Genomic DNA, 52510 nt, shown 5'->3' on the forward strand with positions numbered 1-52510 from the left:
AGCAGAGTGAGCAGTCTGAGCAGTCTGAGCAGAGTGAGCAGTCTGAGCAGTCTGAGCAGAGTGAGCAGTCTGAGCAGTCTGAGCAGAGTGAGCAGTCTGAGCAGAGTGAGCAGTCTGAGCAGAGTGAGCAGTCTGAGCAGAGTGAGCAGAGTGAGCAGAGTGAGCAGTCTGAGCAGTCTGAGCAGAGCTAGTAGTCTGAGCAGATCCAGTAAAAACACGTTTGAACCAGATGCCTCATTCATAAAAAAGGGCTGAATGAGAGACTTCTGAAAGAGTGAGGTGCTGCGGGCGAAAATTTATTTCGCCCGCTCAATTTTTTTAAAATAAAAACTACAATACTTTATTTCAAATCGGATGGACGTCTACAAGCGCGCTCGTCATTTATAAGTTTGACTTTTTGCTTGGTTGGGGCAGGTGCGTGAGAGGGTAAACGCATGAAAAATAACGAAAAAAAAGCCGAGGAGTATAACCAGAAAGGAATAGAGTATAAAAAAATTGGCAAACTTCCAGACGCAATAAAATCCTACAGGCGTGCGATTGCGCTGAATCCAAAGTCGTCAGCCGCCCGGTTTAATCTCGCAATTTCGCTAAATGCTTTAGGAAAGCTCGATGCAGCCATTTCATCTTATAAGGCGGCCATAAAGCTAAATCCAAGTAACGCTGCCGCACACAGCAACATCGGGAATGTTTTCCATGCTCAGGGTAAAATAGACGATGCGATCAGTTCCTACCGGCGTGCATATAAAATAGACTCGAGTAATGCGAGTTATTTGAATAACCTAGGAAATTCCCTTGTTTTGCAGGGCAACCTTGATGAAGCGATTCTTATATACTATAAAATTATACACGTTGACGGCATAGACTACCCAAGAACGGAAAAGTTTAATGCTGTTCGCTCAATATTAAAGATGCCATATGGCGCATTGAGAAAAGAAATTATTTTCGAAATTGATAGCTTCTTGAAAAGTTTTTCATGGCACGATATACCAGAATCGCAAAGACTATTTTCATTAGCAAATTTGCGTGTTCATAAAGGGGAATTCGAGTCTGCTTCGAAGTTATTTATTGCGGCAAACGAAGCTCGATTAAAAGATATACCAAGGGTGTACTTTGCGCAGCAAGAAAAGAAATGGAAGTCAAGCTATTTTCGTGCTCTAAATCAGACGGTGAGATCTGGAGATTTTGATGTCAAAGCTCCCAAGTTCCTAATTATATTGGGTCCTTCTAGGTCTGGTAAGACAACTATTGAGCGTTTGATATCAACGTCTAAATTCGTTTTGCCCAGATATGAGGCTGTGAACTTTCAAGTTTTAAGATCGGTTCAGAAACAATTAGATAAGGGTAGGGAAATCCCAGACGCACAAAAGAACTCTTTGGCCAAGGATTTATTCTATCTAAGGGGTGTGAGGCATTTGGATGAAAAATATTTGGTCACCAGCACTAATCCACACTTGATTCATTACATAAGTGCGCTTGGTGCAATATTAGGCCATCTTAAAATAATTCTTGTCGAACGGGACGTTACTGAGCTTAGTGTAGACATGTACACATCTGAGTATTCCAAGGGAAATCGTTATTCCTACAGCTTCAAGGAAATAAAAAAATATATTAAAAACTACGAAGCGGTTGCGCATGTTATTTCCAGAAACATGCCTAAGGAATTTTTAAGGCTTTCTGCCAAGGGTGATGATTTAGCCTTTAATGAGAAGCTTGAACTTGTAGCATCTTTCCTAGACCTACCGATGCTTTGTCCTAATGAGCATGGGAAAAGCTATCGATCCTCACGCACTTACTATTATTCCATAATGAGTGAGGCTTTTTCCTCTGCGAAGTAAGGTATTTATAGTGATTATGGAATTTTGAAAATTTGAACTGGTTACAGTTCTTTAAAATTTAATCCTAATGCCTCTTCTTCCAAATCTCTTTTTGGGTTTTTACTAGTCCTAATTGACCCGCCCCGCATTTAGCTGTCCTAAACCGTATCAGGGCCGGGGATAGGAGTTCCAAGAAATGTTCCCACGCTATAAATTTCAGCAATTGAGAGGTATCACCCCCGCTCCCCGATCAGCCCCCCCGCAAAAATAGCGTCCCAGCGGTCGAGCCGCTCGGGGTTCTGCATGCGCAGGAAGGTGTAGCGGGTTTTCTCCCAGGGCACGATCCGGTCGGTCAGATTGTCGAGCACCAGGTCGCCGCGCGCGGTGCGCAGGATCAGGATCGCGTGGTTGTTCAGGTCGCGATCCAGCACCGTCGCCATCAGCAGCCTGTCGGACGGGATGCCGGCCTCGGCCAGCGTTTTCTTCTTCAGCAGCACGAAATCCTCGCAGTCGCCGCCGCGCGTGGTCGGCAGGGTCCAGAATTCCGCCCGGCGGTACTGGCGTTCGTCCGAAACCGGCCGGACGCTGCGATTGATCTTGCGGTTGAGCGTCTTGGCCAGCCGCAGAATGGACGCCTCGTCGAGCGCCTTGCCGGCGCTGCGCTCGCAGGCCCAGCCGTATTTCTGGCAGATGCCGCGGGCGCCCGCGGGGGCGGCGGCGGGGTACTTGGGCGTGATGAAGGCGCCGCTCGCCGTTGCGGTGCCAGGGGCGGCGCAGAGCGCCACCGCCATCAGTGCGGCGCCAAGCAGACCGGCCGCGCCGCGGGCGCCACGGCGGATGCGCGGATGCGTTTGACCGTTTTCGAATGGCGTTTTCATCGTTCAGACCCCCAGGTCAGGCAGCATGTGATGCTGGTAACGTGACCCAGAACCTTGCGGTCATGACGTCGGGTCTGTGGTGATTTTGTGGCCGCGCGTGGCGAACTGTGTCCGGTCTTGCGGCCAATCTCCCTTGTTCGGGGTGTTTGTTGACCGCCTGTTTGCCCCGCCGCCCAAACGCGATAGCTTGCGTCCAGGGCAAGAACGCGAGGCGGCATGGACTCCATCATTTCGGTCCGGGACCTGGCCAAGGTCTACGATAACGGCTTCGCGGCGCTCTCGGGCGCGCGCCTCGAGATCGAAGAGGGCGAGATCCTCGCGCTGCTCGGCCCGAACGGGGCCGGGAAGACGACGCTGATCTCGATCATCTGCGGTCTGGTCACGCCCACGGACGGGCAGGTGACGGTCGGCGGCCATGACGTGGTGCAGGACTGGCGCCGCGCGCGGTCGCTGATCGGGCTGGTGCCGCAGGAGGTGGCGCTCGAGCCCTTCGAGAAGGTCATCAACACGGTCCGCTTCTCGCGCGGGCTCTTCGGGCGGCCGGCCGATCCGGCCCGGATCGAGCAGGTGCTGCGCCAGCTCTCGCTCTGGGAAAAGCGCAACGAGAAGATCATGTCGCTCTCGGGCGGCATGAAGCGGCGGGTGCTGATCGCCAAGGCGCTGGCCCACGACCCGCAGATCCTGTTCCTCGACGAGCCGACCGCCGGCGTGGACGTGGAGTTGCGCAAGGAAATGTGGGAGGTCGTGCGCGGCCTGCAGGATGCGGGCGTGACGATCCTGCTGACCACCCACTACATCGAGGAAGCCGAGGCGATGGCCGACCGCGTCGCGGTCATCAATGGCGGCCGTATCCTGCTGGTCGAGGAAAAGGCGGCGCTGATGCGCCGGATGGGCAAGCGCCAGATGCGGATCGAGCTGGGCACGCCGGTCGACCGCCTGCCGGAGAGCCTCGCGGCCTACGGGCTCGAACGCGCCGATGATGGCGCGGCGCTGGTCTATACCTACGACACCGCCGCGGATCGCACGGGGATCACGCGGTTGCTGAACGACATTCAGGCGGCGGGGCTGGTGCTGCACGACGTGCAGACCCGGCAAAGCTCGCTCGAGGAAATCTTCGTCGACCTGGTGAAGGAGGCGTCATGAACTGGCCGGCAATCCTGGCCATCTACCGCTACGAGATGGCCCGCACCTACCGCACCCTCGCGCAGAGCGTGATCTCGCCGGTGATCTCGACCTCGCTCTATTTCGTGGTGTTCGGCGCGGCGATCGGGTCGCGGATCGACTCGGTCGAGGGCGTGGCCTACGGCGCCTTCATCGTGCCGGGGCTCATCATGCTGACGGTGATCACCCAGGGCATTTCAAACGCCTCCTTCGCGATTTATTTCCCGAAATTCATCGGCACCATCTACGAGCTGCTCTCCGCGCCGGTCTCCTTCCTCGAGATCGTGATCGGCTATGTCGGGGCGGCGGCGACCAAGTCGCTGCTGATCGGGCTGATCATCCTCGGGACGGCCACCTTCTTCGTGGAGGTGCAGATCCTGCACCCGGTCGCGATGCTTGTCTTCCTGGTGCTGACCTGCGTGTCGTTCAGCCTGTTCGGCTTCATCATCGGGATATGGGCGCAGAATTTCGAGCAGCTCCAGCTCGTGCCGCTGCTGATCATCACGCCGCTGGTCTTCCTGGGCGGCAGTTTCTACTCGATCTCGATGCTGCCGCCGTTCTGGCAGACGGTGACGCTCTTCAACCCCGTGGTCTACCTGATCTCTGGTTTCCGGTGGAGCTTCTACGGCACGGCGGATGTCGGCATCGGGCTCAGCCTTGCCATGATCGCGCTGTTCCTCGGCCTCTGCCTCGGCGCGACCTGGTGGATTTTCCGCACGGGCTGGCGGATCAAGAGCTAGTGTCGAGCCAGATCGTGACCGGCCCGTCATTGGTCAGGCTCACCGCCATGTCCGCGCCGAAGCGCCCGGTTTCGACCGCGATGCCGTGCCCGCGGAGGCGGTCGGCGAAATCCAGGTAGAGCCGCGCGCCGTCCTCGGGGGCGGCGGCGGCCGAGAAGCCGGGGCGATTGCCGCGCCGGGTGTCGGCCGCAAGCGTGAACTGGCTGACCACGAGTGCGCTGCCGCCGATATCGGTGATGGAGCGGTTCATGCGGCCCTCGTCGTCCTTGAACACGCGCAGCCTGGCGATCTTGGCGGCGAGCTTCTCGGCCTCGGCCGCGGTGTCGCCCTGCATGGCGCAGACGAGGATCAGCAGCCCCGTACCGCAACGTCCGATCACCGCGCCGTCCACGGCGACCTGCGCCGTGCTCACCCGCTGGATCAATGCCCGCATCGCCGTCTCCTTCGCCTGCCCAGGTGCATTTCCCTTATCGAAGGCGGGGCCGGGCGGCAATGCGCGTGGCGCTTGACGCAGGTCAAGGTGAACCGGCCGCCGGTCCCTAGAGTCGACGGGGATCGAAACCGAGACAATGGAGGTTTGTGATGGTTGAACAGCGTCATACCAGCGGCTTCTGGCCGTCGCTTTACGAACCCTTCCGCCAGGCCGGCGCGCGGATCGCCGACTGGATCGCGCCCGCCAGCGAGGCCTCGGCCGAGGCGGATGCCTACCGTATCGCCGTCGAATTGCCGGGCGTCGAGGCCGAGGATATCGCGCTTTCGGTCGACGAGGGGGTGCTGTCGCTTTCCGGCGAGAAACGCAGTTCGCGCGAGGAGAAGGGCGACACCTGGTATTTCTCGGAACGCCAGTACGGATCGTTCAGCCGCAGCTTCCGGCTGCCGGCCGATGCCGATGGCGACAAGGTCGAGGCCGACCTGAAGGACGGCGTGCTGACGATCCGCGTGCCCAAGCGCAAGGCGCCGTCCGAGGCGGCGAAGAAAGTCTCGATCAAGCGCGGCTGAGCCGGCACAGGGCGGGGGCGCGCCGGGGCAGGGGCTGGCCCCGTCAGTCCCGCGGCGGCGGCGGCGGCGGGCCGAAGAGCGCCGCCAGTTCGGCGATCTCTCCGGCCGGCTTCCAGCCCTGCTGCCCGGCGGTCCAGGCCAGCGTCCCCGACCCGATGCGGCCGTCGCGGGCCATCCGCGCCAGCGTCTCGCGGCTGTAGGGGCCGTAGCTTTGGCCGCCCTCGGCGATATGCCATTCCTGCGCGGCGGGCGGCGGCGGGGGCGTCTTGTCCGTGCCGGCGCGGCCGAGGCCCGAGGCCGCGCGCGCGTCGAGCGTGGCCTCCACGGCCGTGGGCAAAGATACCTTTTCGACGTAGAGCTCGGGTATCTCCAGGCCGTACTCGGCCAGCACGGGTGCGATATCGGACGCGACGCGACGCCCCAGATCGCCGGTGCTGGCCGCGATGTCGAACGCGCCGAGGCCCGCGCCGGACAGCGCCGGGCCGAACTGTTGCAGGATGATGTTGCGGATCTGGTCGCTGATCTCGTCGGTCGTGAACTCACCGTCGGTTCCGACGATCTCCGTCAGGAAACGCGCCGGGTCGATCACCCGGATCGCGTAGGTGCCGTAGGCGCGCAGACGCAGGGGGCCGAACTCGGGATCGCGCAGGATCACCGGGCTGCGCGTGCCCCATTTGAGATCGCGGAAGCGCGTGGTGGCGACGAAATAGATCTCGGAGGTGAAGGGCGAGCGGAAGCCGTGATCCCAGTGCTTGAGCCGGGTCAATACCGGCATGGTGTTGGTTTCCAGCCGGTAGAGGCCCGGCGCGAACACGTCGGCGACCTGGCCTTCATGGACGAAGACGGCCGCCTGGCCCGCACGCACCGTCAGCTTGGCGCCGTAGCGGATCGCGTGGCCGGCCCGGTCGAAGCGCCAAACCAGCCTGTCGCGTCTGTCGTCGGTCCAGTGGATGACGTCGATGAACTCGCCGCGGAGAAAATCGAAGATCGGCATCCCGCCGCCCCCTAGCTCTCGCCGCCCGTCAGGTCGGCGACGATCTCGCGCACGACCGCGCGCGCGGCGTCCGGCGTCATGCCGAGCGCGAGCCGTTCGTCATAGAGGATTTCCAGCAAAAGCTCGTCGTGGCGGGTCAAGAGCGCGAACTCCTCGTCATCGTTGAAGATCGAGGGCCGCGCCATCGGGCTGTCATTGGCAAGCCCCATCGCCTGCGCGATCTCCTCGTGGATGCAGGAGAGCCGCAGCAGGTCCGGGTGCTCGGCCTTGATCAGCACGACGGCGGCGGTATAGGCGCTGTTCGCCGCCTGGTTCGACAGGGCGTAGGCCGCGCAGAAGGTGTTGCGCGGGCTGTAGACGATCTCGTTGACGACCGCCGGGCTGACCCGCGGGATCAGCGTCTCGAGCTGCGGGCCGATGGTCTTCTGTTCGTCGCGGTTGAGGAACAGAACGACGAAATTCGCCGTGCCCTCGGTCAGGGTGATCGGGTGCCCGGTCACGCGCGACAGGCGCTGGACGTAGCGCTGGACATCGCGGCGATCCGCGCCGCGCTGGGCCGCGTCGACGGACGGGCCGAAAACGAGGCGCATGCGGATCGGGTCTTCCCAGCGGCGCAGCCGGCTCGGGGTCTGCTGCTGGACGAAGCGCCCGCCGCTGACGACGTATTCGTCGTAGAGCGCGATGCGCTCGAAGTTCTCGACCAGGTTGCGGGCGGTAAACGGCACGTCCGCCCCGCCCATGTCGCGCCGGAGTAGCCCCTGCGCCAGAAGGCGTTGCTGCACCCCCGCGTAATACCGGGCCAGCCGCAGGCTTTCCTCGGACGGTTGCGCCGCGTCCGGGCGGGGTTCGGGGGCGGGCGAGTCCATCGGCGCGATGGGGGCGCAACTGGCCAGGGCGGCCAGCAGGGCGCCGGTCGCGAGAAGCCCGCGAAGCCCCGGGAACACGGACCGATCAGCCATCGGCAGGCCCGTCTCCGTCATCGGTGACGGCCGGCCGCGCGGCGCGGGCGGCGGCGAGGGTGTCGCGCAGCTCGCTTTCCATCTTGGTGAGGTCTTCCTCTGCCGCGGCACGCTTGGCCTTGCCCTCGTCGGCGATGCGCAGGCTTTCCTCGATGGTCTCGATCAGGTCCGTGTTGGCCTTGCGGATCGCGTCGATGTCGAACACGCCGCGTTCCATCTCGCGGCGGATCCGCGCGTTGGCGTCCTTCAGGTTGGCCGCGTTCGCGGTCAGAAGCTCGTTCGTCAGGTCCGATGCCTCGCTGACGGCCTGCGCGGCCTCGGACGAGCGCTGGATCGTCACGGCCTGGGCAAGCTGCGTTTCCCAGAGCGGCACGGTATTGACCATCGTGGAATTGATCTTGGTCACCAGCGACTTGTCGTTTTCCTGCACCAGCCGGATCGAGGGCAGGGACTGCATCGTCACCTGCCGGGTGAGTTTCAGGTCGTGGACGCGGCGTTCGAGATCGTCGCGGGCCGCGCGCAGGTCGCGCAGTTCCTGCGCCTTCATGACCTGCTCGGACTCGGTCGCCGCTTCGACCGCGCGTTCGCGTTCCGGAATTTCGGTCTCGTCGAGGTCCTTCAGCTTTGCCTCGCCCGCGGCGATATAGAGCGCCAGCTCATCGTAGAAATCGAGCGTCTTCTCGTAGAGCTTGTCGAGCGACTTGATGTCCTTGAGAAGCCGGTGCTCGTGCTTCAGCAGGTTGTCGGTGATCCGGTCGATCTGGCCCTGCACCTCTTCGTAGCGGGCCGCGAACTTGGCGGCGGGGGCGACCCGGCCAGTCAGCCATTCCCACCAGGACCGGTTGCGGCGCATGTCCAGTTCGGACACCGAGAAGCCCCGGATCGTCGTGACCATGTCGCGCAGGCTGTCGCCGGCCGGACCCACGTCCTTGTTCCGGACATCGGCCAGCATCTTCTGGCTGATCGCCTGCAACTCGGTCTGGGCGCGACTGCCGAAGGCGATGATCGAATTGGTGTCGCCCATGTCGATCTCGTCCATGCGCGCGGCGACCGCCTCGGTGGCGGGGCGCGCATCGGGCGCGGGTTCGGGCAGGACAAAGGCGTTCAGCTTCTCGACTTCCTCGAGATCGGCCTTCGCCCGGTCACGTGTGCTGTCGGACATAACTCTTTCCCTCTCAATCTGGGTGCACGCCTTCGCGTTCCAGCCGCTCGCGCAGGACCTCGATCTCGACGTCGAGATCGGTGCGGTTGTCCAGCAGCAGCGACCGGTGGCGCGCTTCGAAATTCTTTTCCAGGTCGCTCAGGAGCGCCTCGTAATCTGCCCGCGCCTGCGGGTCCCGTGTCTTGGCATATATATCGGCGAATTTGGTCGTCGCGTCACGTGCGCCGATCAGGTAGACGCCGAGATAGCGGCGGGCCGCCGGCAGGTCGCGGGGATCTTCCTCGACGGTGCGGAACATGTCGCGCGCCACGGCCTGGAAACGCGAGAGCCGCGATTCAAGCCGCCGGTCGCCCAGCTGCCGGATCGCCTTCGTCATCGCGCCGAGATGGGTCTCGGCCTCTTCGACGGCGCGGGCGACGCGCTGGGTGGCGATGGTATCGGCGCCCGCGCCCTTGTCGCGCAGGGGATCGATCCCGAAGGCGAAGAGGTGGAGCACCGCGCCCATCGCGGCGAAGATCACGGCCTCCAGCGGGCCGTAGCCCGCGATCCCGGCCAGGCCGAGCCCCATGCCCATCAGCGCGGCGCCGAAGATCTTGCGGGGCAGGGCCGGGCGGCGGGCGACGCGGCGGGCGTCAAAGGCCTCTTCGGCGCGAAGCCCTTCGCGCGTCATCCAGGCCGCCCCGATGATGAGCCCAAAGGCCAGGAAATACTGGACCATGACGATCGGCTCGGCCCGGAAGCCCTTCCAGATCAGCGGCAGGGGGGCCAGGAACAGCAGGTTGACCCGCATGCCTGCGCGGCTCGGCCGCAGTCCCGCAAGCGGTGACCGGTTCCCGGTCGCCGATCCGCGCGGATCGCCGCCTGGGCTGTATTTGCCGCCGTAGCGCTCGGCCATCTCAGACCCCTGCGGCGTTGAACGCCACGTAGAGGATCAGCGCCAGCAGGAGCGCATAGGCCAGTTTCGGCAAGAAGCTGTTCTCGGCCATGTCGTCTTCCTCTCCGCCTGCGCCACGCCGTGCTATGGCGCGGAGCCCAAGCGCGACCACGGTCACCGCGCCCAGCACGAGGGCGACGAAGACAACTGCAAGGACCAGTCGCGCCATCCCAAGCCCCGTTTCGCGTTACCTGTCCGAGCATAGTGCAGTTGCGGCATAGGGGCCAGCGGCCATGTAGCGCGGCGGACCAGCCTGCGCGATCACTTCTTGCGGCGCCGGGCCGGTGACCTGCCGGGTTTCGCGGCCTGCGCGGGGGGGGCGAGCCCGAGTTGGTCGCGCACCACGCGCGGGCGGACCTCCTCGACCTCGCCCGGTTTCAGCCCTTCGAGCCGGAACGGACCGTAGGACAGGCGCAGCAGGCGGTTCACGGTCAGGCCGATCGCCTCCATGGCGCGGCGAATCTCGCGGTTCTTGCCTTCGCGCAGGCCCACGGTCAGCCAGGCGTTGGCGCCCTGCTGGCGATCGAGCGTGACCGTCATCGGCTGGAAGCGCTCGCCATCGGCGGTGATCCCCTTGCGCAGCGGCTCCAGCATCTGCTCGCTCGGGCTGCCCTTGACGCGCACGCGGTACTTGCGCAGCCAGCCGGTCGCGGGCAGTTCCAGCCGGCGCTTGACCTCGCCGTCATTGGTGAGCAGCAACAGTCCCTCAGAATTGAGGTCCAGCCGCCCGATGCTCATCACGCGGGGCAGTTCCGCGGGCAGCTTGTCGAAAATCGTCGCCCGGCCTTTCTCGTCGCGGGTCGTGGTGACCAGACCTGTCGGCTTGTAATAACGCCAGAGCCGGGGCGGCTCCGGTTCGCCGATCTCCTTGCCGTCCACCGTGATGCGGTCGGCAGGCGTCACGTTCAGCGCGGGGCTGTCGATGCGCTTGCCGTTCACGGTGACGCGGCCGGCCGCGATGATCTCCTCGGCGCCGCGACGCGAGGCCACGCCGGCCCGTGCCAGGACCTTGGCGATGCGCTCGCCTGTCTTTCCGGTTTCGCTCATGCGCCCGCTCTATCGCGGTGCGGCGGGGAACCCAAGCGAAACATCGCTTGCAGCGGCGCGGAGGAGGGGGCATCACGGTTTCATGAGCCCGTTCCGGTCGCATATGGAGGCCGCGCTCGCCGAGGCCCGCGCGGCCGGGGACCGCGGCGAGGTGCCGGTCGGCGCGGTGATCGTCTCGCCCGAGGGGGGGATCGTCGCCCGCGCCGGCAATCGCACGCGCGAGCTGGCCGATCCGACGGCCCATGCCGAGATTCTCGCCATCCGCGCGGCCTGCGCCGCGCTGGGCTCGGAACGGCTGACCGGGCATGATTTGCACGTGACGCTCGAACCCTGCCCGATGTGCGCGGCCGCGATCGGATTTGCCCGGATCGGGCGGCTTTACTACGGCGCATCCGACCCTAAGTCGGGCGGTGTGGCGCAGGGACCGCGGATCTTTGCCCACCCGCAATGTCACCACGCGCCCGAAGTCTATGACGGGATCGCGGCGGCGGAGGCGGAACGGCTGCTGACCTCTTTCTTCGCGGATCTCAGAGACCGGTGACCTGGACGCGCTACATCGACGGTTATTGCGAGCGGCTGGAGCCCGGGCTCTGGGCCGAGCCGGTCAACGCGGTCACCAACCTCGCCTTCCTGGTCGCCGCCGTCGTGGCCTGGACCCGACCCGGCATGGCGTCGCTGCCGCTGGCGCGGGCGCTGGCGGCGGTGCTGTTCCTGATCGGGATCGGGTCGGGGCTGTTCCACACCGTCGCGCAGGCCTGGTCGGCGATGGCGGACGTGCTGCCGATCCTGGGCTTCATCCTGATCTACATCTATGCCGCCAATCGCCATTACCTGGGCCTGCCGGGGTGGCAATCCGGGGTGGGCGTGGTGCTGTTCTTCCCCTACGCCGCCGCCGTCGGCTATGCCATCGGCGCGCTGCTGCCGCCTGCGGTGGCGGGGTCGTCGGCCTATATCTCGGTCTGGCTGCTGATCGCGCTTTACGGTGTCTTCCTGTTGCGCCCGCTGCCCGACGTCGGGCGCGGCCTGCTGATCGGGGCGGTGATCCTTGGCCTGTCGATCACGGCGCGGATCCTCGACGTTCCGCTCTGCGGGGCCTGGCCGCTGGGCACGCATTTCCTCTGGCATATCCTGAACGCGGTGATGCTGGCCTGGATGATCGAGGTCTACCGCCGCCACAGGCTTGCAGAGGGCAGGACCGGGCGCTAAACGGGGCGCGAACCGCAGATCAGGACGAACGCCCCATGTCGATCGACACAGAGACCGCCCGCCGGGTCGCCAAGCTCGCCCGGATCGAGGTCGCAGACGGCGATCTGCCGACCCTCGCCGACGAACTCTCGCGCATTCTAACCTTCATGGAACAGCTCAACGAGGTGGATATCGAGGGCATCGAGCCGATGACATCGGTCACGCCGATGCGCCTGAAGCGCCGCGAGGACGTGGTGACCGACGGCGGCTACCCCGAGAGAGTGCTCTCCAACGCGCCCGATGCGCGCGAGGGCTTTTTCGCGGTGCCCAAGGTGGTGGAGTGAGGCGATGAGCGACCTGACGAAACTGACCATCGCCGAGGCCCGCGACAAGCTGCGCAAACGCGAGGTGACCGCGGTCGAACTGGCCGAGGCCGCCGTCGCGGCCATCGACGGCGCCGACGCGCTGAATGCCTACGCCGCCAAGACGCCCGAGATCGCGATGGAGCGCGCGCAGGCGGCCGATGCCCGCCTGCAAGCGGGCGACGCGCCGGCCATGTGCGGGATCCCGGTCGGCATCAAGGACCTTTTCTGCACCAAGGGCGTGCAGAGCCAGGCGGCCTCGAAGATCCTCGACGGCTTCACGCCCGAATACGAGTCCACCGTGTCCCGGAACCTGCAGGACGCGGGTGCGGTGATGCTGGGCAAGCTCAACATGGACGAGTTCGCCATGGGCTCGTCGAACGAGCACAGCGTCTACGGTCCCGTGGTCAACCCCTGGCGCCGGCAGGGTTCGGACGTCCGGCTCACACCGGGCGGCTCGTCGGGCGGCTCGGCCGCGGCGGTGGCGGCCGATCTCTGCCTCGCGGCGACCGGCACCGATACCGGCGGCTCGATCCGTCAGCCCGCGGCCTTTACCGGCACGGTCGGGCTCAAGCCCACATATGGCCGGTGTTCGCGGTGGGGCATCGTGGCCTTCGCCTCGTCGCTGGACCAGGCCGGCCCGATGACCAAAACGGTGCGCGACGCGGCGATCATGCTGGGCGCGATGGCCGGGCACGATCCGAAGGATTCGACCAGCGCCGATTTTCCGGTCCCGGATTTCGAGGCCGCGCTGACGGGCGATATCCGCGGCAAGACGGTCGGCCTGCCGAAGGAATACCGCCTCGAGGGCATGCCCGAAGAAATCGAGCGGCTCTGGGCCGAGGGCGCCGAGATGCTGCGCGACGCGGGCGCGAAGGTGGTGGACATCTCGCTGCCGCACACGAAATACGCGCTGCCGGCCTACTACGTGATCGCGCCGGCCGAGGCGTCGTCGAACCTCGCGCGCTACGACGGCGTGCGCTACGGCTTCCGCGCCGCGCTCGAGAAGGGCGACGGCATCACCGAGATGTATGAACGCACGCGCGCGCAGGGCTTCGGCCACGAGGTGCAGCGCCGGGTGATGATCGGCACCTACGTGCTGTCTGCGGGGTTCTACGACGCCTATTACAACCGTGCCCGCAAGGTGCGCACGCTGATCAAGCGGGATTTCGACACCGTCTTCGACCAAGGCATCGACGCGATCCTGACGCCGTCGACCCCCTCGGCGGCGTTCGGCCTGGGCGAGGTGTCGGATGACGACCCGGTGCAGATGTATCTCAACGACGTCTTCACCGTGACGGTGAACCTTGCCGGCCTGCCGGGCATCTCTGTGCCGACCGGGCTCGACACGCAGGGGCTGCCGCTGGGTCTGCAACTGATCGGCCGGCCCTGGGGAGAGGACGATCTGCTGAATACTGCCTATGCGCTCGAACGGGCGGCGCAGTTTGTTTCCAAGCCCGGGAAATGGTGGTAAGACCACCCGGTCTGAACGGTTCCCAGCTCGAGGCGGAAAAATGCGGCGGTTCCTTGCGTTAGGCGGTCTTGTGATCCTTGCGGCCTGTGCGCCGCGGGTGCCGGAGTCGGGCTTCTATGGCGCCACCCTGGACGAACGCGCCGCCCGCGACAGCGCGCTCCAGGGAACGGCCTCGACGGTTCCGCCCGCCGGGACCGAAACCGTCGACGGGGGCGGCCCCGAGATCGACGTCAACAACCCCGGCATTTCGGATACCCAGGACTTCGAGGCCGTCAGCGCGCGGCAAACCATCGAATCCGACGCGGAACGGCTGCAGGCCATGCGGCAGCAATATGAATTCGTCGAACCCCAGCCGCTGCCGGAACGCCGGAACCGGGTCAACATCGCCCAGTTCGCGCTGTCGACCACCCATTCCGTGGGCGACGAGGTGTATCGCCGGGGTCCCCTTGCAAACGTGACGGGGGGGCGGCGCTGCGGCCGCTTCAAGACGGCGAACGACGCACAGATGGCGTTCCTCGAGTCCGGCGGCCCGGAACGCGACCGGCTCGGGCTCGACCCGGACGGCGACGGCTTCGCCTGTGACTGGTCGCCGGAAATCTTCCGCCGGATGGCCAACTGAGGCCGCGCGCGGTGCGGATGGCCGCGCATCCCTCGCCCAATCACGGGCCGCGCCGGGGCGGTGCGGTGCCGGACATGGTCGTGATCCACTATACCGCGATGGAAACCGCCGAGGCGGCGCTCGCGCGGCTCTCGGACCCGGCGGCGGAGGTCTCGGCCCACTACTTGGTCGACGCGTCGGGCACGGTTTTCGAATTGGTCCCCGAGGACGCGCGCGCCTGGCATGCCGGGCGCGGCGCCTGGGGCGATGTCCGGGACGTGAATTCCCGCTCCATCGGGATCGAGCTTGCCAATCCGGGTCTGCTGGCGGCGTTGCCGCCCTTTCCCGCGCCGCAGATGACCGCGCTGGAGACCTTGCTGGCGGGGGTGCGCGCGCGCTGGGCGATCCCGCCCGAGCGGGTGATCGGGCATTCCGACATGGCCCCGGACCGCAAGGCAGATCCCGGCCCGAAATTCGACTGGCGCCGCCTGGCGCTCTCGGGGCACGGGATCTGGCCGGGCCGGCGCGACGCGGGTGGGCAGGGCTTTCGAACGCTGGCCGGGCGGGTGGGCTATGTCTTCCCCGAGAGCGCGGACCCCGAGGCCGACGTGCTCGCCGCGTTCCGCCTGCGTTTCCGGCCCCATGCGCGTGGACCGCTGGGCGATGACGACCTCGCCTGCCTCGCCGATCTCGCGGCGCGCTGGCCGGTTCGGCTTGACCGCGCCCCGGCCAATCCCTAAGTGCAAGCGGCGCGGATGGCCGGATGGCCGCGCCCCGGGCGACCGGGGCGAGGAAAGTCCGGACTCCATGGAGCGACGGTGCCGGGTAACGCCCGGCCGGGGAAACCCGAGGGAAAGCGCCACAGAAAACAGGTGGCCCCGGCCTAGGCCGGGGTGACAGTGAAACGGTGGGGTAAGAGCCCACCGCGGGACTGGCAACAGGACCGGCACGGCAAGCCCCACCGGGAGCAATGCCGAATAGGGGTTCCGCGCCCCGGAGCGATCCGGGGCAGGCACGCTTCAGCCCAGGGACCCGGGTTGGCAGCTCGATCCCGGCGGCGACGCCGGGACCAGAGGAATGGTCATCCAGGGCCGTGCCACTGCGCGGCCTGGACAGAATCCGGCTTACAGGCCATCCGCGCATGTTCTATCCGTCATTCCCGTGTCATCCTCGCCTGCCAGAGGCGGGGATCGAACCGCCCCCATGACGGAGACCCGCTTGACCGAGACCGCATCCACCCCCGCCGCCCCCGGCTTCGGCGCGGCGCTGCGCGTCTGGGCGCGGATCGGGGTGCTGTCCTTTGGCGGGCCGGCCGGCCAGATCGCCCTGATGCACCGCGAGGTGGTGGAGGAACGCGGCTGGCTCGGCGAGGACGAGTTCCTGAACGCGCTCTCCTTCTCGATGCTGCTGCCGGGCCCCGAGGCGATGCAACTCGCGACCTATGCGGGCTGGCGGCTGCACGGCGTGGCCGGCGGCCTCGCGGCGGGGCTGCTCTTCGTGCTGCCGGGCGCGGCGGTGGTGCTCGCGCTGGCGGCGCTCTATGCCGCGATCGGCGCGGTTCCGCTGGTTCAGGCGCTTTTCCTCGGGGTGAAGGCGGCGGTGGTCGTCATCGTGATCGAGGCGCTGCTGAAGGTCGCGCGCCGCGCGCTGAAGGAGCCCGACCGCTGGATGATCGCGGCGCTGGCTTTCGTCGCGATCTTCTTTCTCTCCGCGCCGTTTCCGCTGATCGTGGCGCTGGCGGCGCTTTACGGCCTGCTGCGGGGCGGCGATGCCGGGCCCGCAGCCCCGCCGGTGACGCGGCCGCTCTCGCGCACGCTCGGCACGATCCTGCTGTGGCTCGCGGTCTGGTGGGCGCCGCTCGCGGTGCTCTGGCTGGCGGCCCCCGGCAGCCTGCTGGTCGAAATCGGGCTCTTCTTCTCGAAACTCGCGGTCGTGACTTTCGGCGGGGCCTACGCGGTGCTGGCCTACATGGCCCAGGACGTGGTCAACGCGCAGGGCTGGCTGACCGCGGGCGAGATGATGGACGGGCTGGGGCTGGCCGAGACGACGCCCGGCCCGCTGATCCTGGTGACCGAGTTCGTGGGCTTCCTCGCGGCAGAGAAGGCCGGCGGCCTCGCGCTGGGCCTGGCCGGGGCGGCGGTGACCCTCTGGATGACCTTCGCGCCCTGTTTCCTGTGGATCTTCGCCGGGGCGCCCTATGTCGCCGTGATCGCCACGCGGCCGCGGCTCAAGGCGGCGCTTTCGGCGATCACCGCGGCCGTCGTCGGGGTGATCCTCAACCTGTCGATCTGGTTCGCGCTGCACGTCTTTTTCGGCGAGGTGACCGCCCGCGCCGCCGGGCCGTTCACCCTCTGGACGCCGGACTGGGCGACGCTGGATCCCGGTGCGGTTCTGCTGGCGCTGGTCGCCGGGGTGCTGTTGCTGTGGCTACGCCTCGGGCTGATCGCGGTGCTCGGCATCTCGGCCCTGCTGGGGGTGGCATGGGCCCTGATCGCGGGCTGAGATCATCCCGGTTTTGCGGTTGACTCGGGGTCTGAGACGTATAAAAGGCGAGGCTCAGATTTCACGGGGCGGCACCGCGTCAGAACGCTTGGTCCGCCGAAGGAGACAGACATGGCGAAGCCGACCACGATCAAGATCCGCCTGAACTCCACGGCAGGCACCGGCCACTTTTACGTGACCAAGAAAAACGCACGCACCATGACCGAGAAGATGTCGATCAAGAAATACGATCCGGTCGCGCGCAAGCACGTCGAGTACAAGGAAGGCAAGATCAAGTAAGCCTTCCCTGACCGAGAGACGGACGGGCCGCGCTGGATCGCCAGCGCGGCCCTTTTCTTTTCCGGAGCCTGCCCGATGCCTGCCACCTTGACGCTGCGACCTGCCTCGCCCGCCGATATCGCCCGGATCGACGTTCTGCTGGCGCGGTCCTATCCCAAGCTGCTGAAAGCCGACTATCCGCCCTCGGTCCTGGTGACGGCGTTGCCGCTGATTTCCCGGGCCAGCCCGTCGCTGGTGGCCTCGGGGCGGTACTACCTGGCCGAGGACGCCGAGGGCCGGCTGCTGGGCGCGGGTGGCTGGAGCCTCAAGGCGCCCGGCGGGGGCGGCGTGACGCCGGGCACCGCCCATATGCGGCACGTGGCGACCGATCCCGCGGCCCTGCGCCGGGGCGTCGGGCGGGCGCTGATGGACGAGATCGCGGCCGCGGCCGGTCGGGCCGGGGCAGAGCGGCTCGACTGCCTGTCGACCCGGACGGCGGTGGCGTTCTACCGGGCGATGGGCTTCGATACGCTGGGCGCCGTGGAGGTCACGCTCCGCCCCGGGATCGTCTTCCCGGCGGTGCGGATGCTGCGCGCGCTGTCATAAAAAAGGGGCCGGCGCTGTGCCGGCCCCGAGATGCACCTTTGTCTGCTGCGCCGCGCGCCGCGTCACTCCTGCGTCGCGCCGAGGAAGTGCAGCAGGAACATGAACATGTTCAGGAAGTCGAGATAGAGGCGCAGCGCACCCATGATCGCCGACTTGCCGAGCCATTCCTGGTCGCCATGAGCGGCGTGCTGGATGTACTCGTTCTTGATGCTCTGCGTGTCGTAGGCCGTCAGGCCGGCGAAGATCAGAACACCGAGCGCCGATACCGCGAACATCACCGCCTCGGACTGGAGGAAGAGGTTCACGATGGACGCCACGATAAGGCCGATCACGCCCATGATCAGGAACGAGCCCCAGCCGCTGATGTCCTTCTTGGTCGTGTAGCCGTAGAGGCTGAGACCGGCGAAGGCGATCGCGGTGACCAGGAAGGTCTGGGCGATGGAGATGCCCGTGTAGATCGCGAAGATCGAACTGATCGACAGCCCCATCAGGGCTGCGAAGCCCCAGAACACGGCCTGCGCGGTGGCGGCCGACAGGCGATTGATCATCGCGCTGAAGGCAAAAACGACGATAAGCGGGGCGAAGATCACCAGCCACTTGATCGGGGAACCGAAGATCGCCGCGAGCATCGCCTCGTTGGTGCCGACCGCATAGGCAACGCCCCCGGTGATGAGCATGGCCACGGACATCAGCCCGTAGACCTTGTTCATATAGGCCCGCAGGCCCTCGTCGATCTGAGCAGTCCGGGCGCCGACGCCCTCGCGCCGGATCGTCTCGAACTCAGCCATTGCTTTCCTCTCCTTACTTGACCCATCGGCTTCCGCGGGGGATCGCGGAGACCTTGGAACAAATATCGGCAAGCATGGCCAAGTTTTCAAGCTTAACCGGTGCGGCAAATGCCCATTTTTAGCGGTGCGCGGGCACGTCCCAGATCGGGCGGCGGATTTCCCGGTGCACGTCGCGCTCGGTCAGGCCGATATCCTTGAGCGCCGCAGCATCGAGCGCGGCGAGCGCCCGGCGCTGGCGCCAGGTGGCGTGGATGCTGCGCAGCGTGTCGACAAGCGACCGGCGCCGCAGGGGGCGGGACTGTGTGAAGGTGTGGCTGTGAAGGGTCATGGCCGGTTCCGCGATATGTCTCAAACGTGATGGGTCAGAAGGTTTGCATCAGGATGCTTGATGTATCTGGCAGTTTGTGGTCCATATGTGAAATGAATGTTTTTGGTCCCATTCATCAGGATTCGTGATATGGCGCGCAATCTCGACATGACCTCGCTCCGCTCTTTCGTCACCGTCGCCGAGGCAGGCGGCGTGACCCGGGCCGCGAGCTTTCTCAACCTGACGCAATCGGCGGTCTCGATGCAGCTCAAGCGGCTGGAAGAGGCCCTCGATCAGAAGCTGCTCGACCGCAGCGCGCGGCGGATCGCGCTGACCGCGGCGGGCGAACAGCTGCTCAGCTACGGCAAGCGCATCCTTGACCTGAACGACGAGGCCTATGCGCGCCTGACCCATCACGAGTTCGAGGGCGAGATGGTGCTCGGCGTGCCGGACGACATCGTCTATCCCTACATCCCGCGGGTCCTGCAGCGCTTCGCGGCCGAGTACCCGCGCGTCAAGGTGCACCTGATCTCGTCCTACACGCGGCGTCTGAAAGACATGTTCGGGCGCGGCGAATGCGACGTGATCCTGACCACCGAGGAAGGCTGCGACAGCGGCGGCGAAACGCTGGACCGCCGGCCGCTCGTCTGGATGGGTGCGCCGGAGGGCGTCGCCTGGAAGGCGCGGCCGCTTCGGCTGGCCTTCGAGCATGGCTGCATCTTCCGCCGCACCGCCGAGGCGTCGCTCGATGCCGCGGGCATCCCCTGGGAAATGGCCGTCGAATCGGACCGGAGCCGGTCCGTCGAGGCAAGCGTGACCGCCGACCTGGCGGTCCATGCGGGCGTGGCGGGAACGACGCCGCCCTATATCGAGGTGATCGAGCATGGCGGCGCGCTGCCCGACCTCGGCCAGACACGGATCAACCTCTATGGCGGCGGCCTGCGCGGCGAGGGGCTGCGCCAGGCGCTGGCGGGCATGGTGCGCCAGGCCTACACCCAGGGCTGAGCCGCCGGGCGGCTCAGGGCGCCACGACGACCTTGCCGGTGGATTTCCGCGCGCGCAGCAACTCCAGCGCCTCGCCCGCACGGGCGAGCGGCAGGACATGGCTCACATGGGGGCGCAGCTTTCCCTCGGCATACCAGCCCATGAGCTCCGCCAGGCTTTCGGTCAGGACGTCGGGGCGGAATCTCAGGTAGCCGCCCCAGTAGAGCCCGATCACCGTCAGGTTCTTGACCAGCAGGATATTGGCCGGGATCTGCGGCACGTCACCGCTGGCGAAGCCCATGGGAATGAGCCGTGCCTCGGGGTTGCAGGCCCGGAGCGCGGCCTTGAACTGGTCCCCGCCGACCGGGTCGTAGACCACGTCGGCGCCCCCCAGCGCCTTGACCGCCGCGCGGATGTCGTCGCGGTCGCTGTCGATCAGGTGATCGGCGCCGGCCTTGGCGGCGACCTTCAGCTTCTCGGCGCCCCGCGCCACGGCGATGACGCGCGCGCCCATCAGCTTGCCAAGCTCCACCGCCGTCAGCCCCACGCCGCCGGCGGCCCCCAGCACCAGCAGCGTTTCGCCCGCCGCCAGGCGGGCCCGGTGCGCAAGCGCCACGTGGCCGGTCCCATAGGCCACCTGGAAGGCGGCGGCGTCTTCGAAGGGCATGGGGTCGGGCAGGGGAACGCAGCGCGCGGCCGGGAAGCAGCCCATCTCTGCCAGCCCGCCCTGGCCCGAGAAGACCGCGACCCGCGTGCCGATGGCGGGCCGATCGACCCCGTCGCCCTGCGCCTCGACCGTGCCGGCGATCTCCATGCCCGGCACGAAGGGCAGCGGCGGCGTGTCCTGGTAGCGCCCCTCGATCATCAGAAGATCGGCGAAGTTCAGCCCGCAGGCGGCGATCCGGACCAGCACCTCGCCGGGGCCCGGGCGCGGTGCGGGGCGGTCCGCCAGCGCGGGCGGCACGGCATGGTCGCTTGCCAGGAAAACCTGCATGTCTTCGTCGTCTCCGTCGTTTCGCGCCGAGCCTATCCCGTGCCCGCGGCCGGGCCAAGCGCCGCCCGGGGACAGCCGCGCCGGATAGGCCTCGCTTTATGCGGGCAAAGCGTTTACCATTTGATCAGTATACGTTGCATTTTCCCGGGCATCCTGCGATTTATGCAAGTTGCGTAACGTGGTGCCCCGTGCGCGTCCGTCTCGGGGCGTATCTGGCAAGTTGGCGGAGTCTGCCATGACGAACGAAAAACAAGCACAACCGGGCTTTCGCCGCTCTCGCGCAGTCACTCGGGCGCAGGCAGGGCCAAAGGTGGAGGATATCGCATGAAGCACCCCGTGGACGTACATGTCGGCAAGCGTATTCGGCACCGGCGCTGGATGGTCGGGATGACCCAGCAGCAGCTCGCCGAGCGCGTCGGCATCAAGTTCCAGCAGATCCAGAAATACGAGACCGGGATGAACCGGGTCAGCGCCTCGCGCCTCTGGGATATCGCGCATGCGCTCGAGGTGCCCGTCAGCTTCTTCTTCGAAGGGCTCGGCGAAGAGGCCGAGGCCGGCACGGCGGAAATCTCGAAACCCGCGGCCGGCGGCCAGCAGGGGGATCTCCTTGCCGACAAGGAGGCGCTGGAACTGGTCCGTTCCTATTACGCGATCCCGGAAAACCAGCGGCGCCGGCTGTTCGACCTGGCGCGCGTGCTCAGCGACGTCGCCTGAGCGCCACCGAGAGTTGACGGCCCCGCCGGGTCATGGAATTGGGGGGACGAGCCCAGGCATGCCGGCGGGTCCGCGATGAATCCTTTCGATGAAACCGAACGCGCGGCGGTGATCGCCACCGCCCACGCCCTGGCCGACGCGGCCCGGCCAGAGACCCTGCGCCATTTTCGCAGCGCCGCGCTGGAGGCCGACAACAAGCATGCCAGCGGCTTCGACCCGGTGACCGCCGCCGACCGCGAGGCCGAGTCGCGCATGCGCGCGCTGCTGGCCGAACACCGGCCGCGTGACGGCATCCTTGGCGAGGAGTTCGGAGCCTCCGGGGGCGACAGCGGCCTGACCTGGGTTCTGGACCCGATCGACGGCACGCGCGCCTTCATCAGCGGCACGCCGACCTGGGGTGTCCTGGTCGCGCTGAGCGGGGTGGACGGGCCGCTCTACGGCGTGATCGACCAGCCCTTTATCGGCGAGCGCTTCGCGGGCGGGCTCGGCGAGGCCTGGACGAACGGCCCGCAGGGCCGCCACCCCCTTGCGACGCGCGCGACCACCGAGCTGTCGCGGGCCACGCTCTTCACCACCTTTCCCGAGATCGGCAGCGCCGCCGAGGCACACGCCTTCCACGACCTGGCCGGCCGGGTGCGCCTGACCCGCTACGGGATCGACTGCTACGCCTACGCGCTGCTCGCGCTGGGTCAGGTGGACCTCGTGGTCGAGGCCGGTCTGCAACCCTACGATATCCACGCGCCGATCGCCGTGATCGAGGCCGCGGGCGGCCTGGTGACGGACTGGCAGGGCGGGCCGGCGCATCAGGGGGGCAGGGTGCTCGCGGCCGCGAACCCCGCGATCCACGCCGCCGCGCTCGCGGTGTTGTCGCGCGCCGGAGCCTAGCCGCCCGTTCCGAAAAACGCGTCGAGCGCAGCGAAGATACGCCGCCGGATCGCGGGCGTTTCCATCAGCACCTCGTGCTGTCCGCCGGCCAGGGTCTCCAGCCGGCCGCCGGGCCAGCTTGCCATCCGCCGCCGGACGGCCGGGATGCTGACGATCTTCTCGTCGCTGCCGATCCAGGTGAGCGCCGGCACCGCCGGCGCGGGCAGGCGGGCCATGATCGCCACCTCGCGCAGCGCCTCGTTGAGCCAGTGCAGCGTCGGCCCCCCGATCACCATGTCCGGATGCGCCGCCATCTGCGCGCGCATGTAGTCCCACATCTCGCGGTCCGAGGTCAGGGTATTGCCCTCGAAGGCGCTGGAGAACACGTAGTTCCGCGCCTCGGTGCCGGGCACCAGCCGGTCGCTCAGCCCGAGCGGCCGGCTCAGCCCGCTGACCGCCCAGGCGACGGGGCGCATCGGCGGCGCGATCTCGATGCCCCACATCGGCCCGGTGAAGGCCGCGCGGTCCACCGCGAGGCCCTCGCGCAGCGCCCGGAGCCCGATGCACCCGCCCATGGAATGGGCGAGCAGGTACCAGGGTTTCGGCAGGCCGGCGGCCTCGGCGGCGCGCACCAGGGCCCGCACGTCGCGCTGGTAGTCCCTGAAACGGTGCACGTGCCCCGGGCCCGGGTCGTCGATGAGACGGTCGGCCATCCCCTGTCCGCGCCAGTCGACCGTGGCCGTCGCGAAGCCGAGCGCGCCGAGCGCACCCGCCGCGCGGCCGTATTTCTCGATGAACTCCGTGCGCCCCGGGAAGATCAGCACCGTGCCGCGCGGGCCGTCGGGCCAGAACCCCGCGCGGATCTGCACACCGTCCTCGGTGCGCAGCCAGTAGGCCGCGCCGCCCGGGGGGGCGTCGGCGACCGCCTCGTGCAGCGGCGCCGGGTCCATCGCCTAGCCGAGCAGGCTGCCGAGGCGCATGGCGGTGCCCATGTCCCCGTCGACCGACAGCTTGCCGCTCATGAAGGCGGTGGTCGGGTTCAGCTCGCCGTCGAGAATCGCCTCGAAGGTCTCGGCATCGGCGCTGAGCGTGCAGTCAGCCTCGCCGCTGCCCTCGCGGACGCCGTCCTGGTCGATGATCAGCGCCCCCTCGTCCGCGATCTCGAATTTCACGCTGCCATCGAAGCCGTCGCCCAGGCGCTCTTCCAGGGCGGCCTTCGCGGTCTCGATCACCTTGCTCATCTCCGTCCTCCAAAATCCTCGTGACCCGGGTCGCATTTCTCGCGGCGGGCGCTACACTCTATGACGTTATGAAACGAATGCGCCGCATTGCCAATCTTGTCGTCGCGGCAATCCTGCTGGCCGCCGGGCTCGTCCTGCTGCCGCCGGCCGCCGCCGCCCAGACCGAAGAGCTCGATCCGCTCTTCGAGACGCTGGCCTCGCCCGATCTCGAGGACTGGCAATCCGTAGAGGACGAGATCATTCGCCACTGGTCCCGATCGGGCTCGTCGGCGATGGACCTGCTTCTGCAGCGCGGGACCGAGGCCATGGAAGCCGGCGACTTCGACACGGCGCTCGAGCACCTGACCGCCCTGACCGATCACGCCCCGGATTTCGCCGAGGGCTGGAACACCCGCGCCACGGTTCTGTTCCAGAAGGAACGTTACGGGCTCGCGATCGAGGACATCAAGCGCACCCTGGCGCTCAACCCGCGCCATTTCGGGGCCCTGTCGGGGCTGGGCATCATCATGGAAGAACTGGGCGAAGACGAGATCGCGCTCGGCGCCTTCCGGGCCGCGGTCTCTATACATCCGCATCGTCCCAACCTAAATGAGGCCCTGAAGCGGCTGGAGCGCAAGGTTCTCGGCCGGACACTCTGAGGCGGCGCAGGGGGCGCGGCACCATGGGCCCGAGCAACGCCAGGATCACCGCGGTCCTGGGCCCCACCAACACAGGCAAGACCCACTACGCGATCGAGCGGATGCTGGGCCATCGCACCGGCGTGATCGGCCTGCCGCTGCGCCTGCTGGCGCGCGAGGTCTACGATCGCATCGTCGCGATTCGGGGCCCGTCGGTCGTGGCGCTGGTGACCGGCGAGGAACGCATCGTGCCCGAACGCACCCAGTACTGGGTTTGCACCGTCGAGGCCATGCCGACCGGCATCGGTGCCGATTTCCTGGCGGTGGACGAGATCCAGCTTTGTGCCGATCCCGAGCGCGGCCACGTGTTCACCGACCGGCTGCTTCGCGCGCGCGGGCAGCTCGAAACGGTCTTCCTCGGCGCCGACACCATGCGCCCGACCATCGCCGCGCTGGTGCCCGAGGCCGAATTCATGCGGCGCGAGCGCTTCTCGACGCTCTCCTACGCGGGGCCCAAGAAGATCAGCCGGATGAAGCCGCGGTCGGCCATCGTCGGCTTCTCGGTGGAAAACGTCTATGCCATCGCCGAGTTGATCCGCCGCCAGAAGGGCGGCGCCGCGGTGGTGATGGGGGCGCTCAGCCCCCGCACCCGGAACGCGCAGGTGGCGCTCTACCAGAACGGGGACGTGGATTACCTCGTCGCGACCGATGCCATCGGCATGGGGCTCAACCTCGATATCGACCACGTGGCCTTTTCCGGGCTCGAGAAATTCGACGGCCGCCGCATGCGCCATCTCGCGCCGAACGAACTGGCGCAGATCGCCGGGCGCGCGGGGCGGCACATGAACGCGGGCACCTTCGGCGTGACGGGCGAGGCGGCGGCGCTGGACCAGCCGGTGGTCGACGCGATCGAGAGCCACCGCTTCACGCCGCTCCGCCGGCTTCAGTGGCGCAGCGCGGCCCTCGATTTCGGGTCGACCGACAGGCTCGTCGCGTCGCTCGAGCAGAACAGCGACGACCCCATGCTGACCCGCACCCGCGAGGCCGACGATCTCGCCGCGCTGAAGGCGTTGACCGATCACCCCGATGTCGCGCCGCGGCTGTCGGGGCCGCGGGACGTGCGGCTGCTGTGGGAGGTCTGCCAGGTGCCGGATTTCCGCAACATCTCCGCGGGTGAGCATGCCACGCTTCTCGCCCGGCTCTTCGGGTTCCTGCATGACGGCGGCGCGGTTCCCGACGACTGGCTCGCCGGGCAGATTCGCCGCATCGACCGGACCGACGGCGATATCGACACATTGTCGAAACGTCTGGCATATATCCGAACATGGACCTTCGTGACCCAGCGCAGCGGCTGGGTCTCGGACGAAAACCATTGGCGCGGGGAAACCCGCGCGGTAGAAGACCGCCTGTCCGACGCGCTCCACGCGCGCCTGACCCAGAGATTCGTCGACCGGCGCACCAGCGTGCTGATGCGCCGGTTGAAGCAAAAGGAGAGCCTTGTGGCAGAGGTGAACGACAAGGGCGAGGTGACGGTCGAGGGACAGTTCGTCGGCCGCCTCGAGGGGTTCCGGTTCCGCCAGGACCAAAGCGCGAGCGCCGACGAGGCCAAGACGCTGCGCGCGGCGTCGATCCAGGCGCTGCAGCCGGAATTCAACCTGCGTGCGGATCGCTTCTACAACGCCCCGGACACCGAGTTCGACTTCACCGAACAGGGCGGCCTGATGTGGGGCGAACATGCCATCGGCAAACTCGCAGCGGGCGACGACCCGCTGGCGCCCCGCGCCGTCGCCTTCGTCGACGACGAGGCCGGCCCGGACGTCGCCGAGAAGGTGCGCCGCCGGCTGCAGCATTTCATCGATCGCAAGATCGCCACGCTCTTCGAGCCGCTCCTCAACATGAAGCGCGACGAGGAGATGGCCGGGCTCGCACGCGGTTTCGCCTTCCGGATGGTCGAGTCCTTCGGCGTCATCCCGCGTGAGCGCGTCTCCGGCGAGGTCAAGGCGCTGGACCAGGACATGCGCGGCGCCTTGCGCAAACACGGGGTCCGCTTCGGTCAGTACACGGTCTTCATGCCGCTGCTGCTGAAACCCGCGCCGACGCGGCTGCGGCTCGTGCTCTGGTCGCTGTCCCAGGGGATCGACGATTTCCCGTCCGCACCACCGCCGGGGCTGGTCACGGTGCCTGCGGTCCCCGGTGCGCCCGCCGACTATTACCCGATGGCAGGCTACCGGCTCGCCGGCGCGCGCGCGATCCGCATAGACATGCTCGAACGGCTCGCGGACCTGCTGCGCCCTGAAAACAGCCGTGCCGGCTTCGAGGCTACGGCCGACATGCTGTCGATCACCGGCATGACGCTGGAACAGTTCGCCGATCTGATGGAAGGTCTCGGCTTCAAGGCCGAGAAGGGCGAGCGGCCGAAGGAGCGCCCGGCGCAGCCAGAGGCCCCGGCAGCCGGTGCCGCGTCGCCGGCCCCGGAAACGGACGCGCCCGCCGATGCACCCGCCGCCGACGCCGGGTCGGCCGCCGCGGCGGAGACCGCGGAGGAAGCGCCGACGGCCGTCACCGACGCGCCCGCGCCATCCGACGATACCGCGGCCGCGGACGCCGCCGACGCCGCGGCGCCCGAGACGCCCGCCGAGCCGGAGGTCGAGGTCTTCTACACCTTCACCTGGGCGCCGAAGCGCCGGGACGGCGGCGGCAAGCCGCGCCAGGGCCAGAAGCCCAGGGGCAAGGGCCGCAAGCCGCAACAGAAGGGGCCGCAGTCCTTCACGGCCAAGCCGAAGCCGAAGAAGGACAAGCCGATCGACCCGGATAATCCCTTCGCGGCGCTGGCGGCGCTCAAGGACAAGTCCTGATCCGGTTTGGCCGCGTCGCGTCCGACCCTGCGCGTGGACAAGTGGCTCTGGCAGGCGCGGTTTTTCAAGACCCGCGGCCTGGCCGCGAAAACGGTGGCCTCGGGACGGGTGCGCGCCAATTCCGACCGGCTCGCCAAGGCGAGCGCCCAGGTCGGGCCCGGGGATATCCTGACCTTTCCCCAGGGCCGGCGGATCCGTGTCGTCCGCGTTCTGGCGCTGGGAGAGCGGCGCGGCCCGGCGACCGAGGCCGCGGCGCTTTACGAGGACCTGACCCCGCCGGAAGAGACGACCCCGGCGCCTGCCGCGGGCGGCGATCGCAAGGGACGCCCGACCAAGAAAGAGCGTCGCGAGATCGATCGAATTCGCCCGCGCGCGCTTGATTGACCCGCACAACCGGAATAGGTAGCTGGTAACTGCCCGGCGGGGGCCGGGCCAACACCTGAAGAACGGCCACCCATGACCTATATCGTCAACGACAACTGCATCGCCTGCAAATACACCGACTGCGTCGAGGTTTGCCCCGTGGACTGCTTCTACGAGGGCGAGACCATGCTGGTGATCCATCCCGACGAGTGCATCGATTGCGGCGTCTGCGAGCCGGAATGCCCGGCCGACGCGATCCGTCCCGACACCGAGCCGGAGATGGAGAAATGGGTCGAGTTCAACCGCAAGTATTCCGAGATGTGGCCGGTGATCATCACCAAGAAGGATCCCCTGCCGGACGCCGAGAAGCATGACGGCGAAGAAGGCAAGCTGGAGAAATACTTCAGCGAGAACCCCGGCGAGGGGGGCTGAACGGCCGATTCGGGCGCCGCAGCGCGGCGCCGGGCCGAAAAACACGGTAGATCAGGCCGCGGCTGCACGCCCAATGGCCTGAAAACAAAGGCATTACCGCCTTCGCGGCGCCGCGGCACTGGAAAATGCGGCGTGTTTTTGTTATATTTGCGTTACAGATAAACTAGGACGCTGCCGCCATCCGCAGAACGCGAACCTGCGGGATGGCTTTATCATCGCCAAGCGAAGGATGTGCTGGACCGCCGCCGCGGCCACAGGCTCCCCTTCGCTGACTGCGTGGGAGCCCTGACCGGGAACTGGACCATATGAGCAAGAGCAAGAAGACCGCTGAATTTCGTCCCAACGATTACGTCGTGTACCCCGCCCATGGTGTCGGCCAGATCATGTCCATCGAGGAGCAGGAGATCGCCGGCATGAAAATGGAGCTGTTCGTCATCTCCTTCGAGAAGGACAAGATGACGCTCCGCGTGCCCACGAACCGCGCCACCGAAATCGGCATGCGCAGCCTGTCGACGCCGGACGTCGTGTCCAAGGCGCTCGATACCTTGAAGGGACGCGCCAAGGTCAAGCGCGCCATGTGGTCCCGTCGCGCGCAGGAATACGAACAGAAGATCAATTCCGGCGACCTGATTTCCATCGCCGAGGTGGTGCGCGACCTGCATCGCACCGACGAGCAGCGCGAACAGTCCTATTCCGAACGCCAGCTCTACGAGGCCGCGCTCGAACGGCTGACCCGCGAAGTGGCCGCCGTCAGCGGCATCGACGAGGTCAAGGCGCAGCAGCGCGTGGACGACGTGCTGGTCTCGCGCGCGGCCTGAACCGCCCGAGACAGACCCGGAAAACCGGCCGCGATCCCAGGGATCGCGGCCTTTTCATGCGCGGCCGCCGGGCGCATTTCCCGGAACCGGGCGCGGCCCCGGGCCGGGCTCAGCCGCGATAGGCGCTGCCCTCGCCGGGGGACTCGTCGCCCTCCGCCCCCTCGGTGTCCTGGAAGTCGCTCATCAGTTCGGTCTCGAGCTCGCGGTTCAATTCACGGGCGCGTTCCAGATAGGCCTCGTTTTCCGAAATCGGCACGTCCGGCTTCCAGAGCTGCGCCAGCTCGCGCAGGATATGGCGGTCCATCCTGAAGAAGGCGCGGAGCCGCTGGTGCGCCTCTTCCTCCTGGACACCCATGCCCTGCAGAACGTAGCGCCCGGCCCGGAGCGAGCTGTCGAACATCTCGCGCACGATGTCGTTGGCGCCGGCACGGTAGAGTTGATAGGTATGCACCCGGTCCTTGGCGCGGGCCACGATATGCAGGTCCGGGCGCTCGCGCCGGGCATATTCCACCAGCCGCAGCGCCGCCTTGGGATCGTCGAGCGCCACCACCAGCACCTTGGCGTTCTCGAGCCCGGCGGCGTGCAGCAGTTCCGGCCGGGTCGGGTCGCCGAAGAAGCCCTTGAACCCGAACCGCCGCATCAACTCGATCGTGTGAATGTCGTGATCGAGCACCGTCGCCTTGAAGCCGCTGGCGCTGACCATGCGGTTCACCACCTGCCCGAAGCGGCCGATCCCGGCGATGATGATCGGGCCGTGCTCGTCGATCTCGTCGGGCGGGCGCTCGGCGCGATCCTCGCGCAGGATACGCCCCAGCTGGTCCGACAGGATGAAGAGCAGCGGCGTCAGCAGCATGGACAGCGCGACGATCAGCAAGAGCCGCTGGGACAGCGCGTCCGGCAGCACGGCCTGCTGGCTCATGAAGCTGATCAGCACGAAGCCGAACTCCCCCGCCTGGGCGAGCCCGAGCGTGAACAGCCATCGGTCCTTGCCGCGCAGCTTGAACAGCACCGCCAGCACCAGCAGCACCGCGAGCTTCAGCGCCATCATGCCGAGCGTCAGCCCGACGATGGTGAAGACGTCGCCGAACAGCACGGCGAAATCGATGCTGGCGCCGACCGAGATGAAGAAGAGCCCCAGCAACAGGCCCTTGAAGGGCTCGATGTCCGACTCGAGTTCGTGGCGAAACTCCGAATTGGCCAGCACCACGCCGGCCAGGAACGTCCCCAGGGCCGGCGACAGGCCGACCAGCGTCATCAGGAAGGCGATGCCCAGCACGATCAGCAGCGCGACCGCGGTGAACATCTCGCGCAGCCGCGCGGCGGCGACGAAGTGGAACAGCGGACGTGTCAGGAAGTGCCCGGCCGCGATCACCGCGCCGACCGCGCCGAGGGTGACCAGCGTCACGCCCCAGCCCGGCAGGCCCTCGACCAGCGACATCTGGCTGCCATGCCCGTGCGCGTCTTCCGCCCCGTGATAGCCCCCGCCCGCCAGCTCCGGCAGCGCGAGCAGCGGCGCCAGCGCCAGCATCGGGATCACGGCGATATCCTGGGTCAGCAGCACCGAGAAGGTCGACCGCCCGCCCACGGTGTGCATCAGACCCTTTTCGGTCAGGGTCTGGATCACGATCGCGGTGGAGGACAGCGCGAAGACCAGCCCGGTCGCGACCGCCGTCTGCCATGGCAGGCCCAGCATCGACGCGCCCCAGGCCACGAGCCCCGTGGTCACGCCGATCTGCAGCCCGCCCAGGCCGATCAGCCGGTGGCGCATGTTCCACAGGCTCATGGGGTCCATTTCCAACCCGACGATGAACAGCATCAGCACCACGCCGAATTCCGCGAAATGGCGGATATCCGTCATCTCGGAGCCCACAAGCCCGATCACCGGGCCGATGATGACGCCCGCGATCAGGTAACCCAGCACCGAGCCCAGCCCAAAACGCTTGGCCAGCGGCACCGCGATCACCGCGGCGGCAAGGAAGATCGTGGCCTGGTGGAGAAAACCTTCCATTTGGACTCCTTCAGGTGGGCAGGGGAGAGTCGGGTTTCATCTGGTCCATCACGATCTGGCTCTGGACGCGGGCCACCGCCTCGTGCGGCAGCAGCACCTCGTGGATCAGGCGGTTGAGGGCCCCCAGGTCGGTGCAGAACACCCGCAGCAGGTAATCCGCCTCGCCGGTGAGCGTCCAGGCGCTGACGATCTCGGGGCGCGTGTCACAGAGCCGGGTGAAGGCGCGCGCCGCGTCCGGCGCGTGGGTCGCCATCGAGACCTGCACGAAGGCCTGCACGGCCAGGCCGACCTTCGGCGGGTCGAGCCGGGCGGTGTAGCCGGTGATGTATCCCTCGGCCTCGAGCCGCTGGCGCCGGCGTCCGGCCTGGCTCGACGACAGGTTCAGCACCTCGCCCAGTTCCTGGGCGGTGAGATGCGCGTCCTTCTGGAGCGCGCGCAGGAGCCGTGAGTCGATCTCGTCCAGCATGCGTGCATTGAATCCGCGAATTACGTAAAACCTACGCGAAATCCGCGCGTCCGACTAGGGTTTCAGGCCCGAAAACGCGCAAATTTCCGTTGGCGCCTGCGGCATTGTCCAAATTGAACGCGCAAACAGGAGGACACCCATGGGACCGTTCCCGCACGACGCCCCCAAGGCGACCATCACCGGGGAAAACCCGGCCGGTACCGACGGCTTCGAATTCGTCGAATTCGCCCATCCCGATCCGCAGCAGCTGCGGGATCTCTTCACGAAGATGGGCTACAAGCACACCGCCACGCACAAGACCAAAGCTGTCGAGCTGTGGCAGCAGGGCGATATCACCTACGTCCTGAACGCGGAGCCCGGAACCCATGCCGCCGCCTTCATCGAGGAACACGGCCCCTGTGCGCCGTCGATGGGCTGGCGCGTGGTCGATGCCGATCATGCCTTCCGCCATGCCGTCGACAACGGCGCCGAGCCCTACGAGGGCGCGGGCAAGGTCATGGACGTGCCCGCGATCAAGGGGATCGGCGGCAGCCTGATCTACTTCATCGACAAGTATTACGAGGCGAACCCCTACAACGCCGAGTTCGACTGGGTCGACAATGCCCACCCGGCCGGCGTCGGCTTCTACTACCTCGATCACCTGACCCACAACGTCCATAAGGGCAACATGGACAAGTGGTTCGGCTTTTACCGCGATATCTTCAATTTCAAGGAGATCCGCTTCTTCGACATCGAGGGCAAGTTCACCGGGCTCTTCAGCCGGGCGCTGACCTCGCCCGACGGCAAGATCCGCATCCCGATCAACGAGGATCGCGGCGAGACCGGGCAGATCGTGGAATACCTCAAGCGCTACAACGGCGAGGGCATCCAGCACATCGCCGTCGGCACCGAGGACATCTATTCCGCCACCGACGCCATCGCGGAACGCGGGCTGAAGTTCATGCCGGCGCCGCCGGACACCTATTACGAGATGAGCCATGACCGCGTGACGGGCCACGAAGAGCCGCTCGACAAGATGAAGAAGCACGGCATCCTGATCGACGGCGAAGGCGTCGTCGGCGGCGGCGAGACCCGGATCCTCCTGCAGATCTTCTCGAAGACGGTGATCGGGCCGATCTTCTTCGAGTTCATCCAGCGCAAGGGCGACGACGGGTTCGGCGAGGGCAACTTCAAGGCGCTCTTCGAGTCGATCGAACAGGACCAGATCGCGCGCGGCGTGCTCAAGACCGACACCGCCGCGGAATGATCGCGGCCCGGCGGCGCGTGCCCACGGGCGCGCGCCGTCAGCCGCCCGCGCCGTAGAACCGCAGCAACTCGCGCACGGTCTCGAGCGTGTCGATCTCGGCCACCGGCTTGTCGCGCCGCCAGCGCGCCATGCGCGGAAAGCGCAGCGCGACGCCCGATTTGTGACGCGGGCTTTCCTGTATCCCTTCGAAGGCGATCTCGAAGACCAGGTCCGGGCGGACCTGGCGCACCGGGCCGAACCGTTCCGTGGTGTTGCGCCGCACCCAGCGCGTGATCTCGCGGAACTCGGCATCGGTCAGGCCGGAATAGGCCTTGGTCACCGGCACCAGCGCGTCGCCGTCGCGGACGGCGAAGGTGAAGTCGGTGAACAGGTTCGCGCGCCGCCCGTGGCCGGACTGGGCGTAGATCATCACCACGTCCAGCGTCAGCGGGTCGAGCTTCCATTTCCACCAGTCGCCCTTCCGGCGGCCCGCGCCGTAGAGGCCCGCGCGATGCTTCAGCATCACGCCCTCCGCGCCGCGGTCGCGGGCGGTCGCGCGGGTCCCGGCCAGCGCGGCCCAGTCCGCGAAAGGCAGCTCCGGGGCCAGCCGAACCGGGCCGCCGCCGGGCAGGCCCGCCAGCAGCGCCTCCAGCGCCGCGCGCCGTTCGGCGAAGGGGCGGTCGCGCAGGTCGATGCCGTCCCGCTCCAGCAGGTCGTAGGCCAGCATCACCGCCGGCGCCTTGGTCATTTGGGCCCTGGTCACGGTCTTGCGCCCGATCCGGGTCTGAAGCGCCTGGAAGGGCAGGGGGCGGTCGCCCTTCCAGGGCAGGATCTCGCCGTCGAGCACCGTGCCGTCGGGCAGCCGGTCGCGGGTCTCGGCGAACTCGGGAAAGCGGTCGGTGATCAACTCCTCGCCGCGGGACCACAGGAAATGTGCGCCGCCGCGCCGGATCAGCTGGCCGCGGATGCCGTCCCATTTCCAGTCGGCGAACCAGTCGCCGGGATCGCCGAGCCGCTCGGGCGCGTCCTCGAGCGGGTAGGCAAGGTAGAAGGGATAGGGCCGCGACAGCGCCGCGGCCGGGTCTGCCGCGTGGATCAGCGCGTGGAAGCTGGTGGTGTCGGGGGTCCAGTCGCCCATCAGCCGGTGGGCGAGTTCCGCTTCCTCGATGCCGGTGGCGCGGGCCAGCGCGCGGGTCATCAGTTTCTGGCTCACGCCCATGCGGAACCCACCGGTCAGCAGCTTGTTGAAGACGAAGCGCTCGGTCGTCTCGAGCCGGTCCCAGGCATCCAGCACATGGGCGCGGCGGGCCGCCTCGTCCATCCCGCGCAACTCGGAGAGATACGCAATCCACGCGGTGAGCCCGGCATCGCTGCGGCGCGTGGGCGGGGGCAGCACGAGCGCGATGGTTTCGGCGAGATCCCCCACGATGGGGTAGCTTTCCTCGAAGAGCCAGAGCGGAATGCCCGCCGCTTGCGCCGCCCATTGGCGCAGAAGGGTCGTGGTCACCCCGCGTCGCGGCCGCCGCCCGGACAAGAGCGCGATGGTCCAGAGCCGGTCCGAGTCCGGCGCGGTCTCGAAATAGGCCGCCAGCGCCCCGACCTTGGCCGTGGTGCGCGTCGTCTGGTCGAGCCGCGTGAACAGGTCGGCGAAGGCCCTCATGCCTCGGCCTCGCCGCTGTCGATCTCTTCGCCGGTGAACTCGGTCTCGACGATCCGCGCGTCGTAGCCCTGTTCCGCCAGCCAGCGCGCGTAGATCGCGGTGTAGCCGTGCGTGACGTAGACCCGTTCGGCCCCCGTGGCCGCGATCGCGGCGTTGAGGCCGGCCCAGTCGGCGTGATCGCTGAGCACGAAGCCCCGGTCCGCGGCGCGCCGGCGGCGCACGCCCCGCAGCGCCATCCAGCCCGAGACCATCCCGGTCGAGGCCGGCCCCATCCGCCGCATCCACGCCGAGCCGAGCGCGCCGGGCGGCGCGATCACCAGCGCGCCGGCGAAATCCTTGCGCGTCATCGCGTCGGTCACCGGCGCGGTCTCGGGCAGGGCGAGTCCCTGTGCGCGCAGGAGCGCGTTGGTATTCTCCACCGCGCCATGGGTCAGGATGGGCCCGATCCCGGCATCGATATTGGCAAGCACCCGCTGCGCCTTGCCAAGCGCGTAGGCCCCCAGGACCGCGACCCGGCCCTCGGCGGCGGTCGCGCGCCACCAGGCCTCGATCTCGGCGACGACCTCGGCCTGCGGACGCCAGGTGAAGACCGGCAGCCCGAAGGTGCACTCGCTGATGAAGGCATGGCAGCGCAGCGGCGCGAAGGGCGTGCTGAGCCCGTCATCCTCGGGTTTGTAGTCGCCCGAGACGACCCAGACCTCGCCCCGGTGTTCGAGACGGATCTGCGCCGAACCCGGCACATGCCCCGCTGGGTGGAAGGAGACGGTGATCCCGTTGATATCGAGCGGTGCGCCGTAGCCGAGGGTGTCGAGGGCGACGTCGCCCAGCCGGTGGCGCAGCACCGGCGCGCTGCCCTCGGTGCAGAGATAGCGGCCATGGCCCGGCCGCGCGTGGTCGGCATGGGCATGGGTGATCAGCGCCCGGTCCACGGGGCGCCAGGGGTCGATGTGGAAATCGCCTGCCGGGCAGTAGATGCCCCGCTCGGTAAAGGCCAGCATATGTCTCTCCTCAGGGCAAACATAGGCCCGGCCGGGGCGGGGCCAAACCGCGGTTTCGGGCTTTCGCCCGGTCGCGGGCTCTGCTTCAATCGCGGCCAAGCAAGACAGGAGGAGACGATGAAATACCTGCGCTATGGCGAGGCGGGGGCGGAGAAGCCCGGCGTCTTGGACCGCGAGGGGCGGATCCGCGATCTCTCGGGGGTGATCCCGGACCTGTCTGGCGACGTGCTCGGCCGGCTCGATGCGCTCGACGTCGCGGTCGAGGATCGGCCGGCGGTCGAGGGGACGCCGCGGATCGGTCCCTGTGTCGCGGGGGTCGGCAAGTTCATGTGCATCGGTCTCAACTATTCCGACCATGCCGCCGAGGCGGGGATGGAGCCGCCGTCCGAACCCATCCTCTTCATGAAGGCGACCTCGGCGATCTGCGGGCCGAACGATCCCCTGCGCCTGCCGAAGGGGTCGGTCAAGACCGACTGGGAGGTGGAGCTGGGCGTGGTGATCGGCAAGCCGGCGAAATACATCTCCGAGGCCGAGGCGCTGGATCACGTGGCCGGCTATTGCGCGGTCAACGACGTGTCGGAACGGGCCTTCCAGATCGAGCGGGCGGGCCAGTGGACCAAGGGCAAGTCCTGCGACAGTTTCGGCCCGGTCGGCCCCTGGCTGGTGACGCCAGACGAGCTGGGTGACCCGCAGGCGGTCGATCTCTGGCTCGACCTGAACGGCCAGCGGATGCAGAGCGGCAACAGCGCCAGGATGATCTTCACCGTAGCCCAGATCATCGCCTATCTGAGCGATTTCATGACCCTCGCACCGGGTGATATCATCGCCACCGGCACGCCGCCGGGCGTCGGCATGGGGATGGACCCCAAGCGGTTCCTCAGGCCCGGGGACGTGGTCGAGCTGGGCGCCGACGGGCTGGGCGTGCAGCGCCAGGAGGTCGTGGCGGACTGAACGAGATCCCGGGCGCGTTCGCCCGGGCTTAACCCCGGCGGCCCAGTCTGGACCGGCCGGGAATGTGACGGGCGGCTGGTCCATGTGTAACGCGTAATGAGTGATCCGCAGATACCGGACGGGCCCGGGGCCGCGATGCGCGTCCTGATCGTCACGACCATGCGCAACGAGGCGCCGTTCCTGCTGGAGTGGATCGCCCATCATCGCGCCGCGGGCGTCACCGATTTCCTCGTCTATTCCAACGATTGCGCGGACGGCACCGATCGGATGCTCGACCGGCTCGACCGGGAGGGCGTCGTGGTCCACCGCCCCCGGCTCGCCGCGGGCGAGCGCTCGGTGCAGTGGCAGGCCCTGGCGGATGCGTCGGACCATCCGCTGCGACGGGCCGCGGACTGGATCGCCGTGCTCGACTGCGACGAGTTCCTGAACCTGCGCGCGCCGCTGGCCACGATCCCCGAACTGATCGCCGCCGCCGGGCCGGCCGACGCGATCGCGCTGCGCTGGCGGCTTTTCGGCCATGACGGGCGCGTGGCGTTCACCGATGCGCCGGTGACCGGGCAGTTCCTTTCCGCCGCGCCGGACCCGTGCCCCTACCCGCTGCCGGCGAGTTTCTTCAAGACACTGTTTCGCGCGTGTCGCTTCGACGGCCTCGGCGTACATCGTCCGCGCGCGGCGACGGCGCCCGAGGCGCGGCGCTGGGTCGACGGGGGCGGCCGGGCGCTGCCGCCGGGCCTGGCCGCGGCGCAGGGGCGCATCCATCTCTGGGGTCTGCCCACGGGCACGGGGCTGGTGCAGCTCAACCATTACGCCGTCCGCGCGGCCGAGAGCTTCATGATCAAGCGCGACCGGGGTCTGCCCAACCATCGCGGGCGCGCGGTCGACCTCGATTACTGGGTCGAACGCAACTTCAACAGCGTGCGCGACGACAGCATCGCCCGCATGGCCCCGGCCACGGCCGCGGAAGCCGCCCGGTTGCGGGCGCTGCCGGGGCTGGCCGACCTGCACGCCGCCGGCGTCGCCTGGCACCGGGCGCGGTTTCGCACCCTGATGCGCCGCCCGGACGAGGCCCGGCTGTTCGGCCGGCTCCTGCTGGCCGGTGGCAGCGCCACCCTGTCCGCGGCGGCGGCGCACCGGGTTCTGGCCGCCATGACGGCGGCCGTCCGGGACGACGGTGCCGGGACATGACCGGCGTGCACCCCCCGCGCAGCCCGGCCGATCGCGCGTCACAAAACTGAATCCGAACTGTCACAGACGCGTCAATCCCCGTCTCTAGAAGTGCGGGCAACCGACATGCGGGGGATTACATGCTTTTCAGCGTCAAGGGTCTGGTGAAGACCTTCGGCCGCAACACGGCGGTGGACAATGTCAGCTTCGACGTGGAGTCCAGCCAGATGGTCGGCATCATCGGGCGGTCCGGCGCCGGCAAGTCGACGCTTCTGCGGATGATGAACCGCCTGACCGACGCGACGGCGGGCGAGATCCACTTCGAGGGGCGCAACGTCCTGACGCTGGACGGGGCGGCCAAGCGCGCCTGGCAGTCCGACTGCGCCATGATCTTCCAGCAGTTCAACCTGGTCCCGCGACTGGACGTGGTGTCCAACGTCGTTTTCGGCCAGCTCAACAAGCGCTCGACGCTGGCCACGATGTTCAACGTCTTCCCGCGTTCCGACATTCATCGCGCCATCGACATCCTCGACCGGCTCGGCATCGCCGAACACGCGGCCAAGCGGGCCGAGGCGCTGTCGGGCGGACAGCAGCAGCGCGTCGCCATCGCGCGGGCGCTGATGCAGGATCCGAACATCATCCTGGCGGACGAGCCCATCGCCAGCCTCGACCCCATGAACGCCCAGATCGTGATGGACAGCCTGCGCCGCATCCACGAGGAGGACGGCCGCATGGTGATCTGCAACCTCCACACGCTCGATACCGCGCGGCGCTACTGCGACCGGGTGATCGGGATGCGGGACGGGCGGATCGTGTTCGATGGCCGGGCCGACCAACTGACCACGGGCGTCGCGCGCGACATCTACGGCGCCGACGCCGATTTCTCGGAAGAGGCGACCTCGACCAGCGTCGAGGCGCTCGACCGGACCCCCGGCAGTCCCGCAGCCGCGGCCGCGGCGACTGTCTGACCCCAACCCCGCGGGCCGCCGCGGGACCACCAGACCGGAGACCGAACATGAAGAAACTGATCGCTGCTGCACTGACCACCACCGCGCTCGTGACCCCCGCCTTCGCCGACGACCACGGCGGCATGGGGATCGAGGAATTCCGCATCGGCATCCTCGGCGGCGAGAACGCCCAGGACCGCATGACGTCGAACGAGTGCTTCCGCGCCAAGACCGAGGAGCTGCTCGGCGTGCCGACCAAGCTCTTTACCCCGGCCGACTATGACGGCGTGATCCAGGGCCTGCTCGGCGGCACCATCGACATGGCCTGGCTGGGCGCCTCGTCCTATGCCAAGACCTGGCTGACCGACCCCGAAGCGGTCGAGCCGGTGCTGGTGAAGGTCAACGTGGACGGCTCCTACGGCTACCACTCCATCGGCTTCGCCCGCAAGGACTCGGGCATCGCCTCGCTCGCGGACATGGAAGGCAAGACCTTCGGCTTCGGTGACCCGAACTCCACCAGCGGCTACCTGATCCCGTCGATCGAGATCCCGCAGGAAACCGGCGCCTCGATGGAATCGGGTGACTACTTCGGCGAGGTCAGGTTCACCGGCGGTCACGAGCAGACCATCGTCGCGGTCGCCAATGGCGACGTCGACGGCGGCGTTACCTGGGCCGACGGCCTCGGCGCCTGGGAAGACGGCTACAACTCGGGCGCGCTGCGCAAGGCGTCCGACGCCGGCCTCGTCGACATGAACGAGCTCGTGCAGATCTGGAAGTCCGCCCCGATCCCGGAAGGCCCGATCGTCCTGCGCAAGGACCTGCCCGAGCGCGTCAAGGTGGACATGACCGCGCTGATGGCCTCGCTGCCCTACATGGACGCCGACTGCGCCTACAACTTCATGGCCGGTGAGGCGCTGGGCATGATGCCGATCAACCATGACGCCTACATCTCGATCATCGAGGCGCGCAAGTCGAAGATGTAAGCGGCTGACCGCACCTGGGACCGGGCCCCTGGCGGGCCCGGTCCCGCCATATCCGGGGACCCCAGTACACCATGGCCGATATCACCGCAGGCGCCGGGCGCGGCGCAGAGGACATCCGCGACGCCTACATGGCGATGACGCGCCGCAAGCGCATGTATGGCGGCATCATCCTGGCCATCTTCGTGGTGCTGATGGTCTCGGGCTTCCGGCTGGCCGACGGACGCAACGCCGGCGGGTTCTGGGACGGCATCAGCAATATCTTCCAGTTCCCGTCCGAGGTCGTGGCCGAGGCCGCGGAGAACGCGGCCAACCTGCCGGGGCTGATGTGGAAATTCCTGCCCTCGCTGATCGAGACGCTCAACATCGCGGCGGCCTCGACGCTGATCGGGGCGATGGCGGCGGTCGTGCTGTCGCTGCTCTCGACCCGCGGGCTGGCGCGCTGGCCGCGGCTCGTCGGGCTGTTCCGCCGGATCATGGACATCATGCGCGCCATTCCCGAGATCGTCATCGCGCTGGTCCTGATCTTCATCCTGGGCGGCGGACCGGTGCCGGCCATGATCGCCATCGCCTTTCACACGGCCGGCGCGCTGGGCAAGCTCTTCTCCGAGGTCAACGAGAACGCCTCGCTTCAACCGGTCGAGGGGCTGCACTCGGTCGGCGCCAACTGGACGCAGCGCATGTGGCTGGGCGTCATCCCGCAGGTCGCGCCGAACTATCTCAGCTACGGGCTGCTGCGCTTCGAGATCAACATCCGTGCCTCGGCCATTCTCGGCTTCGTCGGGTCGGGCGGCATCGGCTACGACCTCAAGAACGCCTTCAGCTGGGGGCAGGGCCGCTACGACGAGGTCGCCGCGATCTTCATCCTGCTGTTCCTGTCGATCGTCTTTTTCGACCAGCTGTCGAGCCATTACCGCAACAAGCTGATCGGGAGGGCCTGAGCATGGCGACGACGGATATCGGGGCTGCCGACCGCCGCGCCGGGGTCGAGGCGCTCTTCGCCCGGAAACGGCTGCTGAGTTTCGGGCTGCCCGGGCTGATCCTGGCCTATTTCGTCTATGTCTTCTTCGCCTTCGACATTCCCGGCCTGGCAGAGCGGGCGCGGATGGATAACGCCGCGATCCTCGTCTCGGACGCCTATAGCTACAAGACCCATGTCACCCGCGACAACCGCACCGGCGGCATCACCGTCGCGGTCGAGGGCGAGGCCAAGGGCACCTATCCCGAGGGCATGACCCCGGACTGGCTCGAGATGACCGGCGCCGACAGCGCCCGTGTCGCCTTGCCCGGCGGCCACCAGGCGCGGATCGACGGCGAGACCAGCGTCTTCACCGTGCCGGGCTACGGCGAGGTCAGCCTGACCGCCAGCCGCCGCGCCATCGACATGCAGCTGCCGACCGAGGAGGTGCCGGACTGGATCAGCGCCTCGTCCTCGCGGGTGACGGTCACCACCGAGGCGGGACGGATGATCGTCACCAAGGCCCGGACCGAGGTTTATCGCTATTCCTTCGGCTGGGAGCTGTTCTGGTTCACCCTCGACAGCCCGTTCTACGGCAAGTCGCTGGGTGAACTGGCCGCGCTGGCGGTCTCCTCCGACCGTCTCGTCGAGGGGCAGAGCAACATCGCGGCCATGGTCAGCGACGTCTGGACGAACAAGATGTGGCGGCACGGCGACGTGCTCTGGGCGCTGTTCGAGACGATGCTCATGGCGTTCCTCGGCACCATGGGGGCGGCCCTGGTGGCCCTGCCGCTGGCCTTTCTCGCGGCCAAGAACTTCACCTCCTTCGCAAGCATCCGGTTCGGTGTGCGCCGGGTCTTCGACTTCGTGCGCGGGGTGGACGGGCTGATCTGGACGATCATCCTCAGCCGGGCCTTCGGGCCGGGGCCGCTCACCGGCGCGCTGGCGATCCTGATCACCGACTCGGGCAGCTTCGGCAAGCTCTTCTCCGAGGCGCTCGAGAATGTCGACGACAAGCAGATCGAGGGCGTGCGCTCCACCGGGGCGAAGCCGATGCAGCGCTACCGTTTCGGCGTCATCCCGCAGATCATGCCGGTGCTGCTGAGCCAGATCCTGTATTATCTCGAGTCGAATACGCGTTCGGCCACCGTGATCGGCGCCATCGTGGGCGGCGGGATCGGGCTCTTGCTGACGCAGGCGATCATCACCCAGAAGGACTGGGAAGAGGTGTCGTATTACATCGTCCTGATCGTGCTGATGGTCATCCTGATGGACACGATTTCGGGCTGGATCCGGCGCCGGGTGATCAAGGGCAGCGACGGCGGGCACTGAGAAGACCCGGCGGAAACAGGCAGGACGCGACGCCGCGCCGGCGGTGACAACGGCCAACACGTGCAGGAACGGAACATGCCCAAGCTCAGCGCCGAGGCGCCCCTGATCCATCCCGATTGCGAGATCACCGAAAGCCGTTTCGGCGCCTATGTCGAGATCGGCCGCGGATCGCGGATCGGGTATTCCAGCCTCGGGGATTACTCCTATTGCGACCGCTATGCCGACATCGCCAATGCCGAGATCGGCAAGTTCGCGAACATCGCGTCCTTCTCGCGCATCGGCGCGACCGATCACCCGATGCACCGGGCCAGCCTGCATCATTTCCTCTATCGCTCGGCCGACTACTGGGCGGATGCCGAACACGATCCGGCCTTCTTCGCCCATCGCCGGTCGCGCATCGCGCGGATCGGCCATGACACCTGGATCGGTCACGGCGCGATGGTCATGCCCGAGGTGCGTATCGGCGACGGCGCCGTCGTGGCCGCCGGGGCGGTCGCGACACGGGACGTGGCGCCCTATACCGTGGTCGCCGGCGTGCCGGCCCGGCCGATGCGCGATCGCTTTCCCGCTGACATCGCCGAACGCCTCATGGCCCTTGCGTGGTGGGACTGGGACCACGACCGGCTGCGCACGGCGCTCGAGGATTTCCGCAGCCTCGAGATCGCGGCATTTCTGGAGAAATACGGCGGCTGATCCTTACTCGGCGGCCATCTGCAGCGCGCCGGGCGCGGTCATGAAACGCCGCCCGGCTTCGCCCGCGAGATAGGCGAGGCGGCCGGCCGAGACCGTCGCCTCGATCCGGCGGGTCGCAGGGTTCATCACCACGAAATCCGCGCGGCGGCCGCGTTTCAGCCGGCCGCGGTCCGTCAGGCCCATGATCTCCGCCGGGGCGCACGAGATCAGCGCCCAGGCGTCGGCGAAACTGCATAGCCCCTTGTCGGCCAGCTGCCAGGCCGCGGCCGGCAGGGCGGGGTAGTAGTAGTCCGAGACCAGCGCATCGCAGAGCCCGCGCGCGACCAGCGTTTCCGCCGCGACATTCCCGGACTGCGAGCCGCCGCGCACGATATTGGGCGCGCCCATCAGCACGTGATCGCCCTGCGCCCAGGCGGTCTCTGCCGCGGCCAGGGTGGTGGGAAACTCGCAGATGCGTGCGCCGAGAAGGTGGAAACGCTCCCGCGTCTCGGCATCGGGATCGTCATGCGAGCCGTAGCGGACGCCCATTTGATCGAAGGCCTCGGCCAGGCGCAGCAGCGTGCCGGGCACATGCGGATCCTGTTCGGCAGCGCGGTGGATCAGGCGGATCTGCTCGGCGCCGCTGCGCCCGGATTGCGCCGCCCAGGCCTCGAGCTTGTGCGGCGCGCTCTGCCACATCTCCAGCGCCTCGGGCAGGTGGTTGTTGAACACCACGTAGTCGAGCCCGTGCCGCGTCACCGCCGACAGAAGGCGGTCCGCGCTGCCCACGAGATGCGTCTCGTAGCGGATCTGGATGCGCATGTCGGTCAACGCCCGGGCCCGGTAGCCGTCGAGCGCGGTCATCAGCTCCTCGGCGTGATCCTCGCCGCGATGGGCGCCTTCCCAGCTGTAGCTTTGCGCGAGCCACGCCGTCGTCACCCCGTTGGCGGCGAGATCGCGGTCGGTGCTGGCCAGCCCCGTTTCCTTGTCGAAGGGCGCCGAAGGGCGCGGCGCCAGGTGACGCTCGAAGGCGTCGCCGTGCAGGTCGATGATCCCCGGCAGGATCCAGTAGCCCGAGAGGTCGACTTCCGGCAGGGGGCCCTTGGTGATGATCCCCTCGGCAAAGGCCAGCGACCGCGCCTGCATTTCACCGTTCTTCAGCACCTTGGCGCCGGTCAGGCGGAGCGGGGGCAGCAGGTCGGGCATGGGGGAATCGCTCCGGTCTTCGGGGTTTCGGTCCTGATAGGGGCATGGTGTATCGGGGATATGACAGCCGGCGCCTCAGCCGGGTTCCACCACCAGCTGAACCCGGTCGCCCGCGAACCAGGTGCGCCCGTATTCGACGGGGCGCCCGGCCGCATCGACATTGACCGCCACCGCGCGCAGCAGCGGTGCGCCTTCCGGGATCCGAAGGTGCAGCGCCTGGGTGGCGCTGGCGCGTTCGGCCGACAGCCGCGTGTGGCGCCGCGTGTAGTCGGCGACGCCCGCCCGGGCCAGCGCCTCGGTCACCGACCCGGTCTCGGCGAAGGCCTCGGCCAGCCCCGGCAGCCGGTCCAGCGGAAAGACGCTGACCGAGAGGGCAAGCGGCGCGGCGTCGGCCAGCCCGATCGATTCCTTGACCAGCACCGGGTCGCCCGCGGCAATCTCCAGCGCCGCGGCTTCGCGCGCATCGGCCTTGCGCGTCTCGAGCCGCAGGATGCGCCCGGCCGCGGTCTGGCCCGCGGCCTCGACGTTCTGGCGGAACCGGGTGCGGCGCCCAAGCCGGTAATCCGTCGGCGCGGCAGCCACGAAGACCCCGGCGCCCCGCCGGGCATGGACGAGCCCGGCGTCCTGCATCTCTGACAATGCGCGGCGCACGGTGTGGCGGTTGACCCCGAAGCGCGCGGCCAGCGCCGCCTCGGTCGGCAGCTTGTCGCCCGGACCGTAATGACCGGCGGCGATCTCGTCTCGGAGGCGGGCCTCGATCTGCTGCCAGATCCGTGTCTTTGCCATCTGTCACCAAAAATTCACGTGGAATCCCTTGAGGCTGCGGGGCGCCTATCCTAGGATTTGTCTAGTTGTATAGGAACGTAGACAAATCCGCAAGGTGTCTAGATGAGCGAGATCGAGACGCGCAAGGGCTGGATGAGCCTGCTGGCCCGGGCGCCGGCCGACCGGCTGGAACAGCTCTGGCAGGGGGCGGGTCTGGCGCCGGCCTTCGCCTGGCTGCGCGCCCCCGAGGTGGGCGGCGTCATGGTGCGGGGCCGGATGGGTGGCACCGGGCAGCCCTTCAACCTGGGCGAGATGACGGTCACCCGCTGTGCGCTGCGCCTCGAAGGCGGCGCGGTGGGGCATGGCTATGTCCAGGGCCGTGACAAGGCCCATGCCGAGCGGGCCGCGCTTTGCGATGCGTTGATGCAGACCGATGCGGCCACCGACCTTCGAGAGGCGGTTCTGGCGCCCCTTGCCGCGGAAATGGCCGAGAGCCGCGCGGCGCGGGCGCGGAAGGCCGCGGCGACCAAGGTCGATTTCTTCACGATGGTCCGGGGGGAAGACTGATGGAAACCGCATCGCTCGGCGGCGGCTTCGCCGACGCGCCCGTTGACGCGGCGCGGGCCTTTCGCGCGTGCCTGAACGCCATGGCCCGGCCGGGCCGGATCGAAACCGTCGCCGGCGCGGCGCCGCCCGCGCCGCTCTCGGTGGCGGCGGGCGTCGCGCTCCTGACGCTCTGCGACCCGGAGACGCCGGTCCACCTGGCCGGCGCGCATGACTGCGGCGCGGTGCGTGACTGGATCACCTTCCACACCGGCGCGCCCTTCTCCGGGCCGGCCGGCGCCGTCTTCGCCGTCGGGTCCTGGGCCGCGGTGCAGCCGCTCGACGCCTACCCGATCGGCACGGCCACCTATCCCGACCGCTCCGCGACGCTGATCGTCGAGATGCCCGGGCTGACGGCGGAGGGCGGCGCGCGGCTCTCGGGCCCGGGCATCCGCGACAGCGCGCGGCTCGCGCTGCCCGAGACCGCGGCCTTCCGGCGCAACGCGGCACTGTTCCCGCTGGGTCTCGATTTCATTTTCACCGCCGGCGACCGGCTCGCCGCGCTGCCCCGCACCACCCGCGTGGAGGACGCCTGATGTACGTGGCCGTGAAAGGGGGCGAGCGGGCGATCGACAACGCCCATGCCTGGCTCGCCGAGGAACGCCGCGGCGACACCGCCGTGCCGGAGCTGTCGGTCGCGCAGATCCGCGAACAGATGGCGCTGGCGGTCAACCGCGTGATGGCCGAGGGCTCGCTCTACGATCCCGAGCTTGCCGCGCTGGCGATCAAGCAGGCGCGCGGCGACCTGATCGAGGCGATTTTCCTGATCCGCGCCTATCGCACGACGCTGCCGCGCTTCGGCGCCTCCGCCCCGGTCGAGACGGCACGCATGGCGTGCCTGCGCCGGATCTCGGCCACCTTCAAGGACGCGCCGGGCGGGCAGGTTCTGGGACCCACCTTCGACTACACGCACCGCTTGCTCGACTTCAAGCTGGCCGCGGACGGCGAGGTGCCGGCGGCGCCCGAGACGCCCGCCGCGCCGGCCGAGGTTCCGCATATCACCGGCTTCCTGAACCGCGACGGCCTGATCCAGGAGGAGCCCGCGGGTGACGACACGCCGCCGGACCTGACCCGCGAGCCGCTGGAGCTGCCCGCGGGCCGGGCGCTGCGGCTGCAGTCGCTGACGCGCGGCGACGAGGGCTTCGTCCTTGGCATGGCTTACTCGACCCAGCGGGGCTATGCGCGCAACCATGCCTTCGTGGGCGAGTTGCGGATCGGCGTGGTCGCCGTCGAGATGGAGATCCCCGAGCTGGGCTTCGCCATCGAGATCGGCGAGATTGAGCTGACGGAATGCGAGACGGTCAACCAGTTCACCGGCTCCAAGACCGAACCGCCGCAATTCACCCGCGGCTACGGGCTGGTCTTCGGCCAGACCGAGCGCAAGGCGATCTCGATGGCGCTGGTCGACCGCGCGCTGCGCTGGAAGGAACTGGGCGAGGAAGACAGCGGCGCCCCGGCGCAGGACGAGGAATTCGTCCTCTACCATGCCGACAATATCCAGGCGACCGGCTTCCTCGAGCATATCAAGCTGCCGCATTACGTCGATTTCCAGTCCGAGCTGGAACTGGTGCGGCGCATCCGCGCCGAGGCCGAAGTGGCCACGTCCCGGGAGGCTGCGGAATGAGTGCCGGAAGATGCCAGGAAAGACAGGCCGGGGACGGCGGAGAGCCAAGCATGACCGAACAGGCCTACAACTTCGCCTATCTCGACGAACAGACCAAGCGGATGATCCGCCGCGCGCTGCTCAAGGCGCTGGCGATCCCGGGCTACCAGGTGCCCTTCGCCAGCCGCGAGATGCCGATGCCCTATGGCTGGGGCACCGGGGGCGTGCAGGTCTCGGCCGCGGTGCTGACGCCCGAGGACCGCATGAAGGTGATCGACCAGGGCGCCGACGACACCACCAACGCCGTCTCGATCCGCAAGTTCTTCGAGCGCACCGCCGGCGTCGCCACGACCGAGCGGACGCCGGAGGCGACCGTCATCCAGACGCGCCACCGCATCCCCGAGGCGCCGCTGACCGAGAACCAGATCCTCGTCTACCAGGTGCCGATCCCGGAACCGCTCCGGTTTCTCGAGCCGCGCGAGACCGAGACCCGCAAGATGCACGCGCTCGAGGAATACGGGCTGATGCATGTGAAGCTCTACGAGGATATCGCGCGCCACGGCCATATCGCCACCGCCTATGCCTATCCGGTGAAGGTCGAGGGGCGCTACGTGATGGATCCCTCGCCAATCCCGAAATTCGACAACCCCAAGATCGCCGGCTGTCCAGCGATCCAGCTCTACGGGGCGGGGCGCGAGCAGCGGATCTACGCGGTGCCGCCCTGGACTGCGGCCGAAAGCCTCGATTTCGAGGATCACCCCTTCGAGGCCAGCAAGGCCGATCACCCCTGCGCGCTCTGCGGGGCGGAGGACAGCTATCTCGACGAGGTCATCATCGACGACACGGGCGGACGGATGTTCGTCTGCTCGGACACGGATTACTGCCGTGCGCGCCGCAAGGCCGGGCATACCGGTGCCATGGGTGCGCCCTACGAGACGGAGGCTCAGGCATGACGCCCCTTTTGCAGGTCAACGGCATCACGAAGCGCTATGGCGCGCGGGTCGGCTGCGCCGATGTCTCCTTCGATCTCTGGCCGGGCGAGGTCATGGGCATCGTGGGAGAGTCGGGTTCAGGCAAGTCGACGCTCCTCAACTGCCTCGCCGGTCATCTGGACCCGGATGCCGGCGAGGTTCTTTTCGACACGCGCGCCGAGGGACCGAAAGACACCGTCACGATGGCGGAACCGGAACGGCGGATGCTGTCGCGCACGGACTGGGCCTTCGTTCACCAGAACCCGCGGGACGGGCTGCGCATGGGCGTCAGCGCCGGCGGCAATGTCGGCGAGCGGCTGATGGCCGTGGGCGCGCGAAACTACGGCGAGATCCGCGGGAACGCGCTCGACTGGCTCGGCCGGGTGGAAATCGCGGGCGACCGCGTTGACGACCGGCCCTCGGCCTTCTCGGGCGGGATGCAGCAGCGGCTTCAGATCGCGCGCAACCTCGTGACCGGTCCGCGGCTCGTCTTCATGGACGAGCCGACCGGCGGGCTGGACGTCAGCGTGCAGGCGCGGCTGCTCGACCTGCTGCGCGGGCTGGTCCGCGAACTGGGCCTCTCGGCGATCATCGTCACCCATGATCTCGCCGTTGTCCGGCTGCTTGCCGACCGGCTGATGGTGATGAAGAGCGGCCACGTGGTCGAGCAGGGGCTGACCGACCAGGTGCTCGACGATCCGCAGCACGGCTACACGCAGCTTCTCGTCTCCTCGGTGCTTCAGGTCTAGCATGGGCCGGAGCGCAAGGAGGGAAACCGGATGATACGCAGCTACAGGATCAGCGACGACGGCCTCGCGGAGGCCGGCGCGCCGGACGCCCCGGACGCGGTCTGGCTCGACCTGGTGGAGCCCACCGACGAAGAGCGCGGATCGCTCGCCGCACATCTTGGCCTGGCGCTGCCGAGCCGGGCCGACCAGGAAGAGATCGAGCAGTCCTCGCGGCTTTATCTCGATCACGGGGTGCCGGTGATGACGGCCCTGCTGCCGGCCCGCGTCGATACGGACGAGGCGCATATCGGGCCGGTCACCTTCATCCTGACCGAAGACCGGCTGGTGACGCTGCGCCATCATCACCCGCGCCCCTTCACCCAGTTTCCCGCACGCGCCGCGCGCGCCTCGCTCGGCTGCAGTTCGGCGTTGACGGTTCTGTTGGGGCTGCTTGAGGACATCATCGACCGGCTGGCCGACATCACCGAGAATGTCGGACGCGAGATCGACGGGCTCTCGCGCGAGATTTTCCGCCCGTCGGGCGAGGCGCGCCCCGACCACCAGAAGACGCTTCGACAGATCGGCCAGTCCGACGCGCTGGTGATGCATTTGCGCGAGAGCCTCCTGACGCTGGAGCGGCTGTTGATCTTCCTGATCCCGGTGCTCGAGCAGCGCGAGGGCGGCAAGCCGGCGCGCGGCATGGTCCGGAGCTTTCAGCGCGACCTGCGCACCATCGCGGAACAGGCCGGGTTCCTGCAGCAGAAGACGGCGCTGCTGCTCGACGCGACGCTGGGCATGATCGACATCGAGCAGAACAAGATCATCAAGATCTTTTCCATCGCGGCGGTGGTCTTCCTGCCGCCGACGCTGATCGCCTCGATCTACGGGATGAACTTCGCGGCGATGCCGGAACTGGACTGGGCCGCCGGCTACCCGGCGGCGCTGACGGCCATGGCGGTCTCGGCGGTGATCCCGCTCATCTATTTCAAGCGAAAGGGCTGGTTCTGACCGGCAGGGGGCAACATGATCCGCATCGAGAACGTCTCTAAATCCTTCACGCTGCACAACCAGGGCGGCGCCGTGATCCCGGTCATGGCGGGCGCGACACTCGCCGTGGCCGCGGGCGAATGCGTGGCGCTGACGGGCGTGTCGGGCGCGGGAAAGTCCACGCTGATGCGGATGATCTACGGCAATTACCTCGCGGCCGGGGGGCGGATCCTGATCGGGGACGTCGACGTGGTCGCGGCGGAGCCGCGCGAGATCATCGAGCTGCGCCGCACGACGCTCGGCTATGTCAGCCAGTTCCTGCGGGTGGTGCCGCGGGTGCCGGCGCTGGACGTGGTGGCCGAGCCGCTGCTGCGGGTGGGCACGCCGGCCGACGAGTCGCGCGACCGGGCAGCGGCGCTGCTGACGCGGCTCAGGATCCCCGAGACGCTCTGGCAGCTCTCGCCGCTCACCTTCTCGGGTGGCGAGCAGCAACGCGTCAACATCGCCCGCGGGTTCGCCCATGCCTACCCGGCGCTGCTGCTCGACGAGCCCACGGCCAGCCTCGACGGTGCCAACCGCGAGACCGTCCTCGACCTGATTGACGAGGCCAAGGCCCGCGGCGCCGCCATCATCGGCATCTTTCACGACGCGGCGGCGCGGGACCGCGTCTGCGACCGGGTGATCGACGTCTCGCGCTTCGCGGTGGCGGCGGCATGAGCGGCGGACGCCTCTTCGCGGTGGTGGGGCCGTCCGGCGCCGGCAAGGACACGCTGATCGACGGGGCGCGGGCAGCCCGCCCGGACATCCATTTTCCGCGCCGCGTCATCACCCGGCCCGAAACCGCGGGCGGCGAGCCCTTCGAGGGCGTGAGCGAAGCCGAATTCGCCCGGCGCAAGGCCGCCGGCACCTTTGCCATCGACTGGCAGGCGCACGGGCTGTGCTATGGCATCCCGGCCAGCATCGACGCGGCGCTGGCCGCGGGGCGCGACGTGGTCTTCAACGGCTCGCGCGCGGCGCTGCCGGCGGCGCGGCGGCGCTATCCCGGACTGTCGGTGGTGCTGGTCACCGCGCCCGCCGGGGTGCTGGCGCGCCGCCTGGCCGCACGGGGGCGCGAAGCCGAGGACGAGATCGCCGCCCGCCTGGCCCGCGCGGACTACGCCGTGCCCGACGGCGCCCAGGTCGTCGAGAACGGCGGCACGGTCGCGGCCGGCGTCGCGGCCTTTCTCGCCTGCCTCAATGCGCCAGCGGCGCCCGCCTGACGAGATGGAAACGGCCCGCCTCATCCTCGCCGAACAGGCAGAGATCGCGCACCGGCAGCGCCGTGCCGAGCGCCGGGGCGAAATGCGCGCGCAGGCGTTCCTTGACGGTCTCGCGCTCGTCGGGACCCAACCGGCCGGTGAGCGTGATGTGAAAGCGGAACTCGCCCATGACATAGGGGTAACCCCAGCGGCGCAGAAGCGACTCCTGCCGGTCGCTCAGACCGGCGGCGCGGCGGCGGTCCAGTTCCTCCGCAGAGGGCGGCGCACGGAAGGCATCCAGCGACTCGACCGTGTTGGCGGCCAGCGCGGTCAGCGCCGGGCAGCAGGAGGCGGGCATCACCGCGATGAAATCGCCCAGGCAGCCAAGCGCGACGCGCGGGATGTCGAAGGCGCCCTGCTCGGCCGCGAAGGCGTCGAGCGCCCGGACGAGATCGACCGGATCGCGCCCCTCGGCCAGGTGGAAGGGCGGCTTGAGCGTGCCGTGAAGCCCGTATTTGCGCGGCGTCTCGGTCAGACGGGCCACCGGCCGCGGCAGACCGTGCAGCGCCGGATGCGGCGCGGGCCGGCCGGTGATGGCGTCCCAGCCCAACCATGCGGCCCCAAGCCTGGCCAGGGGGTGATCCTCGGGCGGCGCGTAATAGATCGCGTATCTCTTGAAATCCGGCATCGGTGTTCCTCCCCGGTTAGCCATGCCATAGGACTGTTACAGCCCCGCGACAAGACTGCGGGCCAAGGAACTGACAAGGCGGGAAAATGACGGAAACGGTACTGGCGAATGCGCGGCTTGTCCTGCCCGGCGAGGTCGTGACCGGCAGCCTGAGGATCGCGGGCGGCGACATCGCCGCGATCGACACGGGAATGGCCGTGCCGGCCGGTGCGCTGGACTGCGAGGGCGACTACCTGGCGCCCGGCCTGATCGAGCTGCACACCGACAATCTCGAGCGCCACATGCAGCCCCGGCCGGGCGTGAAATGGCCGCAGAAAGCCGCGGTGATCGCCCATGACGCGGAACTCGCAAGCGTCGGGATAACCACGGTTTTCGATGCGCTCCGCGTCGGCTCGATCCTGTCGAACGACCGGTCGCGCCATGGCAAGTATGCCCGCGACCTGACCCGCCACATCCTGGACCTGCGCAGCGCCGGCCGGCTCCGGATCAGCCATTTCCTGCATCTGCGCGCCGAGATCTGCTCGGAGACGCTGCTGGAGGAGCTGGAGGAATTCGTCCCCGAGGATCGGATCGGGATCCTCAGCCTGATGGATCACACGCCGGGCCAGCGGCAATTCAGGGACCTGTCGAAATTCGCCGAGTATCTCACTGGAAAATATGGCATGTCCCGCGAGGATATCGATGCGCATTTCGAAGGACTCTATGCCCTGAAGACGCGCTACGGCGCGCGCCACGAGACCGGCGCGGTGGATCACGCGCGCCGGCTCGGTGCGGTGCTCGCGAGCCATGACGACACCCGGTCCGAGGACGTCGAGACCTCGGCGGCGCATGGCTGCCGCCTGGCCGAGTTTCCCACCACGGAAGAAGCCGCCGAGGCCTGCCGCGCGTCCGGCATCGCGGTGATGATGGGGGCGCCGAACCTGCTGCGGGGCGGATCGCATTCGGGAAATGTCGGGGCCGGCGTCCTGGCCGAGCAGGGCTTGCTCGATATCCTGTCGTCGGATTACGCGCCCTCGGCGCTCTTGATGGGGGCGGTGCGGCTCGGGCTCGAGACGCAGGACATGGCGGCGGGTCTGCGCACGGTGACCGCCGCGCCGGCCGCGGTGGCGGGGCTGTCCGACCGGGGCCGTATCGCGCCCGGGCTCCGGGCCGACCTCGTCCGCTTCTCGCTGGCCGAGGGCCTGCCGATCACCCGCGCCGCCTGGAGCCGCGGCCACCGGGTGGCGTGACCCCGCCCGGCGGGCCGGACGGGATCCCGTCGCGCCCTAGAAGAAGGCCTGCAGACCGGTCTGGGCGCGCCCCAGGATCAGGGCATGGACGTCATGGGTGCCCTCGTAGGTATTGACCGTCTCGAGGTTCACCATGTGGCGCATCACCTGGAATTCCTCGGAGATGCCGTTGCCGCCATGCATGTCGCGCGCCAGCCGCGCCACGTCGAGCGCCTTGCCGCAGTTGTTGCGCTTGACGAGGCTGATCATCTCGGGCGCCGCGCGGCCCTCGTCCAGCAGGCGTCCCACCCGCAGCGAGCCCTGAAGCCCCAGCGCGATCTCGGTCTGCATGTCGGCGAGCTTTTTCTGGAACAGCTGTGTCTGCGCCAGCGGCCGGTCGAACTGCTTGCGGTCGAGCCCGTATTGCCGTGCCGCGTGCCAGCAGAACTCGGCCGCGCCCATCACGCCCCAGGAGATGCCGTAGCGCGCCCGGTTGAGACAG

Annotated in this window: 60 protein-coding genes and 1 other RNA gene (1 of these 61 cut by a window edge); 40 read left to right on the forward strand and 21 right to left on the reverse strand. The window is 67.8% G+C overall.

Annotated features, from left to right (window positions below):
• Together ACQ5SP_RS11870 and ACQ5SP_RS11875 are read left to right on the forward strand one after the other, a co-directional pair.
• The coding region (locus tag ACQ5SP_RS11870; RefSeq protein ID WP_430938591.1) for a hypothetical protein at positions 1–191 on the forward strand (191 nt) is incomplete at its 5' end.
• Positions 192–434: 243 nt separating this feature from the next.
• Positions 435–1835, forward strand: a complete 1401-nt coding sequence (locus ACQ5SP_RS11875; RefSeq protein ID WP_430938592.1) for a tetratricopeptide repeat protein — start codon at positions 435–437, stop codon at positions 1833–1835.
• A gap of 212 nt (positions 1836–2047) precedes the next feature.
• On the opposite strand, the gene ACQ5SP_RS11880 is transcribed toward ACQ5SP_RS11875, so the two are convergent.
• The gene (locus ACQ5SP_RS11880; protein WP_430938593.1) at positions 2048–2692 is read right to left on the reverse strand and encodes a transglutaminase-like cysteine peptidase; all 645 of its coding nucleotides are present in this window, start codon (positions 2690–2692) and stop codon (positions 2048–2050) included.
• A 216-nt stretch (positions 2693–2908) separates the two neighbouring features.
• Between ACQ5SP_RS11880 and ACQ5SP_RS11885 the strand changes: the two genes are divergently transcribed.
• Both ACQ5SP_RS11885 and ACQ5SP_RS11890 read left to right on the forward strand, forming a co-directional pair.
• A complete protein-coding gene (locus ACQ5SP_RS11885; RefSeq protein WP_430938594.1) occupies positions 2909–3835 on the forward strand; it encodes an ABC transporter ATP-binding protein in 927 nt (308 codons plus the stop codon).
• Entirely contained in the window at positions 3832–4593 is a 762-nt protein-coding gene (locus tag ACQ5SP_RS11890) for an ABC transporter permease (protein ID WP_430938595.1), read from the forward strand. Before ACQ5SP_RS11885 ends, ACQ5SP_RS11890 begins: the two co-directional genes overlap by 4 nt.
• Here ACQ5SP_RS11890 and dtd read toward each other — a convergent pair.
• A complete protein-coding gene (dtd, locus tag ACQ5SP_RS11895) occupies positions 4583–5026 on the reverse strand; it encodes a D-aminoacyl-tRNA deacylase (protein ID WP_430938596.1) in 444 nt (147 codons plus the stop codon). The two genes, ACQ5SP_RS11890 and dtd, sit on opposite strands and share 11 nt — an antisense overlap.
• Before the next feature lie 149 nt (positions 5027–5175).
• Between dtd and ACQ5SP_RS11900 the strand changes: the two genes are divergently transcribed.
• Complete coding sequence (locus ACQ5SP_RS11900; protein WP_430938597.1) at positions 5176–5592, forward strand: Hsp20/alpha crystallin family protein; 417 nt, start codon at positions 5176–5178, stop codon at positions 5590–5592.
• Positions 5593–5635: 43 nt separating this feature from the next.
• Here the strand turns inward: ACQ5SP_RS11900 and ACQ5SP_RS11905 are convergent, their stop codons facing one another.
• From ACQ5SP_RS11905 to ACQ5SP_RS11930, 6 genes are all read right to left on the reverse strand, one after another.
• The gene (locus ACQ5SP_RS11905; RefSeq protein WP_430938598.1) at positions 5636–6586 is read right to left on the reverse strand and encodes an SPFH domain-containing protein; all 951 of its coding nucleotides are present in this window, start codon (positions 6584–6586) and stop codon (positions 5636–5638) included.
• Positions 6587–6597: 11 nt separating this feature from the next.
• Entirely contained in the window at positions 6598–7545 is a 948-nt protein-coding gene (locus ACQ5SP_RS11910) for a DUF2927 domain-containing protein (protein ID WP_430938599.1), read from the reverse strand.
• Positions 7538–8707, reverse strand: a complete 1170-nt coding sequence (locus ACQ5SP_RS11915; protein ID WP_430938600.1) for a toxic anion resistance protein — start codon at positions 8705–8707, stop codon at positions 7538–7540. The genes ACQ5SP_RS11910 and ACQ5SP_RS11915 overlap by 8 nt, the downstream gene beginning before the upstream one ends.
• Positions 8708–8720: 13 nt before the next feature.
• Complete coding sequence (locus ACQ5SP_RS11920) at positions 8721–9602, reverse strand: 5-bromo-4-chloroindolyl phosphate hydrolysis family protein (protein ID WP_430938601.1); 882 nt, start codon at positions 9600–9602, stop codon at positions 8721–8723.
• 1 nt (position 9603) lies between these two features.
• On the reverse strand, positions 9604–9810 hold the full coding sequence (locus tag ACQ5SP_RS11925) for a hypothetical protein (RefSeq protein ID WP_430938602.1): 207 nt from the start codon (positions 9808–9810) through the stop codon (positions 9604–9606).
• 92 nt (positions 9811–9902) lie between these two features.
• Positions 9903–10688, reverse strand: a complete 786-nt coding sequence (locus ACQ5SP_RS11930; protein ID WP_430938603.1) for a pseudouridine synthase — start codon at positions 10686–10688, stop codon at positions 9903–9905.
• 82 nt (positions 10689–10770) lie between these two features.
• On the opposite strand from ACQ5SP_RS11930, the gene ACQ5SP_RS11935 reads away from it, so the two are divergent.
• From ACQ5SP_RS11935 to ACQ5SP_RS11980, 10 genes are all read left to right on the forward strand, one after another.
• The gene (locus ACQ5SP_RS11935; protein ID WP_430938604.1) at positions 10771–11229 is read left to right on the forward strand and encodes a nucleoside deaminase; all 459 of its coding nucleotides are present in this window, start codon (positions 10771–10773) and stop codon (positions 11227–11229) included.
• Positions 11226–11894, forward strand: a complete 669-nt coding sequence (locus ACQ5SP_RS11940; RefSeq protein ID WP_430938605.1) for a ceramidase domain-containing protein — start codon at positions 11226–11228, stop codon at positions 11892–11894. Before ACQ5SP_RS11935 ends, ACQ5SP_RS11940 begins: the two co-directional genes overlap by 4 nt.
• Positions 11895–11929: 35 nt before the next feature.
• A complete protein-coding gene (gatC, locus tag ACQ5SP_RS11945; protein WP_430938606.1) occupies positions 11930–12217 on the forward strand; it encodes an Asp-tRNA(Asn)/Glu-tRNA(Gln) amidotransferase subunit GatC in 288 nt (95 codons plus the stop codon).
• A gap of 4 nt (positions 12218–12221) precedes the next feature.
• On the forward strand, positions 12222–13709 hold the full coding sequence (gene gatA / locus ACQ5SP_RS11950) for an Asp-tRNA(Asn)/Glu-tRNA(Gln) amidotransferase subunit GatA (protein ID WP_430938607.1): 1488 nt from the start codon (positions 12222–12224) through the stop codon (positions 13707–13709).
• Positions 13710–13749: 40 nt separating this feature from the next.
• Positions 13750–14328 (forward strand): hypothetical protein, encoded by a 579-nt coding sequence (locus ACQ5SP_RS11955; RefSeq protein ID WP_430938608.1) that lies wholly within the window; start codon positions 13750–13752, stop codon positions 14326–14328.
• 17 nt (positions 14329–14345) lie between these two features.
• Entirely contained in the window at positions 14346–15047 is a 702-nt protein-coding gene (locus ACQ5SP_RS11960; protein WP_430938609.1) for an N-acetylmuramoyl-L-alanine amidase, read from the forward strand.
• A gap of 11 nt (positions 15048–15058) precedes the next feature.
• An RNA gene (rnpB, locus tag ACQ5SP_RS11965) (RNase P RNA component class A) lies at positions 15059–15450 on the forward strand.
• A 60-nt stretch (positions 15451–15510) separates the two neighbouring features.
• Positions 15511–16809 (forward strand): chromate efflux transporter, encoded by a 1299-nt coding sequence (gene chrA, locus ACQ5SP_RS11970; protein WP_430938610.1) that lies wholly within the window; start codon positions 15511–15513, stop codon positions 16807–16809.
• A gap of 111 nt (positions 16810–16920) precedes the next feature.
• Positions 16921–17088 (forward strand): 50S ribosomal protein L33, encoded by a 168-nt coding sequence (gene rpmG / locus ACQ5SP_RS11975; protein WP_305971184.1) that lies wholly within the window; start codon positions 16921–16923, stop codon positions 17086–17088.
• 75 nt (positions 17089–17163) lie between these two features.
• Complete coding sequence (locus ACQ5SP_RS11980) at positions 17164–17673, forward strand: GNAT family N-acetyltransferase (RefSeq protein WP_430938611.1); 510 nt, start codon at positions 17164–17166, stop codon at positions 17671–17673.
• A 62-nt stretch (positions 17674–17735) separates the two neighbouring features.
• Here ACQ5SP_RS11980 and ACQ5SP_RS11985 read toward each other — a convergent pair whose 3' ends face one another.
• Positions 17736–18461, reverse strand: coding sequence for a Bax inhibitor-1/YccA family protein (locus tag ACQ5SP_RS11985; protein WP_430938612.1), 726 nt, complete (start codon positions 18459–18461; stop codon positions 17736–17738).
• Between the two features lie 118 nt (positions 18462–18579).
• Positions 18580–18789 (reverse strand): DUF1127 domain-containing protein, encoded by a 210-nt coding sequence (locus ACQ5SP_RS11990; protein ID WP_430938613.1) that lies wholly within the window; start codon positions 18787–18789, stop codon positions 18580–18582.
• 129 nt (positions 18790–18918) lie between these two features.
• Here ACQ5SP_RS11990 and ACQ5SP_RS11995 point away from each other — a divergent pair, with 129 nt between their 5' ends.
• Positions 18919–19773 (forward strand): LysR family transcriptional regulator, encoded by an 855-nt coding sequence (locus ACQ5SP_RS11995; protein WP_430938614.1) that lies wholly within the window; start codon positions 18919–18921, stop codon positions 19771–19773.
• Positions 19774–19786: 13 nt separating this feature from the next.
• On the opposite strand, the gene ACQ5SP_RS12000 is transcribed toward ACQ5SP_RS11995, so the two are convergent.
• A complete protein-coding gene (locus ACQ5SP_RS12000) occupies positions 19787–20746 on the reverse strand; it encodes an NADPH:quinone oxidoreductase family protein (RefSeq protein WP_430938615.1) in 960 nt (319 codons plus the stop codon).
• A 324-nt stretch (positions 20747–21070) separates the two neighbouring features.
• On the opposite strand from ACQ5SP_RS12000, the gene ACQ5SP_RS12005 reads away from it, so the two are divergent.
• Together ACQ5SP_RS12005 and hisN are read left to right on the forward strand one after the other, a co-directional pair.
• A complete protein-coding gene (locus ACQ5SP_RS12005) occupies positions 21071–21460 on the forward strand; it encodes a helix-turn-helix domain-containing protein (RefSeq protein WP_430938616.1) in 390 nt (129 codons plus the stop codon).
• A gap of 75 nt (positions 21461–21535) precedes the next feature.
• Entirely contained in the window at positions 21536–22345 is an 810-nt protein-coding gene (gene hisN / locus ACQ5SP_RS12010; RefSeq protein WP_430938617.1) for a histidinol-phosphatase, read from the forward strand.
• Here the strand turns inward: hisN and ACQ5SP_RS12015 are convergent.
• A complete protein-coding gene (locus ACQ5SP_RS12015) occupies positions 22342–23274 on the reverse strand; it encodes an alpha/beta fold hydrolase (protein ID WP_430938618.1) in 933 nt (310 codons plus the stop codon). The genes hisN and ACQ5SP_RS12015 overlap by 4 nt on opposite strands.
• Positions 23275–23277: 3 nt before the next feature.
• Positions 23278–23565, reverse strand: a complete 288-nt coding sequence (locus ACQ5SP_RS12020; protein WP_430938619.1) for an SCP2 sterol-binding domain-containing protein — start codon at positions 23563–23565, stop codon at positions 23278–23280.
• A 77-nt stretch (positions 23566–23642) separates the two neighbouring features.
• Between ACQ5SP_RS12020 and ACQ5SP_RS12025 the strand changes: the two genes are divergently transcribed.
• From ACQ5SP_RS12025 to ACQ5SP_RS12045, 5 genes are all read left to right on the forward strand, one after another.
• Complete coding sequence (locus tag ACQ5SP_RS12025) at positions 23643–24203, forward strand: tetratricopeptide repeat protein (protein WP_430938620.1); 561 nt, start codon at positions 23643–23645, stop codon at positions 24201–24203.
• A gap of 23 nt (positions 24204–24226) precedes the next feature.
• Positions 24227–27037 carry a helicase-related protein gene (locus ACQ5SP_RS12030; RefSeq protein ID WP_430938621.1) on the forward strand — a complete coding sequence of 937 codons (2811 nt, stop codon included), beginning with the start codon at positions 24227–24229 and terminating at the stop codon, positions 27035–27037.
• A 6-nt stretch (positions 27038–27043) separates the two neighbouring features.
• Entirely contained in the window at positions 27044–27421 is a 378-nt protein-coding gene (locus ACQ5SP_RS12035; protein WP_430938622.1) for an RNA-binding S4 domain-containing protein, read from the forward strand.
• Between the two features lie 72 nt (positions 27422–27493).
• Entirely contained in the window at positions 27494–27832 is a 339-nt protein-coding gene (gene fdxA / locus ACQ5SP_RS12040; RefSeq protein ID WP_430938623.1) for a ferredoxin FdxA, read from the forward strand.
• A 305-nt stretch (positions 27833–28137) separates the two neighbouring features.
• The gene (locus tag ACQ5SP_RS12045; RefSeq protein ID WP_430938624.1) at positions 28138–28650 is read left to right on the forward strand and encodes a CarD family transcriptional regulator; all 513 of its coding nucleotides are present in this window, start codon (positions 28138–28140) and stop codon (positions 28648–28650) included.
• A gap of 109 nt (positions 28651–28759) precedes the next feature.
• Here the strand turns inward: ACQ5SP_RS12045 and ACQ5SP_RS12050 are convergent, their stop codons facing one another.
• Together ACQ5SP_RS12050 and ACQ5SP_RS12055 are read right to left on the reverse strand one after the other, a co-directional pair.
• On the reverse strand, positions 28760–30658 hold the full coding sequence (locus ACQ5SP_RS12050) for a monovalent cation:proton antiporter-2 (CPA2) family protein (RefSeq protein WP_430938625.1): 1899 nt from the start codon (positions 30656–30658) through the stop codon (positions 28760–28762).
• A 10-nt stretch (positions 30659–30668) separates the two neighbouring features.
• On the reverse strand, positions 30669–31124 hold the full coding sequence (locus ACQ5SP_RS12055; RefSeq protein ID WP_430938626.1) for an Lrp/AsnC family transcriptional regulator: 456 nt from the start codon (positions 31122–31124) through the stop codon (positions 30669–30671).
• Positions 31125–31263: 139 nt separating this feature from the next.
• On the opposite strand from ACQ5SP_RS12055, the gene hppD reads away from it, so the two are divergent.
• Positions 31264–32370, forward strand: coding sequence for a 4-hydroxyphenylpyruvate dioxygenase (hppD, locus tag ACQ5SP_RS12060; RefSeq protein ID WP_430938627.1), 1107 nt, complete (start codon positions 31264–31266; stop codon positions 32368–32370).
• A gap of 37 nt (positions 32371–32407) precedes the next feature.
• On the opposite strand, the gene ACQ5SP_RS12065 is transcribed toward hppD, so the two are convergent.
• Together ACQ5SP_RS12065 and ACQ5SP_RS12070 are read right to left on the reverse strand one after the other, a co-directional pair.
• Positions 32408–34009, reverse strand: a complete 1602-nt coding sequence (locus ACQ5SP_RS12065; RefSeq protein WP_430938628.1) for an ATP-dependent DNA ligase — start codon at positions 34007–34009, stop codon at positions 32408–32410.
• Positions 34006–35007, reverse strand: a complete 1002-nt coding sequence (locus ACQ5SP_RS12070; protein ID WP_430938629.1) for a ligase-associated DNA damage response exonuclease — start codon at positions 35005–35007, stop codon at positions 34006–34008. Before ACQ5SP_RS12070 ends, ACQ5SP_RS12065 begins: the two co-directional genes overlap by 4 nt.
• A 117-nt stretch (positions 35008–35124) precedes the next feature.
• Here ACQ5SP_RS12070 and ACQ5SP_RS12075 point away from each other — a divergent pair, with 117 nt between their 5' ends.
• The 7 genes from ACQ5SP_RS12075 to ACQ5SP_RS12105 all read left to right on the forward strand — a co-directional run bounded on the left by ACQ5SP_RS12075 (position 35125) and on the right by ACQ5SP_RS12105 (position 42032).
• Positions 35125–35958 carry a fumarylacetoacetate hydrolase family protein gene (locus tag ACQ5SP_RS12075; protein WP_430938630.1) on the forward strand — a complete coding sequence of 278 codons (834 nt, stop codon included), beginning with the start codon at positions 35125–35127 and terminating at the stop codon, positions 35956–35958.
• 96 nt (positions 35959–36054) lie between these two features.
• Positions 36055–37143 (forward strand): glycosyltransferase family 2 protein, encoded by a 1089-nt coding sequence (locus tag ACQ5SP_RS12080; RefSeq protein ID WP_430938631.1) that lies wholly within the window; start codon positions 36055–36057, stop codon positions 37141–37143.
• Positions 37144–37262: 119 nt separating this feature from the next.
• Complete coding sequence (gene phnC / locus ACQ5SP_RS12085) at positions 37263–38090, forward strand: phosphonate ABC transporter ATP-binding protein (protein ID WP_430938632.1); 828 nt, start codon at positions 37263–37265, stop codon at positions 38088–38090.
• Between the two features lie 47 nt (positions 38091–38137).
• Positions 38138–39052 carry a phosphonate ABC transporter substrate-binding protein gene (phnD, locus tag ACQ5SP_RS12090; RefSeq protein WP_430938633.1) on the forward strand — a complete coding sequence of 305 codons (915 nt, stop codon included), beginning with the start codon at positions 38138–38140 and terminating at the stop codon, positions 39050–39052.
• Between the two features lie 71 nt (positions 39053–39123).
• On the forward strand, positions 39124–39990 hold the full coding sequence (gene phnE, locus ACQ5SP_RS12095) for a phosphonate ABC transporter, permease protein PhnE (RefSeq protein ID WP_430938634.1): 867 nt from the start codon (positions 39124–39126) through the stop codon (positions 39988–39990).
• Between the two features lie 2 nt (positions 39991–39992).
• Entirely contained in the window at positions 39993–41339 is a 1347-nt protein-coding gene (phnE, locus tag ACQ5SP_RS12100) for a phosphonate ABC transporter, permease protein PhnE (protein ID WP_430938635.1), read from the forward strand.
• A gap of 75 nt (positions 41340–41414) precedes the next feature.
• Positions 41415–42032: a chloramphenicol acetyltransferase gene (locus ACQ5SP_RS12105; protein ID WP_430938636.1), complete on the forward strand. Its 618-nt coding sequence runs from the start codon at positions 41415–41417 to the stop codon at positions 42030–42032.
• A gap of 3 nt (positions 42033–42035) precedes the next feature.
• Here ACQ5SP_RS12105 and ACQ5SP_RS12110 read toward each other — a convergent pair whose 3' ends face one another.
• Complete coding sequence (locus ACQ5SP_RS12110) at positions 42036–43217, reverse strand: alpha-D-ribose 1-methylphosphonate 5-triphosphate diphosphatase (protein ID WP_430938637.1); 1182 nt, start codon at positions 43215–43217, stop codon at positions 42036–42038.
• Positions 43218–43292: 75 nt separating this feature from the next.
• A complete protein-coding gene (gene phnF, locus ACQ5SP_RS12115; RefSeq protein ID WP_430938638.1) occupies positions 43293–44003 on the reverse strand; it encodes a phosphonate metabolism transcriptional regulator PhnF in 711 nt (236 codons plus the stop codon).
• Positions 44004–44105: 102 nt separating this feature from the next.
• On the opposite strand from phnF, the gene phnG reads away from it, so the two are divergent.
• The 8 genes from phnG to phnN are packed head-to-tail and all read left to right on the forward strand — an operon-like array spanning position 44106 to position 50133.
• Positions 44106–44549, forward strand: a complete 444-nt coding sequence (gene phnG, locus ACQ5SP_RS12120) for a phosphonate C-P lyase system protein PhnG (RefSeq protein ID WP_430938639.1) — start codon at positions 44106–44108, stop codon at positions 44547–44549.
• Positions 44549–45121, forward strand: a complete 573-nt coding sequence (gene phnH, locus ACQ5SP_RS12125; protein WP_430938640.1) for a phosphonate C-P lyase system protein PhnH — start codon at positions 44549–44551, stop codon at positions 45119–45121. Before phnG ends, phnH begins: the two co-directional genes overlap by 1 nt.
• On the forward strand, positions 45121–46209 hold the full coding sequence (locus tag ACQ5SP_RS12130) for a carbon-phosphorus lyase complex subunit PhnI (protein WP_430938641.1): 1089 nt from the start codon (positions 45121–45123) through the stop codon (positions 46207–46209). Before phnH ends, ACQ5SP_RS12130 begins: the two co-directional genes overlap by 1 nt.
• 50 nt (positions 46210–46259) lie before the next feature.
• The gene (locus ACQ5SP_RS12135) at positions 46260–47141 is read left to right on the forward strand and encodes an alpha-D-ribose 1-methylphosphonate 5-phosphate C-P-lyase PhnJ (RefSeq protein WP_430938642.1); all 882 of its coding nucleotides are present in this window, start codon (positions 46260–46262) and stop codon (positions 47139–47141) included.
• The gene (gene phnK / locus ACQ5SP_RS12140) at positions 47138–47908 is read left to right on the forward strand and encodes a phosphonate C-P lyase system protein PhnK (protein WP_430938643.1); all 771 of its coding nucleotides are present in this window, start codon (positions 47138–47140) and stop codon (positions 47906–47908) included. Before ACQ5SP_RS12135 ends, phnK begins: the two co-directional genes overlap by 4 nt.
• A 30-nt stretch (positions 47909–47938) precedes the next feature.
• Positions 47939–48895 carry a magnesium transporter CorA family protein gene (locus tag ACQ5SP_RS12145; protein ID WP_430938644.1) on the forward strand — a complete coding sequence of 319 codons (957 nt, stop codon included), beginning with the start codon at positions 47939–47941 and terminating at the stop codon, positions 48893–48895.
• A 15-nt stretch (positions 48896–48910) separates the two neighbouring features.
• Positions 48911–49591 carry a phosphonate C-P lyase system protein PhnL gene (gene phnL / locus ACQ5SP_RS12150; protein ID WP_430938645.1) on the forward strand — a complete coding sequence of 227 codons (681 nt, stop codon included), beginning with the start codon at positions 48911–48913 and terminating at the stop codon, positions 49589–49591.
• A complete protein-coding gene (gene phnN, locus ACQ5SP_RS12155) occupies positions 49588–50133 on the forward strand; it encodes a phosphonate metabolism protein/1,5-bisphosphokinase (PRPP-forming) PhnN (protein ID WP_430938646.1) in 546 nt (181 codons plus the stop codon). The genes phnL and phnN overlap by 4 nt, the downstream gene beginning before the upstream one ends.
• Here phnN and ACQ5SP_RS12160 read toward each other — a convergent pair.
• Positions 50108–50800 (reverse strand): DUF1045 domain-containing protein, encoded by a 693-nt coding sequence (locus ACQ5SP_RS12160; RefSeq protein ID WP_430938647.1) that lies wholly within the window; start codon positions 50798–50800, stop codon positions 50108–50110. The two genes, phnN and ACQ5SP_RS12160, sit on opposite strands and share 26 nt — an antisense overlap.
• A gap of 86 nt (positions 50801–50886) precedes the next feature.
• Between ACQ5SP_RS12160 and ACQ5SP_RS12165 the strand changes: the two genes are divergently transcribed.
• Positions 50887–52029: an alpha-D-ribose 1-methylphosphonate 5-triphosphate diphosphatase gene (locus ACQ5SP_RS12165; protein WP_430938648.1), complete on the forward strand. Its 1143-nt coding sequence runs from the start codon at positions 50887–50889 to the stop codon at positions 52027–52029.
• Between the two features lie 36 nt (positions 52030–52065).
• Here the strand turns inward: ACQ5SP_RS12165 and ACQ5SP_RS12170 are convergent, their stop codons facing one another.
• Positions 52066–52510, reverse strand: partial view of an acyl-CoA dehydrogenase gene (locus tag ACQ5SP_RS12170; protein WP_430938649.1) — the 3' end only. The gene runs 776 nt beyond the window's last position; only the last 445 of its 1221 coding nucleotides appear in the window; its start codon lies beyond the right edge, outside the window; its stop codon occupies positions 52066–52068.

It is taken from the genome of Rhodovulum sp. YNF3179 (genome assembly GCF_050586465.1).
Lineage (GTDB): Bacteria > Pseudomonadota > Alphaproteobacteria > Rhodobacterales > Rhodobacteraceae > CAJXYS01.

Excerpts from the sequence above, each read along its gene's own strand:
- rpmG (WP_305971184.1), top strand. The coding sequence starts at position 16,921 with ATGGCGAAGCCGACCACGATCAAGATCCGCCTGAACTCCACGGCAGGC.
- phnE (WP_430938634.1), top strand. The coding sequence starts at position 39,124 with ATGGCCGATATCACCGCAGGCGCCGGGCGCGGCGCAGAGGACATCCGC.
- ACQ5SP_RS11935 (WP_430938604.1), top strand. The coding sequence starts at position 10,771 with ATGAGCCCGTTCCGGTCGCATATGGAGGCCGCGCTCGCCGAGGCCCGC.
- chrA (WP_430938610.1), top strand. The coding sequence starts at position 15,511 with ATGACGGAGACCCGCTTGACCGAGACCGCATCCACCCCCGCCGCCCCC.
- ACQ5SP_RS11995 (WP_430938614.1), top strand. The coding sequence starts at position 18,919 with ATGGCGCGCAATCTCGACATGACCTCGCTCCGCTCTTTCGTCACCGTC.
- ACQ5SP_RS12130 (WP_430938641.1), top strand. The coding sequence starts at position 45,121 with ATGTACGTGGCCGTGAAAGGGGGCGAGCGGGCGATCGACAACGCCCAT.
- ACQ5SP_RS11955 (WP_430938608.1), top strand. The coding sequence starts at position 13,750 with ATGCGGCGGTTCCTTGCGTTAGGCGGTCTTGTGATCCTTGCGGCCTGT.
- ACQ5SP_RS12050 (WP_430938625.1), bottom strand. The coding sequence starts at position 30,658 with ATGGAAGGTTTTCTCCACCAGGCCACGATCTTCCTTGCCGCCGCGGTG.
- phnF (WP_430938638.1), bottom strand. The coding sequence starts at position 44,003 with ATGGCAAAGACACGGATCTGGCAGCAGATCGAGGCCCGCCTCCGAGAC.
- ACQ5SP_RS12105 (WP_430938636.1), top strand. The coding sequence starts at position 41,415 with ATGCCCAAGCTCAGCGCCGAGGCGCCCCTGATCCATCCCGATTGCGAG.
- hppD (WP_430938627.1), top strand. The coding sequence starts at position 31,264 with ATGGGACCGTTCCCGCACGACGCCCCCAAGGCGACCATCACCGGGGAA.
- ACQ5SP_RS11885 (WP_430938594.1), top strand. The coding sequence starts at position 2,909 with ATGGACTCCATCATTTCGGTCCGGGACCTGGCCAAGGTCTACGATAAC.
- ACQ5SP_RS12135 (WP_430938642.1), top strand. The coding sequence starts at position 46,260 with ATGACCGAACAGGCCTACAACTTCGCCTATCTCGACGAACAGACCAAG.
- ACQ5SP_RS11925 (WP_430938602.1), bottom strand. The coding sequence starts at position 9,810 with ATGGCGCGACTGGTCCTTGCAGTTGTCTTCGTCGCCCTCGTGCTGGGC.
- phnG (WP_430938639.1), top strand. The coding sequence starts at position 44,106 with ATGAGCGAGATCGAGACGCGCAAGGGCTGGATGAGCCTGCTGGCCCGG.
- ACQ5SP_RS11980 (WP_430938611.1), top strand. The coding sequence starts at position 17,164 with ATGCCTGCCACCTTGACGCTGCGACCTGCCTCGCCCGCCGATATCGCC.
- ACQ5SP_RS12030 (WP_430938621.1), top strand. The coding sequence starts at position 24,227 with ATGGGCCCGAGCAACGCCAGGATCACCGCGGTCCTGGGCCCCACCAAC.
- hisN (WP_430938617.1), top strand. The coding sequence starts at position 21,536 with ATGAATCCTTTCGATGAAACCGAACGCGCGGCGGTGATCGCCACCGCC.
- ACQ5SP_RS12110 (WP_430938637.1), bottom strand. The coding sequence starts at position 43,217 with ATGCCCGACCTGCTGCCCCCGCTCCGCCTGACCGGCGCCAAGGTGCTG.
- ACQ5SP_RS12005 (WP_430938616.1), top strand. The coding sequence starts at position 21,071 with ATGAAGCACCCCGTGGACGTACATGTCGGCAAGCGTATTCGGCACCGG.
- ACQ5SP_RS11990 (WP_430938613.1), bottom strand. The coding sequence starts at position 18,789 with ATGACCCTTCACAGCCACACCTTCACACAGTCCCGCCCCCTGCGGCGC.
- ACQ5SP_RS12165 (WP_430938648.1), top strand. The coding sequence starts at position 50,887 with ATGACGGAAACGGTACTGGCGAATGCGCGGCTTGTCCTGCCCGGCGAG.
- ACQ5SP_RS11920 (WP_430938601.1), bottom strand. The coding sequence starts at position 9,602 with ATGGCCGAGCGCTACGGCGGCAAATACAGCCCAGGCGGCGATCCGCGC.
- phnL (WP_430938645.1), top strand. The coding sequence starts at position 48,911 with ATGATCCGCATCGAGAACGTCTCTAAATCCTTCACGCTGCACAACCAG.
- gatC (WP_430938606.1), top strand. The coding sequence starts at position 11,930 with ATGTCGATCGACACAGAGACCGCCCGCCGGGTCGCCAAGCTCGCCCGG.
- ACQ5SP_RS11960 (WP_430938609.1), top strand. The coding sequence starts at position 14,346 with ATGGCCGCGCATCCCTCGCCCAATCACGGGCCGCGCCGGGGCGGTGCG.
- phnD (WP_430938633.1), top strand. The coding sequence starts at position 38,138 with ATGAAGAAACTGATCGCTGCTGCACTGACCACCACCGCGCTCGTGACC.
- ACQ5SP_RS12070 (WP_430938629.1), bottom strand. The coding sequence starts at position 35,007 with ATGCTGGCCTTTACCGAGCGGGGCATCTACTGCCCGGCAGGCGATTTC.
- phnK (WP_430938643.1), top strand. The coding sequence starts at position 47,138 with ATGACGCCCCTTTTGCAGGTCAACGGCATCACGAAGCGCTATGGCGCG.
- ACQ5SP_RS11890 (WP_430938595.1), top strand. The coding sequence starts at position 3,832 with ATGAACTGGCCGGCAATCCTGGCCATCTACCGCTACGAGATGGCCCGC.
- phnE (WP_430938635.1), top strand. The coding sequence starts at position 39,993 with ATGGCGACGACGGATATCGGGGCTGCCGACCGCCGCGCCGGGGTCGAG.
- dtd (WP_430938596.1), bottom strand. The coding sequence starts at position 5,026 with ATGCGGGCATTGATCCAGCGGGTGAGCACGGCGCAGGTCGCCGTGGAC.
- ACQ5SP_RS12145 (WP_430938644.1), top strand. The coding sequence starts at position 47,939 with ATGATACGCAGCTACAGGATCAGCGACGACGGCCTCGCGGAGGCCGGC.
- phnH (WP_430938640.1), top strand. The coding sequence starts at position 44,549 with ATGGAAACCGCATCGCTCGGCGGCGGCTTCGCCGACGCGCCCGTTGAC.
- ACQ5SP_RS11910 (WP_430938599.1), bottom strand. The coding sequence starts at position 7,545 with ATGGCTGATCGGTCCGTGTTCCCGGGGCTTCGCGGGCTTCTCGCGACC.
- ACQ5SP_RS12065 (WP_430938628.1), bottom strand. The coding sequence starts at position 34,009 with ATGAGGGCCTTCGCCGACCTGTTCACGCGGCTCGACCAGACGACGCGC.
- ACQ5SP_RS12000 (WP_430938615.1), bottom strand. The coding sequence starts at position 20,746 with ATGCAGGTTTTCCTGGCAAGCGACCATGCCGTGCCGCCCGCGCTGGCG.
- phnC (WP_430938632.1), top strand. The coding sequence starts at position 37,263 with ATGCTTTTCAGCGTCAAGGGTCTGGTGAAGACCTTCGGCCGCAACACG.
- ACQ5SP_RS12075 (WP_430938630.1), top strand. The coding sequence starts at position 35,125 with ATGAAATACCTGCGCTATGGCGAGGCGGGGGCGGAGAAGCCCGGCGTC.
- ACQ5SP_RS11915 (WP_430938600.1), bottom strand. The coding sequence starts at position 8,707 with ATGTCCGACAGCACACGTGACCGGGCGAAGGCCGATCTCGAGGAAGTC.
- ACQ5SP_RS11905 (WP_430938598.1), bottom strand. The coding sequence starts at position 6,586 with ATGCCGATCTTCGATTTTCTCCGCGGCGAGTTCATCGACGTCATCCAC.
- fdxA (WP_430938623.1), top strand. The coding sequence starts at position 27,494 with ATGACCTATATCGTCAACGACAACTGCATCGCCTGCAAATACACCGAC.
- ACQ5SP_RS12160 (WP_430938647.1), bottom strand. The coding sequence starts at position 50,800 with ATGCCGGATTTCAAGAGATACGCGATCTATTACGCGCCGCCCGAGGAT.
- gatA (WP_430938607.1), top strand. The coding sequence starts at position 12,222 with ATGAGCGACCTGACGAAACTGACCATCGCCGAGGCCCGCGACAAGCTG.
- ACQ5SP_RS11930 (WP_430938603.1), bottom strand. The coding sequence starts at position 10,688 with ATGAGCGAAACCGGAAAGACAGGCGAGCGCATCGCCAAGGTCCTGGCA.
- ACQ5SP_RS11875 (WP_430938592.1), top strand. The coding sequence starts at position 435 with ATGAAAAATAACGAAAAAAAAGCCGAGGAGTATAACCAGAAAGGAATA.
- ACQ5SP_RS12020 (WP_430938619.1), bottom strand. The coding sequence starts at position 23,565 with ATGAGCAAGGTGATCGAGACCGCGAAGGCCGCCCTGGAAGAGCGCCTG.
- ACQ5SP_RS12015 (WP_430938618.1), bottom strand. The coding sequence starts at position 23,274 with ATGGACCCGGCGCCGCTGCACGAGGCGGTCGCCGACGCCCCCCCGGGC.
- ACQ5SP_RS12080 (WP_430938631.1), top strand. The coding sequence starts at position 36,055 with ATGAGTGATCCGCAGATACCGGACGGGCCCGGGGCCGCGATGCGCGTC.
- ACQ5SP_RS12055 (WP_430938626.1), bottom strand. The coding sequence starts at position 31,124 with ATGCTGGACGAGATCGACTCACGGCTCCTGCGCGCGCTCCAGAAGGAC.
- ACQ5SP_RS11880 (WP_430938593.1), bottom strand. The coding sequence starts at position 2,692 with ATGAAAACGCCATTCGAAAACGGTCAAACGCATCCGCGCATCCGCCGT.
- ACQ5SP_RS12045 (WP_430938624.1), top strand. The coding sequence starts at position 28,138 with ATGAGCAAGAGCAAGAAGACCGCTGAATTTCGTCCCAACGATTACGTC.
- ACQ5SP_RS12025 (WP_430938620.1), top strand. The coding sequence starts at position 23,643 with ATGCGCCGCATTGCCAATCTTGTCGTCGCGGCAATCCTGCTGGCCGCC.
- ACQ5SP_RS11900 (WP_430938597.1), top strand. The coding sequence starts at position 5,176 with ATGGTTGAACAGCGTCATACCAGCGGCTTCTGGCCGTCGCTTTACGAA.
- ACQ5SP_RS11985 (WP_430938612.1), bottom strand. The coding sequence starts at position 18,461 with ATGGCTGAGTTCGAGACGATCCGGCGCGAGGGCGTCGGCGCCCGGACT.
- phnN (WP_430938646.1), top strand. The coding sequence starts at position 49,588 with ATGAGCGGCGGACGCCTCTTCGCGGTGGTGGGGCCGTCCGGCGCCGGC.